General features: G+C 28.1%; 60 protein-coding genes. 14 read left to right on the plus strand and 46 right to left on the minus strand.

Annotation, left to right across the window (positions count from 1 at the left end; all coding sequences use genetic code 11):
• Positions 1–74: 74 nt before the first annotated feature.
• The 4 genes from GXK56_RS22695 to GXK56_RS22710 all read right to left on the minus strand — a co-directional run bounded on the left by GXK56_RS22695 (position 75) and on the right by GXK56_RS22710 (position 5,383).
• Entirely contained in the window at positions 75–1,838 is a 1,764-nt protein-coding gene (locus tag GXK56_RS22695; protein WP_160691724.1) for an NADH-dependent [FeFe] hydrogenase, group A6, read from the minus strand.
• Entirely contained in the window at positions 1,832–3,667 is a 1,836-nt protein-coding gene (locus GXK56_RS22700) for an NAD(P)-binding protein (RefSeq protein WP_160691726.1), read from the minus strand. Before GXK56_RS22700 ends, GXK56_RS22695 begins: the two co-directional genes overlap by 7 nt.
• A 446-nt stretch (positions 3,668–4,113) precedes the next feature.
• The gene (locus GXK56_RS22705) at positions 4,114–4,638 is read right to left on the minus strand and encodes a QueT transporter family protein (RefSeq protein WP_160691728.1); all 525 of its coding nucleotides are present in this window, start codon (positions 4,636–4,638) and stop codon (positions 4,114–4,116) included.
• A 337-nt stretch (positions 4,639–4,975) separates the two neighbouring features.
• Complete coding sequence (locus GXK56_RS22710; RefSeq protein WP_160691730.1) at positions 4,976–5,383, minus strand: (deoxy)nucleoside triphosphate pyrophosphohydrolase; 408 nt, start codon at positions 5,381–5,383, stop codon at positions 4,976–4,978.
• Between the two features lie 870 nt (positions 5,384–6,253).
• Between GXK56_RS22710 and GXK56_RS22715 the strand changes: the two genes are divergently transcribed.
• Together GXK56_RS22715 and GXK56_RS22720 are read left to right on the plus strand one after the other, a co-directional pair.
• Complete coding sequence (locus GXK56_RS22715; protein WP_160691732.1) at positions 6,254–8,338, plus strand: ATP-binding protein; 2,085 nt, start codon at positions 6,254–6,256, stop codon at positions 8,336–8,338.
• A gap of 39 nt (positions 8,339–8,377) precedes the next feature.
• A complete protein-coding gene (locus GXK56_RS22720; protein WP_160691734.1) occupies positions 8,378–9,337 on the plus strand; it encodes a diguanylate cyclase in 960 nt (319 codons plus the stop codon).
• Between the two features lie 229 nt (positions 9,338–9,566).
• On the opposite strand, the gene GXK56_RS22725 is transcribed toward GXK56_RS22720, so the two are convergent.
• On the minus strand, positions 9,567–10,172 hold the full coding sequence (locus tag GXK56_RS22725) for a TlpA disulfide reductase family protein (protein WP_160691736.1): 606 nt from the start codon (positions 10,170–10,172) through the stop codon (positions 9,567–9,569).
• Between the two features lie 74 nt (positions 10,173–10,246).
• Positions 10,247–10,924 carry a cytochrome c biogenesis CcdA family protein gene (locus GXK56_RS22730; protein WP_160691738.1) on the minus strand — a complete coding sequence of 226 codons (678 nt, stop codon included), beginning with the start codon at positions 10,922–10,924 and terminating at the stop codon, positions 10,247–10,249.
• A gap of 292 nt (positions 10,925–11,216) precedes the next feature.
• On the opposite strand from GXK56_RS22730, the gene GXK56_RS22735 reads away from it, so the two are divergent.
• On the plus strand, positions 11,217–11,807 hold the full coding sequence (locus GXK56_RS22735; RefSeq protein ID WP_160691740.1) for an HD-GYP domain-containing protein: 591 nt from the start codon (positions 11,217–11,219) through the stop codon (positions 11,805–11,807).
• Between the two features lie 192 nt (positions 11,808–11,999).
• Complete coding sequence (locus GXK56_RS22740) at positions 12,000–12,635, plus strand: DUF3793 family protein (RefSeq protein ID WP_160691742.1); 636 nt, start codon at positions 12,000–12,002, stop codon at positions 12,633–12,635.
• Between the two features lie 304 nt (positions 12,636–12,939).
• On the opposite strand, the gene trxA is transcribed toward GXK56_RS22740, so the two are convergent.
• The 25 genes from trxA to cdr all read right to left on the minus strand — a co-directional run bounded on the left by trxA (position 12,940) and on the right by cdr (position 32,666).
• A complete protein-coding gene (gene trxA, locus GXK56_RS22745) occupies positions 12,940–13,257 on the minus strand; it encodes a thioredoxin (RefSeq protein WP_160691744.1) in 318 nt (105 codons plus the stop codon).
• A 130-nt stretch (positions 13,258–13,387) separates the two neighbouring features.
• Positions 13,388–14,068, minus strand: a complete 681-nt coding sequence (locus GXK56_RS22750; RefSeq protein ID WP_160691746.1) for a Crp/Fnr family transcriptional regulator — start codon at positions 14,066–14,068, stop codon at positions 13,388–13,390.
• A gap of 247 nt (positions 14,069–14,315) precedes the next feature.
• Positions 14,316–14,513 (minus strand): hypothetical protein, encoded by a 198-nt coding sequence (locus GXK56_RS22755; protein ID WP_207710286.1) that lies wholly within the window; start codon positions 14,511–14,513, stop codon positions 14,316–14,318.
• A gap of 430 nt (positions 14,514–14,943) precedes the next feature.
• Entirely contained in the window at positions 14,944–15,330 is a 387-nt protein-coding gene (locus GXK56_RS22760) for a hypothetical protein (RefSeq protein ID WP_347707974.1), read from the minus strand.
• A 37-nt stretch (positions 15,331–15,367) separates the two neighbouring features.
• Entirely contained in the window at positions 15,368–16,186 is an 819-nt protein-coding gene (locus tag GXK56_RS22765) for an SH3 domain-containing C40 family peptidase (protein ID WP_160691750.1), read from the minus strand.
• Positions 16,187–16,296: 110 nt separating this feature from the next.
• Positions 16,297–17,211, minus strand: coding sequence for an LD-carboxypeptidase (locus GXK56_RS22770; protein ID WP_160691752.1), 915 nt, complete (start codon positions 17,209–17,211; stop codon positions 16,297–16,299).
• 151 nt (positions 17,212–17,362) lie between these two features.
• Positions 17,363–18,442: a dipeptide epimerase gene (locus tag GXK56_RS22775; protein WP_160691754.1), complete on the minus strand. Its 1,080-nt coding sequence runs from the start codon at positions 18,440–18,442 to the stop codon at positions 17,363–17,365.
• Between the two features lie 155 nt (positions 18,443–18,597).
• The gene (locus GXK56_RS22780) at positions 18,598–19,290 is read right to left on the minus strand and encodes an HAD family hydrolase (RefSeq protein WP_160691756.1); all 693 of its coding nucleotides are present in this window, start codon (positions 19,288–19,290) and stop codon (positions 18,598–18,600) included.
• Between the two features lie 142 nt (positions 19,291–19,432).
• The gene (locus GXK56_RS22785; RefSeq protein ID WP_160691758.1) at positions 19,433–19,888 is read right to left on the minus strand and encodes a GNAT family N-acetyltransferase; all 456 of its coding nucleotides are present in this window, start codon (positions 19,886–19,888) and stop codon (positions 19,433–19,435) included.
• Positions 19,889–20,365: 477 nt separating this feature from the next.
• Positions 20,366–21,166: a class I SAM-dependent methyltransferase gene (locus tag GXK56_RS22790; protein ID WP_160691760.1), complete on the minus strand. Its 801-nt coding sequence runs from the start codon at positions 21,164–21,166 to the stop codon at positions 20,366–20,368.
• Between the two features lie 347 nt (positions 21,167–21,513).
• Positions 21,514–21,978, minus strand: coding sequence for a GNAT family N-acetyltransferase (locus GXK56_RS22795; protein WP_160691762.1), 465 nt, complete (start codon positions 21,976–21,978; stop codon positions 21,514–21,516).
• Positions 21,979–22,075: 97 nt separating this feature from the next.
• Positions 22,076–22,546: an NUDIX domain-containing protein gene (locus GXK56_RS22800; RefSeq protein ID WP_160691764.1), complete on the minus strand. Its 471-nt coding sequence runs from the start codon at positions 22,544–22,546 to the stop codon at positions 22,076–22,078.
• Between the two features lie 244 nt (positions 22,547–22,790).
• Positions 22,791–22,961 carry a hypothetical protein gene (locus tag GXK56_RS22805; protein WP_160691766.1) on the minus strand — a complete coding sequence of 57 codons (171 nt, stop codon included), beginning with the start codon at positions 22,959–22,961 and terminating at the stop codon, positions 22,791–22,793.
• Between the two features lie 248 nt (positions 22,962–23,209).
• Positions 23,210–23,509: a hypothetical protein gene (locus GXK56_RS22810; protein WP_202127931.1), complete on the minus strand. Its 300-nt coding sequence runs from the start codon at positions 23,507–23,509 to the stop codon at positions 23,210–23,212.
• 132 nt (positions 23,510–23,641) lie between these two features.
• A complete protein-coding gene (locus tag GXK56_RS22815) occupies positions 23,642–23,929 on the minus strand; it encodes a hypothetical protein (protein WP_160691768.1) in 288 nt (95 codons plus the stop codon).
• Between the two features lie 66 nt (positions 23,930–23,995).
• Positions 23,996–24,358: a MazG nucleotide pyrophosphohydrolase domain-containing protein gene (locus GXK56_RS22820; protein WP_160691770.1), complete on the minus strand. Its 363-nt coding sequence runs from the start codon at positions 24,356–24,358 to the stop codon at positions 23,996–23,998.
• Between the two features lie 125 nt (positions 24,359–24,483).
• The gene (locus GXK56_RS28345; RefSeq protein ID WP_243156223.1) at positions 24,484–24,750 is read right to left on the minus strand and encodes a lysozyme inhibitor LprI family protein; all 267 of its coding nucleotides are present in this window, start codon (positions 24,748–24,750) and stop codon (positions 24,484–24,486) included.
• A gap of 41 nt (positions 24,751–24,791) precedes the next feature.
• Positions 24,792–25,094: a hypothetical protein gene (locus GXK56_RS28350; protein WP_243156224.1), complete on the minus strand. Its 303-nt coding sequence runs from the start codon at positions 25,092–25,094 to the stop codon at positions 24,792–24,794.
• A gap of 573 nt (positions 25,095–25,667) precedes the next feature.
• Positions 25,668–26,216 (minus strand): AAA family ATPase, encoded by a 549-nt coding sequence (locus tag GXK56_RS22830; RefSeq protein ID WP_160691772.1) that lies wholly within the window; start codon positions 26,214–26,216, stop codon positions 25,668–25,670.
• 178 nt (positions 26,217–26,394) lie between these two features.
• Positions 26,395–26,568 carry a hypothetical protein gene (locus GXK56_RS22835; RefSeq protein WP_160691774.1) on the minus strand — a complete coding sequence of 58 codons (174 nt, stop codon included), beginning with the start codon at positions 26,566–26,568 and terminating at the stop codon, positions 26,395–26,397.
• Between the two features lie 35 nt (positions 26,569–26,603).
• Positions 26,604–27,320, minus strand: coding sequence for an HIT family protein (locus GXK56_RS22840; protein WP_160691776.1), 717 nt, complete (start codon positions 27,318–27,320; stop codon positions 26,604–26,606).
• 68 nt (positions 27,321–27,388) lie between these two features.
• On the minus strand, positions 27,389–27,916 hold the full coding sequence (locus GXK56_RS22845) for a GNAT family N-acetyltransferase (protein WP_160691778.1): 528 nt from the start codon (positions 27,914–27,916) through the stop codon (positions 27,389–27,391).
• 732 nt (positions 27,917–28,648) lie between these two features.
• Positions 28,649–29,482, minus strand: coding sequence for a polysaccharide deacetylase family protein (locus GXK56_RS22850; RefSeq protein ID WP_160691780.1), 834 nt, complete (start codon positions 29,480–29,482; stop codon positions 28,649–28,651).
• 365 nt (positions 29,483–29,847) lie between these two features.
• Positions 29,848–30,114: an SHOCT domain-containing protein gene (locus GXK56_RS22855; RefSeq protein ID WP_160691782.1), complete on the minus strand. Its 267-nt coding sequence runs from the start codon at positions 30,112–30,114 to the stop codon at positions 29,848–29,850.
• Positions 30,115–30,185: 71 nt separating this feature from the next.
• Positions 30,186–32,666: a CoA-disulfide reductase gene (gene cdr / locus GXK56_RS22860; RefSeq protein WP_160691784.1), complete on the minus strand. Its 2,481-nt coding sequence runs from the start codon at positions 32,664–32,666 to the stop codon at positions 30,186–30,188.
• A 242-nt stretch (positions 32,667–32,908) separates the two neighbouring features.
• Here cdr and GXK56_RS22865 point away from each other — a divergent pair, with 242 nt between their 5' ends.
• On the plus strand, positions 32,909–33,118 hold the full coding sequence (locus GXK56_RS22865) for a cold-shock protein (RefSeq protein ID WP_160691786.1): 210 nt from the start codon (positions 32,909–32,911) through the stop codon (positions 33,116–33,118).
• A gap of 83 nt (positions 33,119–33,201) precedes the next feature.
• On the opposite strand, the gene GXK56_RS22870 is transcribed toward GXK56_RS22865, so the two are convergent.
• Positions 33,202–33,756, minus strand: a complete 555-nt coding sequence (locus GXK56_RS22870; RefSeq protein ID WP_160691788.1) for an XRE family transcriptional regulator — start codon at positions 33,754–33,756, stop codon at positions 33,202–33,204.
• A gap of 145 nt (positions 33,757–33,901) precedes the next feature.
• Here GXK56_RS22870 and GXK56_RS22875 point away from each other — a divergent pair, with 145 nt between their 5' ends.
• On the plus strand, positions 33,902–34,837 hold the full coding sequence (locus GXK56_RS22875; protein WP_160691790.1) for a multidrug resistance efflux transporter family protein: 936 nt from the start codon (positions 33,902–33,904) through the stop codon (positions 34,835–34,837).
• Positions 34,838–34,899: 62 nt separating this feature from the next.
• Here the strand turns inward: GXK56_RS22875 and GXK56_RS22880 are convergent, their stop codons facing one another.
• Positions 34,900–35,733 carry a PHP domain-containing protein gene (locus GXK56_RS22880; protein WP_160691792.1) on the minus strand — a complete coding sequence of 278 codons (834 nt, stop codon included), beginning with the start codon at positions 35,731–35,733 and terminating at the stop codon, positions 34,900–34,902.
• Between the two features lie 270 nt (positions 35,734–36,003).
• Here GXK56_RS22880 and GXK56_RS22885 point away from each other — a divergent pair, with 270 nt between their 5' ends.
• Positions 36,004–36,498, plus strand: a complete 495-nt coding sequence (locus GXK56_RS22885; protein ID WP_160691794.1) for a sigma-70 family RNA polymerase sigma factor — start codon at positions 36,004–36,006, stop codon at positions 36,496–36,498.
• Complete coding sequence (locus tag GXK56_RS22890) at positions 36,485–37,957, plus strand: hypothetical protein (RefSeq protein ID WP_160691796.1); 1,473 nt, start codon at positions 36,485–36,487, stop codon at positions 37,955–37,957. Before GXK56_RS22885 ends, GXK56_RS22890 begins: the two co-directional genes overlap by 14 nt.
• A gap of 118 nt (positions 37,958–38,075) precedes the next feature.
• Here the strand turns inward: GXK56_RS22890 and GXK56_RS22895 are convergent, their stop codons facing one another.
• From GXK56_RS22895 to GXK56_RS22915, 5 genes are read right to left on the minus strand one after another with little or no spacing between them, the layout of a single operon-like run.
• Entirely contained in the window at positions 38,076–39,788 is a 1,713-nt protein-coding gene (locus GXK56_RS22895) for a diguanylate cyclase (protein ID WP_160691798.1), read from the minus strand.
• A 55-nt stretch (positions 39,789–39,843) separates the two neighbouring features.
• The gene (locus GXK56_RS22900; RefSeq protein ID WP_160691800.1) at positions 39,844–39,969 is read right to left on the minus strand and encodes a cyclic lactone autoinducer peptide; all 126 of its coding nucleotides are present in this window, start codon (positions 39,967–39,969) and stop codon (positions 39,844–39,846) included.
• A gap of 24 nt (positions 39,970–39,993) precedes the next feature.
• Positions 39,994–40,626: an accessory gene regulator B family protein gene (locus tag GXK56_RS22905; RefSeq protein WP_160691802.1), complete on the minus strand. Its 633-nt coding sequence runs from the start codon at positions 40,624–40,626 to the stop codon at positions 39,994–39,996.
• Complete coding sequence (locus GXK56_RS22910) at positions 40,619–41,080, minus strand: hypothetical protein (RefSeq protein WP_160691804.1); 462 nt, start codon at positions 41,078–41,080, stop codon at positions 40,619–40,621. Before GXK56_RS22910 ends, GXK56_RS22905 begins: the two co-directional genes overlap by 8 nt.
• Positions 41,074–41,634, minus strand: coding sequence for a DUF5317 family protein (locus GXK56_RS22915; protein ID WP_160691834.1), 561 nt, complete (start codon positions 41,632–41,634; stop codon positions 41,074–41,076). The genes GXK56_RS22910 and GXK56_RS22915 overlap by 7 nt, the downstream gene beginning before the upstream one ends.
• A gap of 361 nt (positions 41,635–41,995) precedes the next feature.
• Between GXK56_RS22915 and GXK56_RS22920 the strand changes: the two genes are divergently transcribed.
• Positions 41,996–42,802 carry a MerR family transcriptional regulator gene (locus GXK56_RS22920; protein WP_160691806.1) on the plus strand — a complete coding sequence of 269 codons (807 nt, stop codon included), beginning with the start codon at positions 41,996–41,998 and terminating at the stop codon, positions 42,800–42,802.
• A 234-nt stretch (positions 42,803–43,036) separates the two neighbouring features.
• Here the strand turns inward: GXK56_RS22920 and GXK56_RS22925 are convergent, their stop codons facing one another.
• A complete protein-coding gene (locus tag GXK56_RS22925; protein ID WP_160691808.1) occupies positions 43,037–43,576 on the minus strand; it encodes a cysteine hydrolase family protein in 540 nt (179 codons plus the stop codon).
• 119 nt (positions 43,577–43,695) lie between these two features.
• Positions 43,696–44,241: a cysteine hydrolase family protein gene (locus GXK56_RS22930; RefSeq protein ID WP_160691810.1), complete on the minus strand. Its 546-nt coding sequence runs from the start codon at positions 44,239–44,241 to the stop codon at positions 43,696–43,698.
• A gap of 134 nt (positions 44,242–44,375) precedes the next feature.
• Between GXK56_RS22930 and GXK56_RS22935 the strand changes: the two genes are divergently transcribed.
• Positions 44,376–44,789, plus strand: a complete 414-nt coding sequence (locus GXK56_RS22935) for an Lrp/AsnC family transcriptional regulator (RefSeq protein ID WP_160691812.1) — start codon at positions 44,376–44,378, stop codon at positions 44,787–44,789.
• Between the two features lie 81 nt (positions 44,790–44,870).
• Here the strand turns inward: GXK56_RS22935 and GXK56_RS22940 are convergent, their stop codons facing one another.
• The 5 genes from GXK56_RS22940 to GXK56_RS22960 all read right to left on the minus strand — a co-directional run bounded on the left by GXK56_RS22940 (position 44,871) and on the right by GXK56_RS22960 (position 51,648).
• Positions 44,871–46,892: a M13 family metallopeptidase gene (locus tag GXK56_RS22940; RefSeq protein WP_202127932.1), complete on the minus strand. Its 2,022-nt coding sequence runs from the start codon at positions 46,890–46,892 to the stop codon at positions 44,871–44,873.
• 197 nt (positions 46,893–47,089) lie between these two features.
• Complete coding sequence (locus GXK56_RS22945; protein ID WP_160691814.1) at positions 47,090–48,730, minus strand: hypothetical protein; 1,641 nt, start codon at positions 48,728–48,730, stop codon at positions 47,090–47,092.
• Positions 48,723–49,448: an ABC transporter ATP-binding protein gene (locus GXK56_RS22950; protein ID WP_160691816.1), complete on the minus strand. Its 726-nt coding sequence runs from the start codon at positions 49,446–49,448 to the stop codon at positions 48,723–48,725. Before GXK56_RS22950 ends, GXK56_RS22945 begins: the two co-directional genes overlap by 8 nt.
• Positions 49,449–49,657: 209 nt before the next feature.
• Positions 49,658–50,683 (minus strand): radical SAM protein, encoded by a 1,026-nt coding sequence (locus GXK56_RS22955; RefSeq protein WP_160691818.1) that lies wholly within the window; start codon positions 50,681–50,683, stop codon positions 49,658–49,660.
• A 2-nt stretch (positions 50,684–50,685) separates the two neighbouring features.
• Positions 50,686–51,648: a hypothetical protein gene (locus GXK56_RS22960; RefSeq protein WP_160691820.1), complete on the minus strand. Its 963-nt coding sequence runs from the start codon at positions 51,646–51,648 to the stop codon at positions 50,686–50,688.
• Positions 51,649–51,817: 169 nt separating this feature from the next.
• On the opposite strand from GXK56_RS22960, the gene GXK56_RS22965 reads away from it, so the two are divergent.
• Together GXK56_RS22965 and GXK56_RS22970 are read left to right on the plus strand one after the other, a co-directional pair.
• Positions 51,818–52,384 (plus strand): hypothetical protein, encoded by a 567-nt coding sequence (locus GXK56_RS22965; protein ID WP_160691822.1) that lies wholly within the window; start codon positions 51,818–51,820, stop codon positions 52,382–52,384.
• 18 nt (positions 52,385–52,402) lie between these two features.
• Positions 52,403–52,933 carry a hypothetical protein gene (locus GXK56_RS22970; protein ID WP_160691824.1) on the plus strand — a complete coding sequence of 177 codons (531 nt, stop codon included), beginning with the start codon at positions 52,403–52,405 and terminating at the stop codon, positions 52,931–52,933.
• A gap of 68 nt (positions 52,934–53,001) precedes the next feature.
• Here the strand turns inward: GXK56_RS22970 and GXK56_RS22975 are convergent, their stop codons facing one another.
• Positions 53,002–54,840, minus strand: coding sequence for a hypothetical protein (locus tag GXK56_RS22975; RefSeq protein WP_160691826.1), 1,839 nt, complete (start codon positions 54,838–54,840; stop codon positions 53,002–53,004).
• 387 nt (positions 54,841–55,227) lie between these two features.
• Here GXK56_RS22975 and GXK56_RS22980 point away from each other — a divergent pair, with 387 nt between their 5' ends.
• Together GXK56_RS22980 and GXK56_RS22985 are read left to right on the plus strand one after the other, a co-directional pair.
• Complete coding sequence (locus GXK56_RS22980) at positions 55,228–55,905, plus strand: response regulator transcription factor (RefSeq protein WP_160691828.1); 678 nt, start codon at positions 55,228–55,230, stop codon at positions 55,903–55,905.
• A complete protein-coding gene (locus tag GXK56_RS22985; RefSeq protein ID WP_160691830.1) occupies positions 55,902–57,155 on the plus strand; it encodes a HAMP domain-containing sensor histidine kinase in 1,254 nt (417 codons plus the stop codon). The genes GXK56_RS22980 and GXK56_RS22985 overlap by 4 nt, the downstream gene beginning before the upstream one ends.
• Positions 57,156–57,671: the final 516 nt, after the last annotated feature.

Consider the following 57,671-nt stretch of genomic DNA (forward strand, 5'->3'; position numbering starts at 1 on the left):
TAATTTTAACAATGGAGGCTTGCATTTTCTATGCGTTAATTTTTTTACGCTTACTCTTTATTTAGTAATATCAATTATTGTTCATCTTCATCATCTATTTCACGTCTAGGTGATAATGGCATTTCCCAAGCTGTATGATCAGTATGAAGAAGTTTATGTGCTTTATGTGATAATGGCTTTTCCATATAATCCTCGTAAAGTTTAACAATAGAAGGATTTTCATGAGAAAATCTTAGAGTAGACTTTTTATCAAGTCCATATAAATTTTCTGCTCTGTCTCCTGCGAGTTCCAATCCATCTGAAATAGGTTGGCCTCCTCCACCAGAACATCCACCAGGACAAGCCATAACTTCAACAAAATCATAGTCAACCTTTCTTTTTCTAAGTGCATTGATAAGCTTTCTTGTATTTCCAAGTCCACTTACTATTGCAACCTTTATTGGTATACCTGTAATTTCAAAAGTCTTTTCTTTCCATCCCTTCATTCCTCGTACTTCTTTAAAAGCATCTGGATCTGGATTAGTACCTGTTGCTAAATAATATGCAGATCTAAGTGCTGCTTCCATAACTCCACCTGTAGCTCCAAAAATAACACCAGCTCCTGAACCAACTCCAAGTGGCATATCAAAAGCTTCGCCTTTTAAATCCTTAGGAATAATATGCTCTGCTCTTATCATTCTATCTACTTCACGAGTTGTAAGCACTAAATCTACATCTTGTCCAGCTCCAGCATCATTCATTACTGATATTTCACTTTCATGCTTTTTAGCTATGCATGGCATAATTGAAATAGAATAAATTTTAGATGGCTCTACATTTAAAAGTTTTGCATAATAGCTTTTTGCAACAGCTCCAAACATTTGTTGTGGTGATTTAGCTGTTGAAAGCTGTCCTACCATATCAGGATATTGAGATTTTATAAATCTTACCCAACCTGGACAACAAGACGTAAACATTGGAAAAGTATTATTATCTTTATTTTTAAGCTTTTCTAAAAATTCGCTTCCTTCTTCCATTATAGTAAGATCTGCACTAAAATTTGTATCAAAAATGTAGTTAAAGCCCATTCTTCTAAGTGCTGCAACTAAACGTTCTACTGTTGCTTCTTCCCGAGATAGTCCTAGTGCTTCTCCCCATGCAGCTCTAACTGCTGGAGCTATTTGCACTACAGTTATTTTGTCTGGATCTGCAAGTGCTGCAAAAGCTTTTTCAGTATCATCTCTTTCCCTAAGTGCTCCTACAGGACAATGAGTAATGCATTGACCACATAGTGAACAATCTGAATTTTTAATCCTTCTATTATATGATACATCAACTGTTGTTCTTGATCCTGTATTTGCAACATCCCATATATTAAGACTTTGAATTTTATCGCATACTTGAATACAACGCATGCACTTAATACATTTACCAGCATCACGTATTAATGGAAAACTTTCATTCCAAACATAAGGTTCTACGTTTCTTTCAAAATTTAATTTAAATATTCCCAAATCATTAGAAATTTCTTGTAGACTGCAATTACCACTTCTTACGCAATATGCGCAATTACAATCATGTTGTGATAAAATAAGTTCTACATTTGTCTTTCTAGTTTCCCTAACTCTAGGACTATTTGTAAATATCTCCATGCCTTCTTCAGCCATATTGTTACAAGCTGGAAGAAGCTTATCTTTTCCTTTTACTTCAACAACACATACACGACATGCACCTATTTCATTTATTTCTTTTAAATAACAAAGACTTGGGATAGGAATGCCAGCAAGTTTTGCTGCATCTAAAATGGTAGTACCCTCTTCTACTTGTATTGCAATATTATCAATTTTTAAAGTTACCATTTTTTAACCCTCCCCCCTTTGAACACTCCATATCCAAAGTGATCACATCTCAAACATCTAAATGACTCTTGATGTGCTTCTGCACAGGTCATTCCATGTTCTATTAGTTCAAAATCATTTTTGCGCTCTATTGCATCTCTTTCTAACATATTTACTCTTCCACAAGCAGGTCTATCATCTAGTCTTGCTGTAGGGATTTCGACATCTGTTCTAATAATATGGTTATAACCTAAATAATTATCTATATTTGCAGCTGCTACCTTACCAGCTGCTATTGCTCTTATAACAGTGGCTGGACCAGTTACACAATCACCACCTGCAAATATTCCCGGCTCATTTTCTATTTCACTTGAACTTAAAGCATCAATAACTCCTTTTTTAACTGGAACTCCATATTCAGCAAAATGCCTTGATTCAATACCTTGTCCTATTGCAACTATTACTATATCACAAGGAATTCTTTCTTCTGCTTCTTCTGAATCCACAATTGTTGGACGCCCACTTTGATCAATTTTACTAATCATTTGAGGCTTAACCCATAAAGCCACGACATTACCATTGTCATCACTTTCTATTCTTATAGGAGCTTTAAGAGTTAATATTTCACAGCCTTCTGCAATAGCACCTTCTACTTCATCAGGTAATGCAGTCATGTCTACTTTTCTACGCCTGTATACATTAAATACTTTAGAAGCACCAAGTCTAATTGAAGATCTTGTAACATCCATAGCAACATTTCCGCCACCAATTACAACAACAGTTTTATCTTTAAAGCTAGGAAGTTTATCATCACCTATTGCACGAAGCATTTCTACAGCTGAAATAACTCCTTTACTTTCTTCTCCTTCAATTCCAATTTTCTTATCAGTATGTGCTCCAATTGCAATATACAAAGCATCATATTGATTTTTTAGATCTATCATAGAAATGTCTTTTCCAATTCTAATTCCACTTTTTACTTCTATACCTGTTGAAAGTATAGCTTCAATATCTTCATCTAACCTTTTTCTAGGAAGACGATAATTTGGAATTCCATATCGTAGCATTCCTCCAAGCTTTGATTTTTCTTCATATATTACAACTTTATGGCCCATGAGTGAAAGAAAGTATGCAGCACTTAACCCACCAGGTCCACCACCAATTACTGCAACTTTTTTACCAGTTGCTGGTGCACATACAGGTACTGGAACCTTTCCTGCATGATCAACAGCATACCTTTTTAAACCACGGATATTTATTGAATCATCTATCATATTACGTCTGCATCTTGCTTCACATGGGTGTTCACAAATAAGTGCACAAGCAGTTGGAAATGGGTTGTCCTTCCTAATAAGACGAACAGCATCAGCATATCTTTCTTCTGATATTAATGCTATATAACCTGGAATATCTACTCCTGCAGGACATAATGCAACACAAGGAACAGGCTGATCTAAATTGCAAATACATCTTTTATTTACTATATGTTCAACATAATCATTTTTAAAGCCTTTTACACCCTTAAGTACCATATTGGCAGCTTCGTAGCCTATTGCACAGTCAGCAGAATTTAAAATTACTCTAGCAGTCTTTTCTATTAAATCAATAGTGTCTAAAGTAGCATTACCATTTAAAACATCATTAAGTAAGTTTTCTAATTGTCCTAGTCCAACTCTGCAGGGAACGCATTTTCCACAGGTTTGAGCATGACATAACTTTAAAAAAGAAGATGCCATATCAACTGGACAAAGACCTGGTGGACTGGCAATAATTCGACGTTCTAAATCCTTATAAAGGCCTTCAATTACAGTTTGGGCTCTATTTGGTGTTGCAATATCAAGTCTACTCATTTTAACTCCTCTCTGCATGATTCTCATGCTTAGCAAAATAGTATAAAATTATTCTTTGTGTAAACATTTTCTTATCTTATTATACAATATTTTCAGAAAATTCTCAAAATATATTTTGTAATTTGTCTATGATTTAAGAAAGATAAATATCTTTGTATTCGAAATAAAATAAAAATTTTTCATTATATAAAAATTTTTCATTATATAAAAATTTTATTCATATGTTCATTACATTATGTTAAAACAATAACTAATTTATCAATTTAAAATCCTTTTACCTTATTTCTCACTCTAAGAATCTTATACCTTAATTCAATTTGGAAATTTAAATAACATAAACAAATCTTAAATATGCTACTTGAAAATTCCTTTAGAATAAAATGCTCGCTCTCAAGTTAAAAAATCATCAACTTGAGAGCGAGCATTTTGTTAAATATATAATTACATTAATTGTTGTTTTCAACAGTGTTTTTAGAAACTAACAATTTTTCATATTTATTTTCTATGAACTTTATTATTGGAACTCCAACCATAGTAACTACAACAAATTCACCAATTGCAACTTCCGCTGCTGATAATACAAGTGGAAGTTCATAAAGGATATTTAACATCCATCCAATTATTATACCGTTAAAAATTGTAGGCCATAAAGATGCTATTACTAACGAAATCTTATTAGATTTTATATATTTTCTTGTAAGTGAAATTGCATAAACACTTATAAATGTAGCTAAGGTTCCTACAATAGCATCCATTACACCATTAGGTCCAAGTATATTTGCAATAAAGCATCCAAGAGTAAGTCCTCCAATATAAAATGGATCAAAGAAAGCTAATAATACCATTATTTCAGATACTCTAAATTGTATTGCTCCATAGCTTATAGGTGCAAGCACAAGTGTTATAACTGCATAGAGTGTAGCTATAATAGCTGTTCTAACCAGCCTATTTACTGTTTTTTTGTTTTCCATGTAAAATCCTCCATTTATAAATTATATTATTTCAATCAATAGTGCCTTCTACTTTATAATATCCAAAATAGGCATAAAAAAAATCGCAGATATACCTACCTACGATAAATAAACTCGACAAAAATAAAAGATTTAATTAATAAAAATTAACAAATCTTTATATGTTGCTATTTTACCGTAGTTTTATTTAAAGTCAGGAGGCTTTCGAACTGACTGATATTAATTTTTACCAGTGAATTATATCAAATTGATAATTTAAATACAAGTTATATTATTTTAAAGCTTAATTGCAAACTCTGTAATTTCTTGTTAATATAAATAAATATTATAGTATTAATTATGAATTTGTTAATAATATACCTTTATTTACTTTTAATTCTTCAATTACTAATGTATCTGCTGGAACCCATTCTAATTGATCCAATTCCTCTAATCTAAGCCATTTAGAATCATTATGTGCATTTAAATATAATTGACCTCCACATATGTCACATATAAAGCAATGCATCTTAAGACGGAAATCAGGATAATCGTAATCTATTGTTGTTAAATAACTAGATATATTAATATCTAATTCTAGTTCTTCTTTTATTTCTCGTCTTAGAGCTTCACCTCTTGTTTCACCTAACTCCATTTTACCGCCTGGAAATTCCCACATATTTTTATAATCTCCTGCACTACGACAAGTAGTTAGAATTTTATCATCTTTTTTTATAATTGCTGAAACTACTTCAATTGTTTTCAAAGCTCTCCCCCCTCAAATCAATTCATAATTATACTATAATTTTCAATAAATTAATACTATCTTTAAGGAAATATTGCTATATTAATTTGTTTACTATTCTTTTGCTAAATAGTAAATTAAAATACTAAAAAGTAATTTTACACAAATTGAAAACCACCAATTAGTTTATTTTTTTAACTAATTGGTGGTTAAGCTATACCTAACCCTTTTTTGAATTGAATTGGTTCTATAAGAATTTTAATCACCCTTCTCTTTGCGAGTATTTTCTAAGTTAATTACAATTTAGCCTTTGTAATTAATTAGATATATTCTTAATATTGTATAGGTTAAATTGAAATTTCTTTGCTATTAGTATTTTAGATATATACTTTCTTCGAGTAGCTAAGATAACTAATAAGTAATTTGTTTTTCTGTTATTTTACTTTATTTACTTCTACCCAAATCCTCCGTTGATTTGCTGCCTCTAGTTTCAATTTAGTAAAATAACCTTCAAAATGATTACTTCATAAAATTTAAAACTGGAATTAGTATCATCTAAAATAGCATTGGCTAAAATCATTTAATAATTTTTAAGATGTTAATTAAAAATTTAAATTTTTGTAATTAGTGAATCTATATTATAGGGTTAGGCGCTTTGAAGAAATTTCTTTCTTCTTACTAACATTATAACACGCAAATTGTCAGAATACAATGTATTTTCTGATAATTTATAAACTTTTCCTACTTTTCGACTTATATGATCATAAGTAAATAATCTATTTTACTGAATTGTGTGTTATAAATTAGCAATTGTTTCAACATTTAATTAATTCCTATGAAGGAAAAAAGTTCCTTAATGTCGAACTTAAAACAATATACACGTAGGTTTAGATGAAAGGTTGGATAAGTATGAATGGTGATTTCGAATCAAAAACTCATCTATTAGCTATTTTAGACAATATACCATTTATGGCTTGGTATAAAGACATAAATGGCATATTTGTAGCTGTAAATCGACCCTTTGTAGATGGCTGTGGTAAAGCTAAGGAAGAAATTATAGGTAAAAATGATTTTGATGTGTGGCCTTATGAACTTGCTTTAAAATATGTTAAAGATGATTTAGATGTAATACAGTCTAAAAAAGAGAAAATTGTAGAGGAACAATTTGATTACCAAACAAGTAGTATTGGTTTTGAAACTTATAAATCTCCTGTATTTGATGATGAAGGTAATGTAATTGGAATTATAGGCCTCTCTAAAAATGCTTCAGAAAAAAATCCTATTACAATGATTTGCTCACATATAGATATAACCGAGAGAAAACTCATAGAAGAAGAATTTAAACAAAAAGAATTAATACTTTCAGCTGCTGCTTTTTCAATTAAAGAACTTTTACAAAACAGAAACTATTTAAATGCACTTTACAACTCTTTTGAACTTATAGGAAAAGCAACTCGAGTAGATAGAATATATCTATTTATTAATACTTATGATGATAAAGGTATTTATACTAGTCAAAAACTTCAATGGAATTTAGTAAAAAAACGATTTCAATCAAATGATATTATTTTTCAAAATATTCCATTTGAAGATATAGATGATTTTATATTTGAATTAAAAAATAATAAATCCCTATATGGTATTACGAGAGAATTACCCTCTTCACAAACTAAAGAATTCTTAGAATCAAGAAATGCAATTTCATATATGATACTACCTATTTTTGTTGAAAATACTTTTTGGGGCTTCATTGGTTTTGATCAGTGCCAATATGAAAGACATTGGAAAGAATCAGAATTTTCAACTTTAAGTGCATTTAGCAGTTCTATAGGAAAAACCATAGAAAGGCATTTAACAGAAAAAGCTTTAGAAACCTCTAGACAAAATGCTGAAACTGCCAATATGCTTAAGAGTCAGTTTCTAGCTAATATGTCCCATGAAATTCGAACTCCTATGCATGCCATTCTTGGATATACTTCATTACTGAAAGATATTGTTAAAAACGAAGAAAGTATTAATTATTTAAATGCAATTCAAAAGGCTGGAAACATGCTTATGAATTTAATAAATGACATACTTGATTTATCTAAAATCGAAGCTGGGAAATTAGAGCTTCAGCTAAGTTATATTGATATTAAACGATTATTGGATGATATTAAAGAATTATTTTCTTTAAAAATAGAAAATAAAAATTTAGTATTTAATATTTATATTGACCCCAAAATACCAAAAACAATTTTAATTGATGAAGTTCGTATAAGGCAGATACTATTTAATCTGGTTGGAAATGCAGTTAAATTCACACATTATGGTTCAATAAATTTATCTTTAAAAGTATCTAATATTAATGAAAATGACAATTTGATTTCTTTGATATTTGAAATAAGAGATACTGGTATTGGTATCCCAGAAGATCAACAAGCCTCAATCTTTAATCCTTTTAAACAAAAGGATGGACAAAATAACAAAAAGTATGGAGGTACAGGCCTTGGCCTTTCTATTTCTAAGAGATTAGTAGATATGATGAATGGTTCATTAACATTAGTCAGTAAGGTTAATGAAGGTTCAACTTTCATAGTTGAGATTCCTAACATTTCTATTGGCAGTTTTAGTGATAAAATAAATAATTCCGATACATTAAATTATGAAGACCGCATTATAAACAATGATGTTAGCATTAATAAAAATGAAATTAGTGATACAGAGCCTATACGCTTAGAAATGCTATTAAAAATGAATGCTTTGAAAGAAAGTTTATGGTCAGATTGTATTAATAAAAATCGTGTTAATGATATGAAGGAATTTGCAGCTTTAATATTAGAAATTGGGTGCGAATATAGTCATCATAATACTATTGAATATGCTAAATCCCTAGAGTATCATATAAATAATTTTGATCTTAAAAACACAAAAGAATTATTAAACAAATTCCCTACTCTACTTGAAGTTTATAACTCCAGCATTATTAAAGAATAAAAGTTTAGATTTTACTTATTACATGGAGGAAAATGTTATATGATAAAAATTGATAATAAACAAGTTAAGATACTTCTTATAGATGATACTCCAGTTAATTTAGAAATTGCTGGTAAAATATTAGAACAAGAAGGTTATGATATTTATATTGCAGAAAGCGGTTATACTGCGCTTTCACTCATTAAGTATATTGATTTCGACCTAATTTTATTGGATATAATGATGCCAGAAATGGATGGCTTTGAAACATATAAAAAAATGAAGGAGCATGAAAATTTTAATGACGCACCTGTAATTTTTTTAACTGCAAAAGTAGATATTGAAAGTGTTGTTAATGGATTTGAACTTGGCGCTGTAGATTATATAAGAAAGCCCTTTTACGGATTAGAGCTTAAAGCAAGAGTCAGAACCCATGTTGAGTTAAAAAAAATGAGAGAAGAATTAGAAGAAAAAAACAAAAAACTATCTAGTGCGTATGGAAAATTAGAAGTCATTGCAACTACTGACCCACTAACAAGCCTTTCCAACCGTAGAGAAGTAACTAAAAAATTAAATGAAGAACAAATCAGATTTCAACATAATAATACACCATTTTCAATTATAATAGCCGATATTGATTACTTTAAAAATGTTAATGATACTTATGGTCATAATAGTGGTGATTATATTCTAAAAACTTTAGCCCAAATATTAAAAAACAGTTGCCGTAAACAAGATATCATTTCTAGATGGGGTGGCGAAGAATTTCTTTTATTACTGCCTGGAACAAATGCTTATGGTGCAACTGTATTAGCTGAAAAACTCAGATCTAAAATAGAAAACACTACTTTTGATACAGGTGAATATAAAATAAAGGTAACTTTAACTTTCGGAATAAATGTTTATGACAAAAGTCAAAATATAGATACCTTAATCTCAAAAGCCGATAGCGCATTATATGAAGGTAAACAAAGAGGTAGAAACTGTGTGGTTATTTATGACAAATTAGATTTAATATAATCAAATAAATCTCTAATTCTCTCATAAATCCATAGATAATGAAAAATAAAAAGGTTATTGTATATAAAAATTTTCAGTAAAAAGCAATAGCCTTTTTATTTTGAATTTATTTACTCCTGGACTTTATGTAACTTAAAAATTTTTTCTAAGTTGATATTAAAAAATGACAAAATTAAAACTGCATAAACTAAAATTCACTTTAATTTAATGCAGTTTCACTGTAATTTAATTATGCTTCTAGAAGCAATTCTATTTGTTTTTCTAATTCTTCTTCTGAAATTACTCCTGCAGAATTATCTTTAAAAATATTTCCTTCTTTATCAATAAAAATTGTTCTTGGTATAGAATTAATACTATATTTATCTGCGGCATCTAATTTACTATCATACAAAACATTCATATCATACTTATTATTTTTTATATATTTTTGAGCTGTAGCTAAAGTTTCTCTATTTCCATCGGTTAAGTTAATCATCAAAATTGCTATTTTATCTTTACTATATTTTTTTGACATTTCATTAAATCCAGGCATTTCAGATTTACAAGGTCCACACCAGCTAGCCCAGAAATTTAATACAACAGGTTTTCCTATGTAATCTGATAATTTAACTTCATTTTGATTTTCATCATATACAGTAAAGTCTTTTGCTTTAACTTTTACTTTAATTTTATCATTTTTTGAGCCTTCCTCTTGAGTTTTTAAATTTTCATTTACTATATTTTTTTTATCATATTTTGAAGCTAGACTTCCATATCCAAAATATGCTACTACTAAAAATATAGAAAAACTTAGAAAACCTACAACAAAGACGATTAATTTTTTATTACTATTCATAAAGTCCTCCAATTATTAATGTAATTTATTTTCTTACCGCTTAATTATAGTGATGAAATTATTTATTTTTACTCCTAAAAGGTTAATAAAGCTAAAAATTTATTTAAATGACCTGTCATCATAAAAATACCTATTATAACAAGAACTAAACCTGAACTTATATTAATAATTTTATAATTTTTCTTTATAAAATTAAATGCTTCTTTTAATTTGTCTAGTAATATTGCACATATTACAAAAGGTATACCAAGTCCTAAGCTATAAATCAAAAGCATTATAGTTCCCTTAAAAGTTTCCTGTGAATTTACTGCTATCATTAATGCAGCACTTAAAAAAGTTCCAATACAAGGTGTCCAACCAATTGCAAAAATCATACCAAATGCAACTGATGAAAAAAATTTAAAAGTTTTAATTTTATTTTCAAGCTTTAAACTTTTATCCAATAACTTAATTTTTAATATTCCCATGTAATTAAGCCCAAATATTACAATTAAAAGCCCACCTATAAAATTTAAAGCAAAACTCTGCTCCTTAATAAAACTACCAAAGGTTCCAGCAAGTGTCCCTAATAATGTGAAGATTATTGTAAAGCCAAGTACAAATCCCAATGAATTTATAAAAGCATTATATTTTTTATTATCATTATCTTCGTTTCCACCTATAAAATATGATATATATAGTGGCAATAAGGGTAATATACAAGGGGAAATAAACGTTATAATTCCTTCTAAAAATAGTAATAAGTATTCCATATGCATCCTTTCTCTTTTAAGTTCAATTAATTATTATTATTACATAGTATTATAAACCATTTCCTATTCTTATACTATAAATGATTTTTAATAATTTTGTAAGTGATTAAGTCACATTAGAATCAATTCTTAGACAATTGATATCCATTATCATTTACATTTCATTTCCCATATGCTATATTGTTTTTAGAATAAAACTACTACAAGTTAGAAGCTATTGAAAATTATAAATTTTTAGCGAATTACTGTCGCTTCTTTAAAACTCTATAAATTTAAGTAAGGGATTGATGAAATGAAAATAGATCTAGAGTTATATCATGATATAATAGAAAGTTTAGCTGCTGCTCTTGATGCAAAAGATGTGTACACATCTGGCCATTCTACAAGAGTTGGAAATATGGCATATGATTTAGGTATAAAATTAGGGATTGATGAGCATAATTTACATATGATACATATTGCTGGTCATTTACATGACATAGGTAAAATAGGAGTACCAGATAATATTTTAAAAAAAGAAGGAAAACTTAATTCAGAGGAATGGAAGCTTATGCAAAGTCATTCAGAAATAGGTTACAACATATTAAAAAAAGCAAATAGCTTAAGAGATATTTCTCATATAGTTTTATACCACCATGAAAAATGGAATGGTACTGGATATCCAAGAGGCCTAAAAAATGAAGAAATACCTATAGGCTCTCGAATAATAGCTTTATGTGATTCTATTGATGCTATGAGAAGTAATCGTCCATATCGAAAAATTGTCTCTAATAATGAATGTTATATGGAAATTATAAAAAATAAAGGAATAATGTATGATCCTGAAATTACTGATTGTTTAATTGATAACTGGAATAATATTGTGCTACCCCACTATTCATAACAAAAATATAACAATTAAATCTTAAAACAAAAAAATTTATTTATAAATCTTGACAAAAGTGGTTGGATATTATATTATCTTATTGAGAATGATTTTCATTTTATATGTATAAAAATATTTGTAAATAAAAATAATATATTTAATAAAACATATAAAACTATTCCAAACAAATAATTTTGGTGGTGATATTAATTGAAACATTTAGATTTTTATAGGAAATTAAATTCCATGGACAGCAAAGAATATATAGAAACATTTTTAGTATATAATTTATCCCTAGTGATTGCAGGAATTAAGCCAGCTATTACTTTGACTATTAAAACAAATAATCTAAAGTTATATAATAGTTGGAATGAATTTGGTATTGATTTTCTCCAATCGTCAAATTTAAAATTCATAGAACTTAGAAAAAGTGATGACTCTATTATAGTTATGATTTATGATGAGTTATTATTAAAAAAAGATTTAAATGAAAAATCACATAAAGAGTTTTTATTTAATATGGGATATCCTAAAAATGCATGTATTGATGATTGTATAAAAACACTAAAAGCTAGATATGAAAAATATCACTGCCCTCATGAACTTGGATTGTTCTTAGGAATCCCCTTTAAAGATGTTAGAGATTTTATGGAATGTACAACAAAAAAGTGTTTATTGTGTGGATATTGGAAAGTATACAATGATAGCAAGAAAGCAAAAATGATTTTTACTAAATATGATAAAGTTAAAGAATATACCATTGAAAACCTACTTGAAGGGAATTCATCGCGTGACCTCGCTTTAAGTATAAGAAATTATTTTCATAAGGAAGCTAAATATATATAGCTCCTCCAAATTATATATATTTAGCACAAAATAAATAGATAATTAAAATTTCATTTTTCTCACTATAAATTTTCACACTACCATGAATATTAGGTAATTAACCACCATAATTTAATCTTTTCAGTTCACACACGCTGAAAAATTAAAATGAAACTTAATATTATATGTTTTCTTATTCACAATAAACAACATTTCATAAAATTTATATAAATAGCCTGTTACAAAATCATTTCATTTGGTAACAGGCTATTTTAATCTTATGCATAATATAGTTTATTACTTATAAACTATATAAAAATATCTTTTATAAATACGAATTTACCTTTTTAGTGATATTTTGCTCAGGCATAAATCCTGCCAAACTTTCTACTGGAACTCCATCCTTAAATATAATCATAGTTGGAACAGCTGATATTCTATATTTTTGAGCTATATTAAGATTCTCGTCTATGTCTACTTTAAAAAATTTAGCTTTATCACCCATTTTATTGCTAACACCTTCAAATACTGGTCCTAACATTTTACATGGACCACACCAAGTTGCAAAGAAATCCACTACTACAACTCCTTTAGTATTTTCAACATTTTGAACAAATTCATTGCTATCTATTATTTTTGCCATATTTAACTCCTCCAATTCATTAAATAATTATATATACTTCATGCTTTAATTATAATTTTATTATCATATTGCTTCTGTGACTTAATCACAATAAAAAATCTTATTATATTTCCCTTTTTTATAAGTTAAACTATAAAATATCTTTTAAATTTTTTACTATAATTATTTTTCCTCTTCCTAGCTCTATATATCCTCTTTTTTCTAAGCTTTTAAGCTTTCTGCTTACAACTTCCCTGGCTGAGTCAATTTCAAAAGCTAATTCGCTATGGGTAGTATATATTATTTTGCTATTCTTGTTTATGAGTAATTTTAAAAGTCTTGTTTCCAGGGATTCATGAACAATTTCTTCTTTATTTTCTATTACTGTAATAAATTTTTTATATAAATCCCCATAGATATAGGTTAAAAATTCATTATCTTTAATTAAATATGATCTAGCTATATCTAATGGTATTATACACACTTCTGAATCCTGAACTGCTTTTCCTGTTATATTTAAAGATTCAAAGTTAGATATACAACTTAAGGCCTCATGACAAAACTCTCCATGGCCTATGTTATATAAATTAGTTTCTTCTCCTTCGGCATTAATTCTTTGGATTTTTATAGTTCCGCTTAGAACAAATAATATTCCAACACAAGCTCCTTCTGTAGCTTTTACATATTCATCCGCATAAACAGTTTTAAAAATTGCTTGATTATTTATTATATTATTATTCTTATGATTAATTGTATTAAGTATTGGATAATTTTTATATAAAGCTTCAATTTTTTTTATTTTTTCATTTTCTACTGCATTATAATTAGTCATAGTCCTTCCTCCATACAATCTTATTATATATATAATATCTATTATCTTCTGTAACTTAGTCACATATTATATTAATATTATGGCAGCTTAGTTTTAGAATGGCAATAAATTATCATTATTACTTTACATAATATTACTTAAGTTGATTTATTTCCTCATACTTTTTATTAAAATTACAAAAGTAAAAGATATAAAGTGTATAAATACACTTTACATCTTTTACTTTTATCATAATTTATTTATTATTTTAATATAAATGTCTGCCTGTATACATACGAAATAAAATACATAATTTTAATTTTTCAGCTTCATTCATATTTATTTCATCATATACATATTGATTATTACATACTTTATCTTTTCTTATTTTTTCTACACAAAATTTTATTTTTGCCATAACTTTTCCTAAAATGTTCATACTATTTCCTCCTGCTAATTTACCCATAGCTCACTCCGTATTTTTTAGAATTCCTTTCCTTGAATATTTTTTAATTTCTCTTGTTACCATGTTTTTTACCTCCTCAAAATTGATGAATAGTTTATATTTAATTAAACTATAATAATATTGTACTAATTACAGATTATAGAAGCTATATAAAAAATGATTATAATTAAACTTTCCTAGAGTTATCTAGATTTCTACAAGAAATCTTCATAAATTAGTAACTGTGACTAATTTTTATATGTAATTATTTTAGTAAATATATAAAACAAAAATCACATATCAAAGCAAGGAATAATTTTGCTTTGATATGTGATTTTATTAATAAATTAATAACTATTATTTTTTCTCAAGTTTCTAAATTTATATAATTTATGTTTTTATTATTCAAAATTTATCTTATAGTTTTTAGTTAAAAAATAGTAAATAACTATTAATAATATGGATAATAATATGGGTATGGGTAAGGCGGTAAAATTGGATAAGGTAATAAAGATAAAGCCGCTAATGTAGCAAGTGGAAAGGCTTGCCTTCTAAAACGTCTAAATCTTCTTCTTGGAGGACCATAATTATTATAATATTGTCTTTGTCCTTCACTCTTAGTTTCGCCTTCCGGCTCCATCATGTCTTCTCCAACTAATACAATAATCCTATCTGGATCCACATTTTCAATAATGCCATCAATTTCATTTCCATCTTTCATTTTTAAAATAGCATGATAATACATACATCTTTTACACTCATCATATAAACCTTTTAAATCTCTGTAATAGTCTTCTTTTTCTAAATCCATTTTTTGACCAACTCCTTTCGCTACCATTATATTCAAGTTTGAGTAAAATGGTTCTGTCAGCTTATTAAAAAATACTCCCAAAACGCTTAGGAGCTTGGCTTAAATATTTATCATAATTATTTACATTTTTATTGAGATTGTTTATTTTCACTAAATCATTATTTGTTGATGAATGAATATAATTTCCATTTTCTAAATACATGGCAACATGTCCAGGGAAAAAAATCAAATCTCCTTTTTTAATATTTTCAAAAGGAATTTCTTTTATTGGAAATCCTTCTTTAATTTCAGCATCCCTATATATTAATACACCATTTAACATATATGCCATGGAGCAAAGACCAGAGCAGTCTATTCCCAAGGGAGTTTTCCCACCCCATCTATATTGAGTTCCTAAATAGCTTAAAGCAGCTTTTGCTAAATTTTCTCTTAAGTTCCTTTCATCCTTAATATCATATTTTAATATTAATTTTGATATGAAACTCTTTTTAACCCACCCAGCTTTTAAATTAGGCAGCTTTACTTTTATAAACCTTCCATCTTTACTCATCTGTCCTGTTGAAATTAAAATTCCGCCTCTTGTTAGACTTGCTATTTTATAGGATGATACCTGAGGTTTGTTAAGAATATCAGCAAAAGAATTTATAATTACAGCATTTTTTTCACTTTCCCATAACTTACCTATTTCATCGTCAATTATTAAATTATCTCCATTTATATATCCTTCATATTTATAATGTGTTCTTACATAAAACCAATTATCTTTCTCCTCATTTAGTATTTCAACAATCATTCCAAACAACACTTCATCCATACTTTCTGTGTTTTCTTTTGGTCCTCTTTTCAGTTCTCCTATGGCTTTATTAATAATGGCATATGTCATTTAACTATTTCTCCATTCGAATTCAATATGATATTTATTTAATTTTCATTCTGTACTGGTAAATGTAACTAATACTTTTATTAATATTCTTTAAATAAGTTAATATAATTCTAAAATACAATAAGCTCATTATTTTCAGTATCCATATTTACTTTAGCACCAAGAGGAAGGCTTATAGTAGGTAAACAGTGACCACAAGCTATATTATAAATAGTAGGCTTATTTTCTGGAATTATTAGTTCTTCAAAGATTTCCATTAAGCTTAAACTATTGTTACCTTCTTTAGTCTCACATTTTGTCCACGAACCTAAAATAATGCCTTCTGCATCTTTAAATTTTCCACATTGTTTTAATTGAAGCAGCATTCTATCAATTTTATAAGGTGTTTCATCTACATCTTCTAATAATAATATTTTTCCTTTTGTATCAAGCTCATAAGGTGTCCCCATAGTGGATGCAATTATTGAAAGATTTCCTCCAACTAACCTTCCTTTAGCTTTTCCTCCTACTAAAGTTTTTATTTCCAGTCCCTTAGGGTTTTTGAGGATTCCTAATGGATCATGGCTAAATATATTTTTCTTAAAATACTCCATTGTATAATCATCTACACCCTTATAAAATTCTGTAGATGCCATTGGAGTGTGAAAAGTTATAAGTTTACATTTTTCATTAAATACATTGTGAAGCACAGTTACATCGCTATAGCCAGCAAAAACCTTTGGATTTTTTTTTATCATTTCATAATCCAACATATCTAAAAGTCTACTGGCACCATATCCTCCACGGATTGCAAAAATCCCCTTTATAGTTTTATCTTGAAACATTGTATTTATATCCTTTGCCCTAATTTTATCACTTCCAGATAAAAAGCCATGTTTTCCATTAACACTTTCGCCTAGAACTACTTTTAAACCTAATTCCTCCATTGCTCTGATAGATGGTTCTAATCTATCTTTAGCTATAGGACTTGAGGTTCCAATTAAAGCTATTTTATCTCCTATTTCTAATGGCTTTGGTCTTATCATTTACTTTACTCTCCCAAAAACAAATCACTATCCTAAAATGTATTCTTCATGTTGCTTTATAATTACTGTAAATTGATATTCTAATATATTTTTTCTCGTGTCATTTACTTACTATGAAAGTGTATAAAAATAATCATATTAGTTAACCTAATTAAATTTTGACTACATCATCAAAACCTAAGCCAGCTTTCACGCTCATTTTAATGCTTTCATTTTTGAATACTGGGCCTCCATTTATAGGATCTACTTTACAAAGCGCTGGTCCATCCAAATCCACCATAGTTATTATTTTTTTGGCTGCTCCAAGATTAGCTGCAGCACTAACACTTATTTTACTTTCAAGCATACATCCTATCATACATTCTACTCCAAAAGCTTCTGCTATATTACATAGCTTTAATGCATTGAAAATTCCACCTGTCTTCATAAGCTTTATATTAATTAAATCTGCTGCCTTGTGTTGAATTATTTTAATTGCATCTAATGGCGAAAAAACACTTTCATCTGCTAATATTTTTGTAAATGTATTTTGAGTTACATACTTCATACCTTCTAAATCCCAATATTTCACTGGCTGCTCTATTAACTCAATATTTAAATCTCGATCTTCTAAAGCTCTTATTATCCTAACAGCCTGTTTACTAGTCCAACCTTGATTAGCATCAACACGAAGCATAACATTTTTCCCAACAGCTTTTCTTATTTCAGAAATTCTTTCAATATCTTTATTACCTTCTTTTCCTACCTTTATCTTTAAAATATTAAAACCTTCATTAACAGCCTTTACGCTATCTTGAACCATTTCATCTATATCATTTGCACTAATTGTAATATCTGTAGTTATTTCTTTTCTATATCCTCCAAGAACTTTATAAAGAGGTGCATTTAGTTTTTTAGCATATAAATCATATACAGCCATATCAACGGCAGCTTTTGCACTAGTATTTTTTAAGATGCTGGCGTTAATCTTATACATTAAGTCTTCTAAATTATCTATTTCCATGCCCATAATTGATGGTTTTATATAATTTAGTATTACTGATTTAATAGATTCCTTTGTTTCACCTGTTATGACAGCTGTTGGAGCTGCTTCCCCATAACCTGTTTCACCAGTATCAGTTATAATTTTTACTACAATATCATTAACGGCGTCAACTGTTCTAAGTGCGGTTTTAAAAGGCGTGACTAAAGGAACTAAAATTTCCGATACTTCAATATTACTAATGACCATTTTTATCCTCCCTACGCAAGAAATATAAAAATAATAAATGAAGTCACTACATTTTATTCAAAACATAGTGACTTCATTCTTGTTGAATACAAAACTATTTTATTTTATCTTAAATTCATTTAAAATCTCAGCCAAAACATTAACTAAAAATAAAATTAGCGTATTATCTCTCTTAACCTTAATAAATCTTTTGAAGAATATTTCACTTCATTTATCTTTTCATTAGCTCTAACGAGAACACCTTTTATTCCAGCTCTTTCTGGGCCATTAACATCAGCTAATAAACTATCTCCTACCATCCATACATTTTTAGGATGTTTAGCTTTATTTAATGCAAATTCATAAATTTTCATATTAGGTTTTTCAAATCCAACATTAGCTGAAGATATACAATCAGTAATATACTTTCCCAATCCTAATGACTCAACTATATATGGTAATTCTGGTATATGGTTAGATAATATAATATTCCTCCATCCATTTAACTTAAAATATTTAAGGGTTTCTATAGAATCGCTATACAATGTAAATTCATCTGGTTTTGCTAATTCCATATGGGCTTGTCTTGCAAAATTACTAAGTTTACATTCATCTATAGAAAGTTCTTTATATGCTTCTTCAAATAATTTTTCTACAAACTTCCACCACTCTCCATTTATAGTTAGGTGGGAGTAATCTTTTTCACAATCTTGCCATGGTATCCCAGGAATTTTCAGCTTTTTAATTTGTTCTATTGTAATTTCTGTATCTGGTTCATTTTGCAATATAACTTTATGTAGAGCTTTGCTAATCATAAAATCGTTATATGCTAAAGTACCTTGAAAATCCCAAAATATAACTTTATTCATAATATTCCTCATATTCCTCTAAATCCATATTTATTATTCAATCTAATTTATAACTTTCATTTCTGATCTTCTTGTAACTCGCCTCCTATCAATACCAAAACTTTATAACATTAGTAATATAAGCTGTAATGGAGAGGATAAATTATCGTTCCATTAGAAAATGTACTACTTTTACATTTCCATCCATAGTCGTTCCATTTATTGTAAATCCACACTTCTTTATATAGAAATTTATATTCTCATCTTTGTCTGCAGGTGTTATTAATGTTATTTTACTCCAATCTTTATAATAATCTAACATGTATTTAACTGCTTGTGTGCCAATACCTTTGCCTTGGTATTTAGGAACTACACAAAGACATCCAAGATAATACTCTCCTTCTCCTCTGTTTTCAACTGAAATAACTCCAATTGGGGTATTCTTACAATAAATAATAATTTTAGGAAATCTTTCAATAGACGCTTCCATGTTTTCTTTTGTCCTGCCATAAGCAGGGCATTCTCCATATTTAATATAATCATCATAAAATGATGCATTATAAATTTCTATTAACATGGTTGCATCTTCTTTTTTTGCTTTAATAAATTTTAAACTCATAACACTCCTATTCCTTCTCAAGTACAAAAGTTTCAAAAGCTTTAATAGCTTTGTCTCTCATATTGAAATCATATATACCGCTATTTAATAATCGAATTGTAAAAAACATATTTTCCTATATAAAAAATAAGAAGTTGACTCAACTATAAGTTAACATCCTATTGTAAAATACGATCTCATGTTAATGTTTCTTTTAAAATAAATAGTTACCTATTTATCTCCATGAGTCAATCCTGCATTATTTAACTATACCTTTTCATAGTGGTTTTTAACAACTCAAACTACAAAACCTTACTCAGCATCGCTGATTTAATTTATCTGGTATAACGTAGACTTTAGTAAAATATAAATTTAGAATACTATGTATAAAAGGCTTACACTCATTGAGGCAAGCCTTCCTATATTATTTATTTCAAATTATTAACTAAGAATCATATTTACTAGTTAAGTATTATTAAGTTCAATACATTCACTCATTTATTTATTTTTTTTTGCCCATATAATAGCTCTATATGTGTTTTCATTGATTGGGTTCCTGTTGTAATCTCCGAATTCATTCACAACTTTAAATCCTGATTCAGTTAGCCATTTGTGAACCTGTTCCAAAGTAGGGATATGCTTTTCCCAGGTTTCATGGATAGTTTCATGTCTGCCATCTGGTATATCAATTTCAGTAAATCGTCTTCCATATGCTATCTGAGTATTTACATCATATCCATCTCCTACAACTATGTGCTTTCCATATACACCAGAACTATCTGTTCCTTCGAAAATTACACGCCCATTATCTTTTGAAAATATTTCCTCTGGATGCGCAAACATACCGAAATCTAAGAAAATATACTCACCAATATTCAAGCTAGAAGCAGCCTTTTGTATAAAAAGCTGTTGTGCCTTATCATATGGCATATCCGCCTCAACATTATGAAGTAAATTCCCAGCAAGTACAACAACATCATATCCACTTTCCCAGTCTCCGCTTACTGCATCCATACAGCAGTACTGTAGGTTTTTAAGTTCCTTCGCTTTGTCCAGTATATATGCTAACCTTTCTTCATCCATATCAAAACCTTTAGTGTCGTGTCCTGCTAATGCAAGTGGTACGAGAATACGACCACCCCCGCATGCAATTTCCAACACTTTTTTGTTTTTACCTCCAATCAATGAAAGAAGTAAGTTAATATCATCTATTCCAGTTTCATTAATTTCATATATTTCAGCATACCATTTTCTATAAATATTCATTATTTCATTATCTTTACATACTATTTTTGACATATAAATCCTCCCATTATTTATGGAGGGTTATAATATACTAGCCCTCCTTATTTTTTGCACTATATTTTTCTTATTCATATAAAATCACCCTTTCTTTAAGATTATATATCGTAACATATTTGCATATGAAACAATTAAGTTTTGTACATATATCTTTCTTATATATTGCACAAGCTTATTAGATAATCACATAACTTGCTTTGTCAATATATACAATTATAGCATATTATACCAATAATAAGTGTAAATTCTCACTATATCAAACTAATAATATGTAGTTGCAATTTCTAAATCCTTATTTTACTTTATCAGTTAAGTAAATTAATAACATAGACTATTCAGTTATTTTATAACTGAAATTCCATTGGAGTATATAATATTCCATTGAAATCTTGTTGTATATTTAAATCCTTAAATCCCATAGCATGATAAAACGGCACAGCATGAGGAGAAGCATTTAATGTTATTTTTTCTACTTGTCTCTCCTTCAATAATGAAATAATATGTCTAAATAACATTGATGCAATTCCCTTTCTATGATACTCCTTATTCACAAAAAGACATGACACATTATTATTTCGGCTTAAGGATATAATTCCAACAAGTTTTTCTTTTGAATATGCACCATACATAATCTGCGTACCATTTTTAAAGCATTCCTTAAAATCTTTAGATTCAATAAAATTAATTCTAAAGGTATTTACTCCTTCTTTACTGTAATTAGGTGAAATAAATTCAGAAAATGTACTCCAAATTAGAGAAAATGCTTTATCTAATTCTTCATAATTCACTTTTTTGATTAAATAATCCATATTCTACTTCCTCCAAGGATTTTTGTTATTCGTACTATTTACTATTACCTTTTATAATAAGATTTCGAACTGAAGGTTATGAATAACATGCTCCATATTATTCTTTAGTAACAATATGTTCAATACCAACTGTACTGCCTAATAATTTAGTTTTAAAAAATTGTGGAATTATATTCATCTTATTTAAACTTTCAATAGACAACCAATGCAGACTTTCTTTCGAACCTTGGTCTGTAAAATGTCTACAATGTAAATCTATATTAGTATTTTCTTTCATTAAGAAATAAAAGACAATTTCATGATGATGTTCTCCTGCTATTTCGAAAAATCTTTCTTGAATAAAGGAAAGTCTATCAATTTCAAATTCAATTCCTGTTTCCTCATAAGCCTCACGGATAACAGCTTCCTCTGAGGTTTCATTTATTCTAACCTTTCCCCCAACTGTATAATAACATGGATAATCTTCATGCTTTGCCATAAGCAATTTATTGTCTTTGATAATAATTGCCGCAACCCTATAAATAAAGCAGCTTTGATTTGTTTTAAATACTATATCTTTCTCTTCCACATACATACTCCTGTTTGCTATAATATAAAAATTCTTTTCTTCATCATAATTTACTTTTATTCATTTGCTACTAAATCTCATTGGGTTAATACATAAAAACTTGTTGCACTGATACAAATCATTTTATATAATTTATATTTTAATCAACCTATACATATGCAGTAATTATTTTATACAATTATTTATAAAATATAGTAATTTAAATATCATACTATTAGTGAATAAGTATCCATACAATACATACTTATTCACTAATCATATAGTATGGGCATTCCAGTATATTCCTATATAAAACATTAGTTAATTCAATAATTTCAGTATATGGCATATTTATTTGCCTATATAAAAATACAGTAATTACAATTACAAACGAGAGAAGAGAAAATATACCTATAAATATAAAGTTTCTTTTCATTAATTCCCTCCTATAAAAGATACCCTTATCATAATAATCCATATTTTAATTTCTTCAAGAATTTTGTTATTCATACTTTCATATATATATTAACTACTCTCTTAAAACCCACTCGTATATACACTTTTGTCTTTCACCTTCTTGATACATTTCATTATCTGATGGCAAGTCTACTATTTCGTTAAATTTAAGACCTGCCTTTTCACAAGTTCTACGAGATGGAAAGTTGTCTGGATTGCATGTTATTATTAACTTTCCATTCCATGAGCAATTGCTATCTGTTTAATAATTTTACAAGCCTTAGAAGCATAGCTATTACCTCTATAAAATTTTTCAATCTGATACCCTATATGACCACCATAATATAAATTATTATTATATCCAATACGGATATCAATATTACCTATAATATCATTTGAATTATGTATAGTAATCCTATATTTATATGCAGGTACATAACCTTTTTCCTCATTAGCTGGTGTCTTTTCTTCAATTTTCAAATCAATATCCCCATCTGTTAAATAATCGAAGTCTTTAAACTCAAACATCCGTAACCACCCTTATTTCTTCATCATGATTTATTAATATTCATTTGTTACTAAACCTTGTTTTATTAACATACCGCAGCTTATTACTTTAATATGAAGCTGTTTTATATAATTTATGGATTATATTTCAAATCATTTCTCCATGCAATTTAATTTTAAGTATTTTTTATTCTTTCTTTTTCTTCCTCTTTGCCATTCCTTATCTAAGTCAAAATTATTATCAGCAGCCATTTCAAAGACTAAGTATAGAATGTCATATAGTTGATGTTCAATTTTATCTATATCTGAAGCATTTACAGCCTTTTTCAACAACTCAAATTCTTCATTTAACCAATTTATTTTCTGATGATTATCCCCATTTAAAGAATCCATCTTAACTAAAAATTCTTTAACTTCATCTTTATATTCATTTAATGACATATTATTTACCTCACAAACTTTAATTTGTAAATAAAATATATTGATAATTCTACAACAAATAGGAATTTATCTATCCTCATATTTACTCTTGTATTCTTTAGCATAGTTACGCTCCATATTCTTTTTATGTTTATCTATATAGGAAGAAGATATTTCCTCTGCTGTAATTCCGTATCTAAGTAATGTACCATTAAAATACATTAATACATCACTCATTTCTTCACAAAATGCTTTTCTAACATTTTCATCCTCCATTATAGCCGCATCGCCTTTTTTCTTTATTATTGAGATGCATTCACCTATTTCTTCCATCATCCAAAGAATAAAGTTCCTACCATACTTTGCTTCCAATGGTGACCAAGTATCTTTGTGCAATTCATATAAATCCCTTTGCATATTCAGCATATCTGAAATTTTTATATCATTCATTTTATTTCCTCCACAAATTATAATTTATATCATAATTAATCCTATTAATATATTTTAAAAGTTTTTTCGCCTAATACCCCATTATTATTTTCTTTATTTAATCTTTTCTTAATTTTTAAATACAATTACTCCATATAGTTATTTACTAATTCATAACATCTCTTTTTTGTTGAATCTGCTAACGATAGATTATAATTAACTGGTTCAAGGGTTCCACCCTTTACTTTGTCTGCTGAATTTCTTGCATCACTTTCTTTTTGTGATATCCATGCTAATTCCTCTTTTTTTAATTTTTCCATTTTACTAGAAGGCAAAGTCTTCTGCAATTCCTTGTAAATTTCATTTAACGCATCATCCCAAAATTTATACTGTGCTCCACTTGAATTTCTCATATCTTTTGTGGTAATTGCATCCTTGAAATTATAATCCTTATCTATTTTGCCTGAATATCATTAAGTTTTTGTGTGTAATAATCTTTTTTATTAGTAGTTGTATCATTGTTTTCTTGATTTGAATCATTTGGTTTTGACTCTATAGATTTATTGTTATTATTTTCTTTATCTGATGTGTCTTGTTTAGGTCCTAAATTATCTTCCTGTTTTGTCTCTACAGCAGTACTGCTATAACTTTCTTGATTAATTGGCTTACTCAAACTACATCCAGCTATAGAAAGTGTACTGGATATAATTATTGCAATAATAATAAGTTTTTTCATTTTTTGTTCCTTTCCTGCCATTTATATAATTTTTATCCGCCATTGTTGCACCACTTTTATAATGTGAATTTTATTTTGGGCTTCTCTTTGATTTTACAATGTAAGTTACTAAATGAGTTAAAACGAGAAAGAGAAATAAGTCCAAAAAAATATGATAAGTATCTTTTATCAAAAAATTATTTGAAGGCGAAATTATATGATGTGTTTCTTTGAAAAAATTATTGTAACTTTCTATTCTTTTTGTAGAACTAAAATACATCGAATATTGAATGAAACACCAAATGGAAACAAAAGATAATAATACATATTTACCTATTTTATCTTTCACGATAAATATAATAAAGCAGATTATGAATATTACCCACCAAATAATATCTATTGGCTCATCCCTGATAGCCGATTCAACAAGATAGAAATTTCCAATTTTCACCCCTAAAATATCAAGTGTAAACCAAAAGAACAAAAACGAGACTAAAACATTTATTATTTTTTTCATTTATTACTCCAATCTTATGCAAAAAGCTAATTTTTCGCTCAATAATTTGCTTTTATTCATTTGCTATTAAATCTAATTTTGTTATATGTTAAAATTGATTACTCTGATGCAATCGCATTTTTTATGATTTCTAAATTATATTTCAGATCATCTTCTCCATGAACAATAAATTGTTTACATCTTAATAATTTTTCCCACTGATCATGTTTTAACTTACTCCTCATATGAATATTTCCTGTATCATAAGCAGCCGCCCATTCAATAAATTCCATATGATTTTGATACATGTCGCCACCTACATTAATACGTGAACCAAAATGCTTCTTTTCTCGCTCCTTTAAGCGCTCAATTCTAACATTTTTATCTGTAACCACACGAATTGCCAATGTAAAATAGGGAATTAACTCATCACCCCAATCAACTAGTGAGCCAGAAATAACAACTTTATCTGAATTTAAAATATCATTTTTCATCATTTGAATGCGCTCTTCTATTTTTCTTTTTTGTGTGTACTTAGGATTTGTTGGAATCCAAAAATAATCATCTGTATCCATAAAAGTATATCCTAGTTGCTCTGATATGAATTTTCCTAATGTAGATGTTCCTGAACCTGATGCTCCATATATGTGAATTACACTTCGATACATAATTTCCTCCTCTACAAATTCTTATTTATATTACTCAACGTTAATGGGAGTTGTCCATATATACAATTTGTCTATTTATTCCCTTCAGATAATGGCTTACCATTCCAGTAATCATAATCCTCCGCTGGTTTATGAGAAGCTGATGATAAATACCACCATATGCCAAATTTACAGTTGTTTATTTATTTAGCTTTGATTTACGAACATATTTCATAAGGTCTATGGCACTTCCTATGCCCATACCAAGAATCATTCCAAAAAGAATATCATTAAATAATGCACCTAAAACTATTCCTAATGCACAACCATAGAACATTCCACTATTCATTGTCTTATGTTTTTTTACTGACATACCTAGTCCTCCAAACTTCAAATAAATTTATTTCATCATAACCTCTTTAATCCACTTCTCATTTCATTTATGAACCATCTATATTCTTCTTCACTTTCATATGGACTAGGTTCAGAAATACGGTAATCAATAGGTGCACTTGGGAAATCATCATCAAGATACCTAGGGAAAAGATGACAATGTACGTGAGGCGCTGAATTGCAGTGCATCTCATAATTAATCTTAACTGCACCAGTTACTTTATGTAAAACTTCAGCAACCTTTTGAACTTCACTCATAAAATTAGCCATTTCTTCTTTTGGCATATCATAAAAAAGCACGCTATGATATTTTGAACCTACAACACACTTTCCAAATAATCGTCCTTGTGCACTTGGCTCAACCGTAACCCACGAATAATCAAGAACAGCAATCTCCTCCATTCCATCTGGCATAGGCAATGCATTACAACAAGGGCATTTTTCTTTGAGTGACTCTTCTGCATATTGAGGAAATCTATAGTGAAAACTTCCTCCTTTAGGTTCAATTTGATTATTAGCACACTTTATAAGATTGCTCTCAATCTCTGTCTTTTTTTCTTTGCTGAATACTTTAATTTCTCTTATTTTCTTTTCATCACGAGAAAAGCCTAAAATCCCCAAGCAGTCATTATTCATTCTGTTTACTGCAATCAAAACATCATAATCATTGTATTCATGTTCATTAAAGCCATATTTACTCTTTTCATTACTAGTTGCCCATCTTATTAACATAAGATTTGCTCCTTTATTAATTAAAATTGTTTACTAAATTAATATCTATAAAAATTCAAATATATAAGTTACTTATTAAAATACTCCTCTCTAGTAATTAGCAATTCAACAGTTCCATTAACTTCATTAATTATACTAAATCCAGCTTCCTTATGTATTGCAATAGCAGCTTCTCTTGTGATCTCAAAATCATTATGGACTGCTGGTGCATTATACTCTTCAAATGCAACTCGAATCAAATTTTTTAGAGCTTCTATTGAATATTTCATTCCACGATACTTAGATTCAAGCACAATTCCCATCTCATACCAATTTCTATCATTGTTCCAATGAATATTTACTTCTCCAATAAAAGTATTATCTTCTTTCCTTGTGATATATGCATAAAAACATTTGGGCTTGTTGTTAACTATATAAGAATACCACTCAGCCCATTTATTCTTTGGAAAGTCTATACATCCTGTATTCTTATCGTATCCCTCATATGAAACATCATAACCTTTATTATAATTCATCGTATCAGGTTGGCTCATTATCTTCTGACGGTACGCTAGTTCTTCAATTGCTGGAATATAAAAATATAATCTTTCCTTCATAATCTCTCCCTTATTCAAAATACTAATTCTATATTTACTTTCCTCTTTCAATATACTAATCTACTTACTATATAGATAGTTTTAACCAATATTGAGTATAATTTTTTAAATTCAATCTTTCTACCTCTAAAATCCTAACTTGATTTAATGTATTTATAATATGACTGCTTATATTAGTATCCTTATAAAATTATTGATAATATCAACTTCGCCCCTCATAAATACTTAACCAAAATATCTCATAAACTATAACAATCTATTCTTAATTATACTACAAATTTTCACTTATATCCAAATTATTCCTAACCTTCCACATAATTTTTGAATGCTAAAATTAAAGTTCCCCATTTAAATCACGAATAAATCCTATATTTAATGCAAGTATTCATAAAAAATTTCACTATATAGCTGTTAAATAAAAAATCACCCCAGATTTTTTAATATCAGAAGTGATTTTTTAATATAAAACCATAATTTTGATAATATAATTTTGTTGAATAATTATAATAATTCATATGAGAATGCCTGCTTTATATTTGTATCTCTTATCAAATAAATTCATCTAAATAAACAAAATTTAGTTGCCCACTTTTAGAATAAAATTCTCTGAATTCCCATTTTGGGCGTAAAATTCATAAATGCAGCATGGCTACTTTTTATATAAGTGCATATTCTGAAGAATATATATGGTACAGAATATTTATTGTAATAAGGTTGAGAATATTTATTCTCTTATTTAAAATAAACTTGCTTGCCCCCAGGAATCTCATATATTTCATTATTATCTACGCTTAACCACACCGATTGATAAGATGGATTATACACAAACTCTCCACTCATAGAAAATTGTAAATTATCACATGCTTTTAAATAATCAACTATTTCTATATTAGTTGCATACCAGATATCATCTCTATTTCCTACTTTTTCGCAAAACTCCTCTATTACTTCCCAATTATTATCTTTAGTGAATTCATAGCTATGCCCCCATACATAAAACATATATAAATATTGTTTTTTAGCTAGCGCAACAAAGTCATCAGCATATTTCAATAAATTAGGATCAACGTGGCGACATGTACCTTTCCATTCTAAGAAATCTCTTGGCATTTCAAATGTTCCAGTTGTATCTACAACTCTTGCATATTCTATTCCTAGGCTTAGTAGTAGAGTCTTTATTTCATCTGAAAAAGATCCATTAGGATAGGATAACCCTCTAACTGTGTATCCTACTATTTCTTCAAGCTTTTCTCTATCTTCTATTATTTCTTTAGCAACATGTCCTATAGGTGATCTTGCTATTGTTGGATGAGTTGTTGTATGACAGGATACTTCATGTCCCTTAAATACTTCTGGAATTTCTTCTTTAGGTATTCTTAATCCATATACATCATTGGGAGTTGGAGGTGCATCTTTCAATAATCCTGAATTTAAATGAAAGCTGCCTTTTATTCCATACTTATTAAATAGTGAAATTAATCTTTTATCAGGTTCTCTTCCATCATCATAGCTCATTGTTAATACTTTAAATTTTCCTTTAGGAAAACATCTATAAATTGTTCTCATCTTTTATAATCCTTTCTTTATTTCATTTAGAAGTCGTTTGCATATAAAATCAACTCAATAAACAGACTGTCAAATGTTTGTTATATGTACATGTAATTACAGTTTGTTGCACACGTGTTCAATACATAACATAATTATATTCCTCATAATTATCTTTTTCAAGGCTTATTATTTCTTAATTCATTAATTCTTTCATCACATTCCAAAACATTCATATAATTTTATGCATAAGTGTTTTTATTATTAGCACTAAAAGTAAAAATAATAGAAGTTTTTCCCAATGCAATAATATTACAATTTTAAAATAAAAATACTGCATAATAGCCTTTCCCTTACTATTATGCAGTATTTAATATTAACCTATGCTACCTATTTATTTGCTCTTTAATTGACTTATACTCTTCTTCAGTAATTTCACCTTTAGCTAATCTTTCATTTAATATACTCATAGCTTTGGCTGATGCTGGAGGTGAATAGGCAGACGCTAATTGCTTATTACTAAATACCTTATACATTAAATATACAAACACTAATAATAACACAATCATTGGAATCATCATAAAGAAGTTAGGACCGCCTCCATACATTATTCCAAAACCATAACCACCGCCACCAAATACATTACAATACATAATTACACCTCCATTTTTTCTTTATTGTATTACAAACTTATGAAGAAATTGTGTAGATTAATTTACCAATACTATATAAATAAGTTTAAACTAGAATCATCTGCTGCGCCTAAGTAAGAAGCAACTCCACCTATTTCAACACCATTAATGAATTCATCTTTTTTAATACCCATTAATTCCATGCTCATTGAACATGCAACAACTTTCACTCCCATATCAATTGCATTTTTAATTAATGTTTCTAAGCTGTCTACATTGTGCTTTTTCATGATTTGTTTAATCATTGCAGGTCCCATTCCCATCATGTTCATTTGAGATAGTGGTAATTTTCCTGCATGAGCTGGAAGCATAACATCAAACATTTTTTCCATAACATCTTTTGATACGCTAGGTTTATCTTGGCTCTTTAATATATTTAAGCCCCAGAATGTGAAGAACATAGTTACTTCCTTGCCCATTGATGCTGCTCCTGTAGCTATTATAAAGGAAGCTATTGCCTTATCTAAATCTCCGCTAAATACTACTAAGGTTGCTCCATTTTTATCAACAGCTGGTACTGAACAGGATTTTTGCCCTTCTCCAGCGCCTTTCCTTATTAAAGCAACAAAAGCTTTTTCTTTACTATCAAATTCTGCCTTTATTAAAGTGTTATGAGTTGATTCGCACCATGATTTAATATCTTTTGCAAAACCTGGATCACTTGCTTTTACTTTTAAAATATTTGCATATTCCATTTTATTTATTTCTTCAAATACCCTCTTTATTGGACCAGGGCATTGAAGACCGCAGGCATTTAATGTAATATCAGCATTTATTTCTTTTATATCTAAATCATCTACTTTCATAACAGCTACCTCATCTTCTACTTCCTTAATATTTTTATATTGGTTTTTAATACTTTCATTAGCTCTTTTTACGCTTAAGTACGTCTTTACTCCACCATCTATATTTGTACATTTAATTCCATTTTGTTCAAGAATTCTGCAGGCAACATATCCTCTTTGACCTACTTGGCAGGTAACATATATATCCTTATCCTTTGGAATTTCTTCTATTCTATTTCTTAATTGTCCCAAAGGAATATGAATAGAATTTTCAAAGCCACCTGTCACTAATTCAAATTCTTCTCTTATATCGATAATTATAGAATTATCTTTATTTAAATTATCTATTTCATTCCATTGAATTGGTTTAATAAAGCCTTCTATAATGTTTGATGCATAGTAACCAAGCATATTAACAGGATCTTTTGCAGAATTATATGGCGGTGCATAACAAGGTTCAACATCTTGTAAATCAAAAACTGTAAGGTTTACTTTTATTGCTGTTGCAAGTACATCAATTCTCTTTTCAACTCCATCAAGACCTACACCTTGAGCTCCATATATCTTTCCAGACTCTGGATCAAAGAGCATCTTAAAAGCAATTGGAAATGAGCCTGGATAATATCCTGCATGAGAACCTGGATGAATATGAACTGCTTCATATTTTAACCCTAATCTCTTTAGTGTTTTTTCATTATTTCCTGTTGTAGCAACTGTGTAATCAAATACCTTTGCAACTGATGAACCTAAGGTTCCTTTATATTCTGTATTTTTCCCACAAATGTTATCAGCTACTATTCTTCCTTGTCTATTTGCAGGCCATGCAAGTGGAATCATTGTTGGCTTTTTATTTACAAAATCCATAATCTCAACTGCATCTCCTAAGGCATAAATATTAGGATCAGAAGTCTTCATGAATTTATCTACTACAATAGCACCTCTTTCATTTAAAGCTATACCTGCTTCTTTAGCTATTGTTGTTTCTGGCTTAACACCAATTGACAGTATTATCATGTCTGTTTCAATTTCTTTTCCACTACTCAATACTACTTTTTTACCCCTGCTTGTAAATTTAGCTACGCCATCATTTAGTATTAATTCAACACTTTTATCTATTAAATGTTCATGTATAATACTTGCCATTTCTATATCAAGGGGAGCCATTACTTGATCTAAAGCTTCAACAAGTGTAACGTCAATTCCTCTTTCATGAAGATTTTCAGCCATTTCAAGACCTATAAATCCACCACCAATAACAGTTGCTTGTTTAGGTTTATTATTATCAACATAAGCTTTGATCTTATCTGTATCTGGTATATTTCTTAGGGTAAATAAATTATCACATTCACTTATTCCCTCTATTCCAGGTTTTAGAGGTGCTGCCCCTGGAGATAAAACTAAAACATCATAGGTTTCTTCATATTCTTCTCCATTTTTAAGGTTTTTAATTTTCAAAATTTTGCTATCTTTATTAATACTTATAACTTCAGATAAATTCCTAATATCTAAATTAAATTTATCACTCATTTCTTCTACTGTTTGAACTAATAACTTTGATCTTTCATCTATAACTTCTCCTATATAATATGGAAGTCCACAATTAGCAAAAGATATATATTCACCCTTTTCAAACATTACTACTTCAGCATTTTCATCTAATCTTCTAAGTCTAGCTGCAGTAGATGCACCTCCAGCAACCCCACCAACAATAACAATTTTTCTATTCATAAGAACCTCTCCTTCTTATATTTTATTTACCTATTAACAATCATTTAATTGACATTTTCTTAACTAATGTAGTTATAGAAATTTTGTTTTTGATTCAATAAATTATCTTAATTTTAGTTTAATAGTTTTAGCTAATATATTCTGTGACTTTATCACACTTTAATTAGTGACTGTTACTCTTATGCATAAAAATTGTTATTTTATTAATACTATATTTAAACTAGTTAATAGGAGGCTCTTATATGGCAAAAACAACAGGTATAGTTAAATGGTTTGATAATGAACGTGGTTATGGATTTATTTCTTGTAATAATGGTAATGACGTTTTTGTACATCATTCACAAGTTCAAGAAAAAGGCCCAGATAAAGATTTGCACGAAAACGAAAGTGTAACCTTTGATGTAGAAGATGGTAAGAAAGGCCCTATGGCAATTAATGTACATAAATTATAATCATTAAAATGAAAAATAAAAAAACAGGCAGTACTAAATCAAACTGCCTGTGTCATAATGAAATTCTAAAAGCTTTTAGCCTTTTATTTCAAATATAGTATTATATTTTGAAATACGGAAACACCATTATTTATATTTTTGTATCCATGTGGTTTGTTGGCCATAAATCTTATTGAATTTCCCTTTTTTAATATAAATTTCTTGTCATCAATACTTATTTCAATTTCACCTTCAGTAACAATTATATATTCTTCAACACCTTCATTATGAGGAGACGATATATGATTGCAATTTTCTTCTAAATCTATAGTAAATATTTCAAATCCTTTATTAGCATCAAATGGAAATATTGAATATAATCTCATTTTGTTGTTATCTTCGATTATTGGAGCAATATCATTTTGACATATTACTTGTAAGTCATCTTGATTATCCTCAACAAACAATGAAAAAGATACCTTTAACCCAGTTGCTATTTTCCAAAGAGTTGAAACTGTTGGATTTGACTGCCCTCTCTCTATTTGACCTAACATGGCCTTACTTACACCAGTTAATTTAGTCACTTCATCTAAACTTAAATTTCGCTTAGTACGTATTTCTCTTAATTTATTACCTATAATTAAATTTAAATTTTCCATATATAACTCCTTTATTATTATAGGATTTTTTTGATCGCTCTTAATATATTATAATATTTTCTTGATTATGTAAAACTGCTTTTGTATAATATAACATATATTTTTATAATATAACGCACAGATATTATATGAAAGGAGCTTTAAAATGATAAAAGCACTTATGCTAGGAATAACAGCATCTCTGTTTTTTGCCTTTACTTTTATAATTAATCAACAAATGAATTTTTCAGGTGGCAGCTGGCTTTGGAGTTCATCACTTAGATATATTTTCATGCTGCCTATATTACTTGTTATTGTGACAATTCAAAATAAATTGTCCTATGTTTTAAAAAACATAATAAAAAAGCCTCTACAATGGATTCTCTGGAGTACTGTAGGTTTTGGGCTATTTTATGCTCCTCTTTGCTATGCCTCAGCATATGGTGCTTCTTGGCTGGTTGCTGGAACTTGGCAAATCACCATAGTTTGTGGAGCAATTATGTCTCCATTTTTTTACAGCACTATAGAAACTGAAAATGGGCCTATTAAAACACGAAATAAAATCCCTAAAAAATCTCTGCTCATGTCATCGATAATTTTAATAGGTATATTTTTTATGCAGTTTGAGGAGTTTAGAAGAATACAGGATTATAGAGTGCTTTTAGGTATTATTCCTGTTATCATAGCTGCATTTTCCTATCCTCTTGGTAATCGTAAAATGATAGAATTATGTGGTAACAGCTTTACTACCATAGAAAGAGTATTTGGAATGACCCTTTGTAGTATGCCCTTTTGGATAATTATATCAATCTATGGATTATTTAAAGTTGGTTTACCTAGTTACGGACAAGCAGTTCAATCCTTTATAGTTGCTAATTTTGCTGGGATTATTGCTACAATATTATTTTTCAAAGCAACTGATATAGTTAATAAAGACCCACATAAATTAGCAGTTATAGAGTCTACCCAAGCTGGTGAAGTAATATTCACTTTACTTGGTGGAGTATTTTTATTTCACGATAAAATTCCTACATTCATTGGCTTAATTGGTATATTACTTGTTGTTTTAGGAATGATCTTAAATAGTATTATTAGATCATAAAAATATATTATATAAATTTTACATAAGTTGGGATTTGTGGCTTTTATTGTGTTTTGTGCTTTTTATTTACTTTGAATAAGCTTAAGAAGTTTTTCTATATTTTCACTATCTAAAGCTATATCTCCTATATTTGAATGACCAGCTGTATCGAAATCATGAAAGTCTGATCCTCCAGTAATTAATAAATTCTTTTCCTTGGAAAGCTTAATATATTTATCAGTATCTTCTTGTGAATTTAACCCATAAATAGCTTCAATACCATCAAATTCATAGTCATTTAATAAATCTTCTATCTTTGTTTTCTTAATTAAAATTGGATGAGCCATAACTGCTACTGCATTATTATTTTTAAGCAAATCAATACCTTCCTGTACAGAAAGAATTGAACTTGGAATATATGCAGGACTGTCATTTCCTAAATATTTATTAAAAACAGCTTGAACACTAGTTTCATAACCTGCATTAATAATTTCCTTTGCAATATGAAGTCTGCCTATCATTCCTTTTACTTTTGAAAGCAATTCATCACCATCAATTTCTATATTAAAATATTCTTTTAATCTGCTTACAATTGCTTTACATCTATTAATTCTATCCTGCTCTTTATTCTTAGAAAATTCAATCATTTCTTTTCTGTTGCAATCTTCATCTTTAAAATATCCTAATATGTGAACATCTTCTCCATTATGCTTTGTAGATATTTCAATTCCAGTTACTACCTTTAAACCTATTTGTTTTCCATATTCAATGGCTTCCATGCAGCCTTCTAATGTATCATGATCAGTTAAAGCTATTATATCGTAGTTTTCTTTTTTATATAAATCCAAAAGTTCTTTAATTCCATATTTACCATCTGAATAATTTGAGTGAAGGTGAAAATCTCCTCTTTTAAACATATATGTATTCCTCCTTTTGTTTAATTCAATTAATGTATTGTATCACATTTACAGTTTAGATTTTAATATTCTTTATGTTTTTGTTCAAGGTTATTTTTTATGATATTCTAAAATAAGAGATTTAATTTTGATCTAGTACTTATTATTTATAGAAATATTGTCATTAATAATGGTAATAATCATAATTTTACCTATAAATAAAAAATTTCTTACTTTATGCAAAATATTAACCTATTGGGTCGTATTCATATTGTAAAGGAGGTTAATTTAATGAATGAAATTTACGGTACCGAAAACTATATTCATTATCTTATAGAAACATACTCTGATATGCTTATCAGAATAACATATTCATATATGAAAAATCTAAGTGATGCTGAAGATATTACTCAAGAAGTATTTATTAAAATTCTTGAGAAGAAGCCAAGCTTTGAAACAGAAAACCATGAAAAAGCCTGGTTAATAAGGTGTTCTATTAATTTATGTAAGGACAGGCTTAAATCTTCATATTATAAAAACACCACTTCACTAGAGGATGATTTTATAGAAATTACACCAGAAGATAATTATGTAATACAAGCAGTCTTAAATTTACCTTTAAAATATAGAAGTATAGTTTTGCTATATTATTATGAAGGCTATAGCATTGCAGAAATATCAAATATTTTAAACTTAAAAGAAGCTACTGTTGGTTCACAACTTAGTCGGGCCAGGCAAAAACTAAAAACTATACTTAAGGAGGATTTTGAATATGAATACAATTAAGAATTCTTTTTCAAATATAAAAGCAAGTGATGAATTTAAAGACAAGCTATTTAAAGAATTACAAGCAGTATCCATGGAACAAAAACATTCTATCAACGATAATATTAGTAACTCAAAAGTTCTTAATCCATCCAATAATAAAAGAGAGTCTTTAAGTTATATAAAAATATATTACAAACAATACATAGCTGCTACAGCTATTTTTTGCGTGCTTATAGGAATAGTTGGTTCTAAATTAGCGCTTATTGGAGTTCAAAAAGAAAGTGAAACCTCAGAAATTATTGCATATGAGCCACAAACAGAACCTGCTACTGGAAAGGATCATATAGCTATAAACAGCTCTGAAAATAATGACAAATATGAAGAATCCAAAACTGAACCTTCATATAAAAATATAGATGCTGTCCTTAAAAATAATAATGGTGATTTAGAAAATGAAAGGAGCTCTAAATCATATGTTAAGGGTGAAGCAATCATAAATAACACTGTAGAAAGCAAAAATTCCTCTACAACTATAAAAGAAAATATTAATGATAACAAATCAATTACAGATTCAGATAAAAAAATAGCTAAAACCGATACAACATTAAAAACAGATGAAGCTGCACTGGAAAATGCTAAAGCTAGTTCCTCTGACTTAGCAACAATAGCTAATTACCCAGAAACTCATAAGGATGCTCCTCCTTTAACTAGAAGTATTAAAGAAAATATTAATTTAGATGAAACTGCTTCTATAAGTTCAATAAATATACCTAAATATGAGCTGCCTAAAACTGTTACTTATGCAGCTAAAAAAATGATGCCCCTAATAATATATAAAGGCAATATTTATCTTCATTCAAATGTAAATTTAGATTCTAAAGATGTTAAAAATATATTAGGCAAAAAACTTGGAACAACACAAAACTCCATAGATGAATGGAATTCTGAAAAGAACAATTCTATTGACTTAGCTTCTAATATAGGAATAACTGATGTCTATACCGTTAATGGTTATGATGAAGGTTTTAGACTTATGACTAATTACAAAAGCGAGGATGGAACAAATACGGCTGATATATATGAATGCTTGAATGGTATTACAATTTCAAATGGAAATGACATTTTATCAAAGCTTAATCTTAAGGATAATATATCAATTGCAAAATTTGAATCATATAGTGATTGGAATAATGGAACTAACATTTATCATAAAATAGACAATATTAATTTGATAAATGATTTACTTAATGAAATAGAAAAAGGAACTCCTTATCTTCCTGAAAATATAGAAGACTCTTTAGGCGATTATAGAAATGATAATGAGTGTAAAGAACTTTCTTTTGATTTAAAAGATGGAACAAAAAATATAACTTTCACTATATTAAAAAGTGGATATGTATATTATGGATACCCTAAAATTTACTTTAAAATAGATAGTAATTTTACTAAGGAATTTTGGAATAAAATAAATTCTTAAAATTACTATGTTGAATTTCACTGTAAGTTCAACTTAAACTTACTATATCTCTAAATAAAAAGTACCCTAGTAAATTTAGAAAAGTTCACTAGAGTACTATTTTTAATTTAAAACATTATTAATAATTAGTATTTATATTTTCTATGAAGGATATTCCATCATTACTTGTAACTACCTCAGCGAAAGCTTTTGCTATGTCTGGATCAAATTGAGTTCCACTACACTTTAGTATTTCTTTGACACCCTCTTCATAAGTCTTTCTATTATTATAAGGCCTATTTGAAGTCATAGCATCAAAACTGTCCACAACTGTAAGTATTCTTGCAAGATATGGTATTTCTTCGCCCTTCAGCCCATTAGGATATCCATTTCCATCATATCTTTCATGGTGGCTAATGATCAATGGAATAACTTCCTGTAAGGATTTCACTGATTTTATTATTTCAACTCCGTTAGCTGGATGCTGCTTAAGTTCTCCCCATTCTTCATTTGTAAGATTCATTTTTTTCATTAAAATTTCTTTGCTGATATTAATTTTACCAATGTCATGTATGTATGCACCATAAGTTAAAATTTCTTTATCTTTTTCATTCAATCCAAGCTTCTCTGCTAAAATCTTACTATAAATAACAACTCTTTCAACATGACCATAGGTATATCTATCTTTTGCATTTATTACGCTAATTAAAGTCTTAATTGATGCAACAAGTTCAACATCTTTTTCTTCGATGTTATTTTCAATTTTATCTAAAATAGATTTATATGCTTCAACCCTGTTTTTATTAAAAAATTTTGCTCTATATAACGCATCATCAGCACTTTTAATTAATTCAATTTCATTTTTAGCTTTATCCGGGAAAACAGATACCCCTATTGATGCAGTTATTTTGCCATTAGGCTGATTTTCTTCACCTTCAAAATGAGTAATTTCAATTTTTCTTCTAAGCTTCTCTGCTAAATTAATAGCAGTTTCCTCATTAGTATCAGGTAATATTATTGCAAATTCTTCTCCGCCATATCTTGCAGCAATATCTTCCTTTCTTGAATCTTCTTTGATTAATTCTCCAAATTTTTTTAATACATAATCACCTTTTTGATGCCCAAAGGTATCATTATATAGTTTAAAATAATCTATATCTATAAAAATCATTGAAACAGGCTTATTATTCATTTCTCCAATTTTAACTTTCTCAATTAATGAATCATAAAAATATCTATGATTATATAGTTCGGTAAGTCCATCAATATTAACTAAATTCTCCAACATAACTATATGCTGACCTTCTACCTTTACATAAAAGCCAAGAGGCCATGCAGTTAATATAAATATTCCTGCTAAAATCAAGTCATTTTCAAAATAAGTATTTATTATTAAATTAGGAGCCATAATAATATCCATAACTAAAATTATAATTGATGACATTACAGAAACAATAATCCCTTGTTTCATTCCCGATTTAATCGTTGTTGTTATTATAATAAATAAATACATAAATTTATATTGACTTTGATTTGCCCCAAATAAAAATATAATAGCCGTAAATATTGCAGTAAATACTATAATTTCAATAACATCAAATATATGCCCGTATAAATTTCTAATTCTATTTTTTGTTGAAAAACTCCAAACAAAATATACTAAAATCAATATCATTAGTGGAACAAATAAAAAAGCGTATTCATATTGAACTCTAGATTTTACTACAACTAAATTAGCATCTTTTACGAAATCTTTACATAAAATTATACCTATAAACAATAATGATGATAATTTTACAACAGAAACTATATCATTTATTTGTTTCTGTTTATCTTGTCTTACATTTTCCATACGTTTTCCCTCACAATAATTACAACGAGACCATATAATGGTCTCATTTTATAAACTATTCATCTCTTAAGCATTTTGGCTCTTCAGGTTGGTAAACGCACCAAACGCATGCTGATGTTGCAAAAACTGAAGCAATAAGTGTTGCAATTGTAGCAATACTCATAAAAATTCTTTTTTTCATTAATCTTCCCTCCTTATATGATTATTATTTAAAGTATTTATCTAATTTCTCCATTAATACACCTGCACACTTAGTTAAAGAAAAAACTTGCCATAATATTCCCATATAAATACAATATGAATAAGATAAGGCGCTTAGATTCTTCTTATAATAAAAGTATAATAAATCTAAGAATATAATAATTAAATAAATACTCAAAATGACTATGGAATTCCTTTTTAATCTATTCCTCTTTTTATCACTCTTAATTGGCTTAGCTAGGCTATCAACAGGTGCAACTTTATATACAGTAAGGTATGACCATACAAATATTAAAACACCAATTAAAATAGTAAAACTAATATTAATATATAGTTTTTTACATATTAGCCCCATACCAATACTTATGATTGTACTAATAATTGCACATTTTCTTGGAGACGATGCATGTATTCCTCCAGAACTTTTTCTTAAGATGCTTATAGTAAATGAAACAATAAGAGCTTCTATAGTTATATTTAAAATAGCACCAAAGATTATAACTAATAATATACATATTCCAATTTGAGTAGTTGCAAATAATCCATAGTATATTACGGATTTCTTATCCTCATCTAAATTTAACTCCTTTGCAATATCATCAGAAATTTTTTTACATACACTTTCTATTCTAAACATTTTTAAGCCTATCCTTTTTTCTTAAATAATAACTCAATGTTATAATTGCAAATATTAATAATGATGGCATCCCATATATTGTTCTTATTGCTGGATTTACCATTATTGCATCTAGCTGCTCTTTAAAAATTATCTTTAATACCAGCATATTAAATAACTCAATAACAAATAAACAAATAGTTGCTATTATTGATGACTTTACTGCCAAAACAATATTTATTTTACAAATACTAATTATAATTATAGTTTCAATTATAATACTTAGTATTGTATGAACACCATAATTTATTGGTAATGACCTTATTAGATATACAGATATTGCAAATAATAAACTTGATGCAACATATCTCTTCATATTTACTCTATTTTCAGATAATGCATAACATGCAAATATAAATACAAATCCTTCTGGTATAGCTCTTAATATAAATTCAATCGCTGTCAACTTTAACATGTCATTTCCTCCTTTGCTGCTAATAAACTAATTTTCTTTATAGAATTATATAATATTATAAATACAAACACTCTAATTAAAACATCTCCAATACTTAAAATGCTATAACCCAAATCAATAAAATCAGTTAATATTTTTAGCTTCGTTTGTGAATCTCCTAATATGTGAATATCGTTTACTATATGAAATGCATCTGGTTTAACATAGCCTGTTAAATAAGATAATGTGGGATATACAGGCATATAGCCTCCATTAGCCTTTATTGCAATATCATTTAATATACCACCAAGTATCACAAAAGCAGCTCCAATTATTGAATTAATATACAAGTCATATTCAAATACTAGAAATAAATATGCACACAAATAAAAAGTTTTCAATTTTTGCATAAATTGAATAACTTCATAATTCCCAGAGAAAATCATAGCCTGTCCAATTAAATATATTACTTCAAATATAATTACTGGATAAATTGTCCATGTCTTAAATAATGGTTTTATTTTATGTTTCTTGATTTTGGCAAACAAAAACGTAACTAATATTGTTTCAAGCATCTTTCCTCCATATAATCTATCTTTAAATACTCTACACAAATAAATCATAACAGCAATTTCCATGCAATTATTAATTTGCATAACATTTGAATAAATATAAATATTTTATTAAACAATTACTATTTCATTTTAACTGTATACATTATAATACTTATTCTTGACTATTTCTACTTTTTCCATTCATTTTTTGTAATTGTATATAAATTAAAATTTTTTAATGTTAATATATAAAAGAACTGTAAATTTTTCAATGTAATAACTCAGGTTATGATGAAATATAAAAAGCTATTGACTCTCACATGGTGTGAGGTATTATTCTTAATTTGTCATTGCAATGATATTTTTTTAGGAGATGAATTTTATGTTTAAAATCGGAGATTTCTCAAAATTAACTTTAGTATCTATTCGTATGCTTAGATACTATGATGAAGTTGGACTTTTTAAGCCTGCTGAAATTGATAGTTTTACTGGATATAGGTATTATTCAGCAAAACAAATTTCAACCCTTAATCTTATAGTTTCACTTCGTGATATGGGCTTTAATGTTTCTGATATAGCAATTGCTTTAAAGGAACAATCTGATGAAAACTTAAAAGCTCTATTAAAACAAAAAGAAGTTGAAATAGAAAATACAATTAAGGCTGAAAAAGAAAAACTTAGAAAAATTAACAATGCAATTAAGAATTTAAAAAAGGAGAGAATCAATATGAATTATAATGTTTCTATAAAATCAGTACCCTCATATAAAATTATTTCTTTAAGAGATACAATACCAGCATACAATGCTGAAGGAATGCTTTGGGATAGATTAGGTAGATATATGGAGGAAAAAAGAATTTCTTGCAGCAATATTTGTTATGCTACCTATCATGATGAAGGCTACACTGAAGGACCAGTTGATGTTGAAGTTGTAATGGTAGTTGAAAAATTATTGAATGATGCTGATGGTTTTACCTTTAAAGAAAGTGAACCTATTGAAAAAGCTGCTAGTATTTTAGTTCCTGGTGAATATGAAACACTTGCTTCAGCTTATAATTTTCTTGGAAAATGGATTGAAGAAAACGGATATACCATTGCTGGTACTGCTCGTCAATTGCCTATTAAAGGACCTTGGAATGAAACAAACCCAAAAGATTATTTAACAGAAATCCAAATTCCAGTCAAATAACTTTAAATATAATTACCTGAAATAATTTAAAGAGTAGTTCTTAAAATTAACAACTAAATTTTAAGAACTACTCTATTTTTGATTGCATTAACCAATTTTTTCTTACTATTATTAGTTTATTAAATCCATAACCACTTTTATATATGGAAAAATATAAACTTTCTTAAAACCATTTATATAATCTTATTATTAAAATGTATAAAACACTGAATTTGTAACCATCATCAAATATTATTATTTATAGCTACTTATCAAATCCATAACCACTTCAAATTTTTCTAATTTAGCAAATCTATTTTTCCATATTTTAAAATTATAATATTCATATATTTCTTTTCCAGTCATATAGTCATTATCAAAGGTCGTATTTGTTCCTTCTGGAATAATCAATTTGAATCCATGTTCAAAAGCAACCTTACAAGTAGTATCTAAACAATATTCTGTCTGCATACCAACTAAAATAAGTGTATCTATATCACTCTCATTTAAGTAATCTTTTAATTCTGTATTTTTAAAGGAACTGTTAAACTTTTTAGCTACAATTTTTTCACCAGCTTTGGGAGAAATCTGATTATATACTTGCCAGCCACTTGTTCCTGCTTCAAGTTCATCTCCCTTTCCACCATCATGCTGTACATAAATTACTTCCATATTATTATTTCTGCAGTTATTTATTAATTTTTCAATATTGTTAATTGTAAATTCTTTATTATATGGATTTTCAGCAACTAATGCTTCTTGAACATCCACAACCAATAATGCTGTATTACTCATGTTATTTATCCCCCTGAACTTTTTTATATAATTTGATTTCTTATGTTATTATAATTTATGCATCTCTATTTTGCTAGAAGTATTAGTGTAAAAATGATTTAATTTACACTTTAAAATTATTATAAATTATTTATCCATTCATTAGTACTTAATACCTTACTGAACCTTAAGCTTTGTGCCATAAGTGTTCCATGATGAAGATCTTTACTGCTTATTGTTCCAACATAGTTTTTCACATCTATAGTTCCTGTAGCATCAGATAAAAACTCAACAGTATAATCTTTATGAAAGGCTTCTCTTGCTGTAGTATCACAGCACATTTGAGTCATATATCCTGTAATGACTACCCCCTCTACATTTTCTTTTTTTAATATTTCTTCTAAATCAGTTCCATGAAAGCTACTAGGTTTGTTTTTTTCAATAATATAATCATAAGGTTTCATTAAAATGTCTGAATGTATTTCCCATTCCTTTGTGCCTTTTACAAAAGTTTCTCCAGAAAGAGATGTATGCTGAACTATTATAATTGGCATATTATTTTCCTTTGCATAATCCATAGTCTTAATAATATTTGTTAAACTAATAGTTGAATCTGGATAAGTTACTTTTAATTTTCCAGTAAAATATTCATTTTGTACATCAATAACAAGTAATGCTCTTTTCATATTTATTCCACCTTTATTTTTATTGTCTATATGACTTTGTCTACATCTGTTATAATAATAGTAACTTAATTTTCAGTGGAAATGTGAAAGTGTTTCCTCAATTTCACTTTACAAATGAAAGGATTTTTTACTATATGTTTGATGAATTAGATTTAAAAATTATAGATATGCTAAAAAACAATGCAAAAACACCACTTAAAGTTATAGGTGAAAAGGTTCATTTAACGCCTCAAGCTATATCTAATAGAATTATTCGACTTCAGGATTTAGGTCTTATAACTCAATACACTATTTCAACTAATAATGCTCTCCTTGGAAAAAGTATTACTGCTTATATTACTATTTTTATGAAAACAACTAAACATGAACAATTAATAAAATTTATTAAGTCAACTTCAATCATAGACGAAGCCCATAGAATTAGTGGTGATGGTTGTTACTTGCTTAAAGTCACATGTTCTAATATGGAAGAAATAAATTATTTACTAGATAGTATTATGGAATACGGTACTTATAGATTAAATTTATCTACAAACTCTATTAAATAAATTACATAAAGCAGCGAGCATATAAATAATTTTATTAAATGAAAATTATTTATATGCTCTTTACTTTTTCATTGTCTTATTTTACCAAAGTTTTAATCTTTCTTCTGGTTTAACAAACATCTTATCATTATCTTTAATTCCATAAGTATCATAGAATTGATCAAATTGTGATAATACTGTGTTAACTCTTACTTTGTTAGGTGAATGAGTATTGTATTGTAAAATATACTCATCATATTGCTTTGTAGATACTTCACGCCACATTGAAGCGTAACCTTCAAAGAAAGCCTTATAATCAGGGTTTTGTGTTTGTTTTAATATATCTAAAGCACAAGACATTCCGCCTACATCTGCTACATTTTCTCCAACAGTAAGATTACCATCAACATTTTTACCATCATCTAGTTTTACTTGACTATAAAAATTTCTAAATTTATTTGTTTTCTCTTCAAATTTCTTATAGTCTTCTGCTGTCCACCAGTTATTTAAGTTACCATCTGCATCGAATTTAGCACCTGTATTATCAAAGGCATGGCTTATTTCATGACCTATAATAGTTCCAATAGATCCTAAATTCTTTTCTTTGCTGGCATTAGGATCATAAAATGCACCTTGCAGAATGCCTGCTGGAACTGTTACTGAGTTAGTTGTTGCATTGTAAAATGCATTTATTGTTTGTGGTGAGCATATAAATTTTGTCTTATCTACAGGTTTATTTAATTTATCTATAGCTTTATCCTGTGCAAACTTAGAAAGACTTTTAATATTTTCCCATAAAGATCCACCTTCTTCATATGATCTTATTTGCAACTTAGAATAATCTTCCCATTTATCTGGATATCCAATTTGAATATTGATCTTATTTAACTTATCAACAGCCTTCTTTTTAGTAGTATCACTCATCCAATCTATGCTATTAATTCTTTTTTCATATGTTTTAATTATTTCAGCAGTTATATTCTTAACATTTGTTTTAGTTGATTCTGCAAAATATTTTTGAATATAAATTTTACCAAAGCATTCACCTAAAGCAGCATCTACCATATTAATTGCTTTTTCATCTCTAGGAAGCTCTCCTTGTGAACCTAATAGCTGATTTTTAAATTCTGTTGCTGCTTTTTCAAAGCTTTCACCTAAAGTGCCAGCTGACATATTAATATTCATGATTTCAAGATAATCCTTTATTATTGGTAAATTTTCTTCTTTATATATTTCATTTAAAGCTTTTAACCAATTTGGATCTGTTACAATTATCTTATTAGCATTATCTACTTTATTGTTCTTTAGCATAGTTTTAAAATCTAAATTTGGTGCTAAAGCTTCAAGTTGAGCTATGGTATAAACATTATATTGCTCATCAATAGCATTATTACTTTTTGATTTTGCTTCTTTACCTTTTATTGAAGGTGCTATCATATTTTCAAACTTTAATAAATTATCTATTTTAACTTTAGCTTGTTCATTTGAATACCCACTTAAGGTTAAAATAGTTGTATAATAATTTATTCCTAAATTTTTCATTCTTGTACTATTTTCATTAGGCTTAACATAGTCATCTGGATCACCAAAGCTTAAAACTGTTGGATTAATATATAATGCATTTTTATTTGCATCCTTTAAATCAACACTTATACTAAATGGAGTTAATGTGTTATCTATTTCTGAATCATAACCTATACTTGAAATTTCCTTTAAGGATTTAATATTTCTTACTTGCTCAATTACTTTTTTTAATGGTTCAATACCTTGTTTATTTCTAGCATCCATGTTTAAAGTATTTTTATAAAGATTAATAATCTTCTTTTCATCACTATTAGCTGAATAACTATTTTCATTTTGAAGTAAATCTTTTATAATTTGCTTCTTTTGTTCAGTTAGCGTCTTGTCCACTTCTGTAACTGATGAATTTGTCATTTGGCCTGTTTCAATTTTAGCAGAGCTCATCCAATCATTATTTACAGCACGATAAAAATCATCTTGTAATCTTACAGTACTTGAGCCAGCAGAAGTAGCTTCTGCAGCCTTTACAGTAATTCCTTGTGACATTAATAATGAGCATACTAATGCACTAGCAATTAAGCCATTCTTTTTTATTCTCCCCACTTAAATATCCCCTTTACTTTTTATTTGTTAATTCTAATTTATTATACATTTTATATATTTATTTACAATTAATTTAATCTTAAATTAAACTTAAAATGTATTTTCCTATTCTTTATAGCATAAAAACGTGGATTAATATTATCATCCACGTTTTTACTTCTTGTCTAGTTACGAATATAAATATGTCTTATATTAGTCTAATACAATTCACTATATACTCTACGAGCATGTTTTACTAATCCTTTATAAAAAGCAAAGCTGCCTAAGCTTACTAATGTAATAGTTATTAAAAATATTATGAAATAATTTTTAATGATCAACGCTAATATTACAAGCAAAACTCCTTGTATAAAAATAGTAAGCATTATTAAAAGCGGCATATAGTTATTTTTAAACATTGCTTTTTCAGTTTCCCAATTTAATTTAGGTGACCTATAATCTATATACATACCAAACATAGTTACAAAGAATATTCCTGCAAATGAGGAAATTACTCCTAAAAGAAACAATATTGGGCTTGCTCCTAATAAAATTAAAATTATTGCAACTATTATAGTTCCTATTTGATTAATACATAGGGAGGAAATAATTTTTGAATATAATTGAGTCTTATAATGAACCGGAATATATTTTGATACCAAAAAGTCCCTTCCTTCTCTTGAAAGTGCAGTTGTTCCTGCTCCTCCTCCAATTACACAAACTGTCCCTGCTACAAAAGCTGCAACTATAGCAATTCCATAAATACTTGTACCTTTAGAGCTTAATAAGCTTCTAATATGATTTATCTGTCCGTTTGAAAATATGCCCATACCAAGTATTGCAGGCATATAAAGGAGCATTGCTACACAATTAATAAAAAATTGAGGTGTCCTAAATATTATCCTTATATCCCTAATAACTAAAGCTTTTATTGGTGAATTCTTTTTTGTTAACCTATCAGCTTTACCATTTTCTAAAATATTTTCTCTCTTGCTATAGGCTTCAGAAATTCCTATGATACCTTTCATATATAATTTGCCACCAACAAAATAATATATAAGAAATGCTGTGATTCCTACTAGTAACGATAGAATTATAAATAACAAACCATTAAAATTATTATTATATAATAAGCCAAAAGCTGTTAATTTATCAGTTATAAAAATACTGTTCATTACACTCAAAAGACTGTTATTTCCCTCAGACATCTTTTGAATTATATCTCCTGAATCCATACTTTTGCCCATGTTTGAATTAAAATAATTAAAACCAACAATTAATATTAATGATAAGCATCCTGATACCATTTTAAAAGCATCCTTATGCTTTGATAAATTAGTAAATCTCATAAGCACCATACAAATAAGTGATGCATATATCATTGGAATAATTGGAGTTACTACAAGTGCAATTATTCCATATAAATAATACATAATACTTGCTCTAGATTGTACACCATAAGCTATAAGTGGTAATACTAACATTCCTGTGTATATATACATATTAATCAATGCTGCAGCAAATTTACCAAATACAATTTCGCTGCTTTTAAAAGGAAGAGGTAGTATTACTTCAATATCCTCAGAAAAATAAAATACATTCATTATTGTATATATGCCAAAGAAAAATGTAATGGTAGAACCAAGTGATAGTATTAATGACAATAAAATTCCTTCCTGATTAGCAGCATGAAATGAGCCATACGCACCTACTATCATAAAAGTTATTGGAAGAGATATCATACTTACTGTGAATAACATTAATGCTATTAATAAACCAGGCTTCATCTTACTGCCAGAAAACATTTCATCAATAGCATTTCTAATAAAATACTTTGTGATTATTTTAAGCCTACTCATTTTCAGTCATCTCCAAAAACATTTCTTCTAATGATTCATTTTCCTTAAATTGAGTATGCATATCTCTTAAAGTTCCATTAAATATTAATTGCCCCTTGTTAATTATAGCTACTTTATCACATACCTTTTCTGCTACTTCAAGTACATGAGTTGAAAAAATCACAGTATTTCCTGCATCCGCATGCTCTCTCATCATTTCTTTTAAACTAAAAGCTGATTTTGGGTCTAAACCTGTCATGGGCTCATCTAAGATCCAAACCTTAGGATTATGTACCAAAACACCCATTAAAACTATTTTTTGTCTCATACCATGGGAATAGGATTGGATTTTATCACCTATTGCTGCTCCCATTTCAAATCTTTTTGATAAATCCTCTATTCTTTCCATTCTATCTTCTTTGGATACACCATAAACATCTGCCATAAAATTCAAATATTCTATTCCAGTTAACCTTAAAAACATATCTGGACTATCTGGAACATATCCAAACTGCTCCTTAGCTTTTACAGATTCTTTACTTATATCAATATTATTAATTTCTATTGTTCCATTAGTTGGTGCAATTATTCCAGTTATCATTTTTATGGTTGTGGTTTTTCCTGCACCATTTGGACCTAATAATCCATAAATTTCTCCATCTTTAATTTCTAAATTTAAATTGTCTACTGCTTTGTAAGTTCCATTGTAACTTTTAGTTACATTGCTTATATTTATCATAATTCAAGCCTCCTTTTAGGATATTATACTAGATATTTCTATTTTTAAACTTAAAATAAACTTAAATTTAATATCCTCGTTAGTATAAATTTTCAGTCAGATAATTCAATTATTTTATATCTATCCATTTTATCTAGCTTTCAAATATGCCTTATTAGCTATTTATAGTAAAAAATAAGGCTAAGCTATTTGCTTCTTAACCTTAAAATTTATTTATCTTCACTTTTTAAAATGCACCCATAATCACCATTACTATAATCACCATAGACACCATAAGCTATACATTTTGCTCCACCATTACATATTCCTAAAAATTTGCACCCACTGCAACCCTTTGGGATTTCTTTAATTTTTCTAATATTTTTAAATACTTCCGAATTAAGATATATGTCTTTTAAAGAAGATCCTTTTATATTTCCAGCTATAATAGGTAATCTTCTACATGGCATTACATCTCCATTTTCAAGCAAAATAATAAGGCCATCCCCTGCGCTGCATTTGTAAGAATGACTTACCCCGTTTAAAAATTGAAGACTTCTTTCTCCTGATATTTTAGTTTTTGAAAATATATTAAATAAGTTGTTTTGTTCTTTACGAATTATATTTATATATTCTACTACTTGATCTTTGCTTAAAGTTTTAACTTCACCAGTATTTCCAGCACCAATTGGAACCATTCTATCTGTCCAAACCTTTGAAGCTTTATATTTCTTTGCAATCCTTACCACCTTACTAAACTCTTTATAATTTTTATCATTTGCTGTAAAAGAAACTAATGAATATATATTATATTTTTTTAGTAATTTTAAAGCTTTTACAACTTCATTATAAGAATTTTTGCCTCTTATTTTATCATGTGTTTCTTTACTTCCATCTAAGCTTACTTGTACAATTCTTGGCTTATAATACTTTAGTCTTTTTACTACCTCTTCATTTAAAAGAGAGCCATTAGTCAAAACTCCAAAATCAAAATGCTTATTATATTCTTTAAAAACATCCAATAGCTCCCATATATCTTCCCTTATAAAAGGTTCTCCTCCAGTTATATTTATTTGTCCCTTAGTATTTAGATTATTCATCATATTATATTCATGTAAAAGTTCTAAATATTGAGCTACTACTTCTTTCAAGTTGTTTATAGTAAATTCTTTTCCATTATAATCCCCTTGGTAACAATGACTGCACCTTTTGTTGCACCTATTCGTAATATGCCATTGCATAATTAATTTTTTCAAAATTAATCTCCTCCACCACAGCCGCCACATGAAGAACAAGAAGAGCAAGATGAACCACTTGATGAATCTGAGGAGCAGGATGAACACGATGAACCTCCCGAAGAATCTGATGTATTTGATGAATCTGATGAACAAGATGAACAAGAACTGTTGTAAATATCAAAATCATTATTGGATACAGCAGCACTTTGCCTTAAAGTTTCCACTCCCAAAAAATACTCCCAAGTACTACCAAGCAAAAAGCCATACATTAAATAATTGTAATTATAATCATCACTTTCTTTAGTTTCATTTTTCATAGATTCGTAGTGCTTTTCAAAAGAATTCATAGATGCTCTGCCTTTACAAGTTAATCTTTGATTAATTGGTTGAGCAAAAAATATTTTAGCTAAAATAATAATTATGACGATTTCCATGAACAGAACATTTACTGGCATACCACTTGCAATTCCGCCAACAAATCTCCATATACCTGGAATCAATATAATTATTAAACTTAAATTAGCAAATTTCTTTTTATTTTTGATTATTTCAGAGTTAGTTAGCAATCCGTCTGTTTTTAAATCACTACTAATATTTTCATAGTACAATTTAAAATAACTTTCCACTACCATACTTTCTTTAAAATCTTTTGGCGCAAATTTTTCTAAATATAAGTTATAAACCTGCTGCTCTACATCTGATAAATATATTTGAACATCTTTATTTACATAAAAACATTTATCTTCTTCATCTTTAATCAATACTCCCCTGGCATAGAGCTTATAAGTAAAATAATAAAACATATCTTTTAAATTATATTCATTTTTCAAAACATAATATTTATCTTCATCCAAGGGTGCAATTATATAATTTTTATCATCATAATTATTGAGTTTTGACAAGATATATATTAATGCTATTGCTGCAAACATAATATACAAAAACAAGAATTCCTTGCCGTTTATAAATGGTAAAAACCTCATTTCTATTCTCCTATCTAATATAAATTATCATTTTAATAATACCACTAATTAACATCTTATCATATACCTTTTAACAAATACATATATTCTTAAATTATGTAAAGTAATGTAAATATATTACGATAATTGAATTGTAATATAATTCAACTTATTGAAAGAAGGAGTTAAAATGGAAATTAAGACAAGGCAAATAAATACTCAAAACTATGACTCTACTGGGAAAAAAATATTTGAAAACAACAAAGCGAACTCCTTTAGTTCACTTCTTGATAAGGTTATGAGTAGTTCAAATGACAAAAAAACTGTAGGAGAAATTAACGATGTAACTGATCCACAAAATAAGACATTAGCTATTAAAGCTAAAATAGATAAATTGCCTAAAAAAAATAAAGATGATGTTTTATTTTCAATAAAAGAATTAAATAAAATGTTTGGCATAGATATTTTAGGTCAAAATGGTAAATATATAAAAGACGATTTAACAATAGATTTTCAAGGACTATTACATGATTATGGCGACGAAATATCACCTTCAAGTTTTGGAGATCTAGTCAGACATGTTAATAAATTATATGAAAATGGCTTAGTTAATGATGAAAATTACTTTGCTACTCTTAAATGGATTGCTACAAAACAAAAAATTGGACAAGTAAAAGTTGCCAATGAAGAAAACAAGAAAAAAGCTTTTGATACAATATTTAAAACTAATGAGGATAAAGATTTTATATTAAAATAATGAAGGAGTTGTTAATAAGTGGAACTCAAAATAGATAATAAAAATAATACAGACTATAGCTTATCTGCTCAAAAAGTAAATAATAGCAATGGTATAAGCTTTTCAGAAACACTCAAGGAGGTTAGTAAATCCTATTTTGATATTAAAAAGGATTTAGAAAATGGTAAAAAAATAAATGCACCAATAATTGATAATTTACCCAAAAATCAAAGAAGCGAGGCTTTGGATGCAATAGATAAATTAGATAAAATTTTTGATATAGATATTTTAGGCAATCCTGACCAATTTATAAGAGCTGATGATACAATAAATGTGCCTAGAATATTATCTGAATATGGAGGTAATGTTACATCCTTTGAACTTAATGATTTATCAGACTCTATTAATAAATTATATGAGTGTGGTTTAATTTCAAATGAAGATTATTTTTCAACCTTAAAATGGATAGCAACTCAAAAAGAAGCTACTAGAATAAAAATGACTAATGAAAAAAATTATGGTAATTTAGTAGATGCTCATAATGATATTACTAAAAATAAAGTTATTTAATAATTTGTATCAGGTGGAATTCACTATGTTTTATAGCTTTGAATTCCACCTACTATTTTAAAAAGTATTTATTGAAGAGGTTTTAATATTCCGCCACCGCTTAATGTAATAGTCTTTCCACCTAACCAGCTGTTAGCAGTATTAGATGCATCATAATAAATTGTATTTCCATTATCTTTAATATTTGATAAAGCTGCATCTTCATCAGTCAACACAGTTATATATGAAGTTCCTGTCACTGTCCAAGTAGATGTCTTATCTAATGCTACTGTAATAGATTTTGCAGCTTTTCCATTATTAATTGTGCTTGTTAATGAAGAGTTATTTTTTAAGTTTAAGGTTATTGTACTAATATTATCACAAGTTATTGCACCTTCAATTGTTTGACTGTCGGCATTTAACGTAACATTTCCACCATTTGAACCTTGATTTCCCCATCTTGAAGTAGCTGCTGCATTTAATAATACTCCTGAACTATTTTTTAAGGTAGCTCCCTTTAAATTAATTTCAGAATCAGTATTTGTAATAAAGAATAGCGCACCTTCTACTGATGTAAGAGTTCCACCTGTCATGTTAAAGTAACTAGTTCCAACACCTGAATCACCTGACATACTTTGATAAAGCATAACGCCATTTTTCTTATCTCCAGAAATTGTACAATTATTTAATGTAATTGAATTCTTTCCTTCAACAACTGCTGCTTCTGAACCTGTAGCAGTAAGTGTTGAATCCTTTGCTGTAATATTTCCTGTTGAATAAATTGCTGGTGAATCTGTTCCTGTCGTTTTAACCGTTCCATCTGTTAAATGCACAGTTCCTTCACCTCTGTCCGTCGCAAGCCCTGCACAATGTGTTCCTTGAGTGTTTACCTTTGTATTTTTAGCTATTATGGTTCCATTATAAGTTGCATCTAATCCTCTTGAAGAATTTTGGGTTGTATTAATAGTTACATTTGAAACATTTATTATAGAAGCATCACCAGTTGCAAAAATTCCATTTGAACCTTCTGAATCTGTGTTAATTGTACTGTCAGTGATTGTAATATTGCTAGTCCCTGCTGCAACAACTCCACTATTTACTCCATAGAAGTTACATTCATCTTCAGAAGTTGTATCTCCTGATTTATTAATAGTTGCTCCTGAAATCTTTATATTTCCGCTATTAGCTGCTAATACTCCATTTTGATCCGCTGCATTTGCTGTGATTTTTTCATTTGTAGAAGTTTTAGTTTCGCCATTTGCTGAATATGCTCCTTTTAATGTAAGCTTACCAGTTTGAGCTCCTCCAGTGTATGTAGTATTATTAGACTTTACTGTAACCCCTGAAACATTTCCAGTACTATCATAATCTACACTTAAAATTTCACCTATAGTTATATCAACTAAAGTACCTGCTATAGTTTTACTACCTTTTGTAACTGAAATAATACCTTCATTTTTAATTTCAATAATCTTTTCTTCTCCATTTGTTTTAAAAGTTGTTGTACTTGAATTTCCCATTCCTGGTGCTCCACCGCCTTCTGGCATTTCTGTAGGTGTTTCGCTATTATCTCCAGTGCCTTGACCATTTCCTGATTGATCTCCAGCTGGTTTTTCAGGTGGTGCTGAATTGCTGTTTTGAGTATTTCCTTCTCCTGATGGCTTCTCTGGCGGAGCAGAATTCTGTCCTTGCCCATTTGATGTATTTGAATTTGTTATAGTAACTTCCTCACCTAAAGAAATAGTTATTTTGCTTCCATCAATTCCTTTTACTTTTCCAAGTATTGTAGTACTTTTACTTTGTTCTGCTGATACAGTCGTAGCCACCTCAGCACTTGCAGCCTTATTTGTACATCCAACAAAAGTACTTCCTATTACAAAAGTTGCAACTAAAACTGCTATAATCTTGTTATATTTTTTTCTTATCATATTAATTCCCTCTTCCTATAATATTTTTATCAACATTGATACAATCTTAAATCAATGTCCCTGAAGAACTTGTAGCTCTTATTTCTAATTTTTATTTGTTTTGTTCATGTCTGTATTGTAATACACAAACCTTAAATTAGTCTTAAAGAAACATTTCAGGTTAATTTAAGGAAACTGTGCTAAAATTAAAATACATATATAATGATAAAAAATGAATAATGAATGGTGAATGATTAAGTAAGAAAATCCTACAAGTTTTTCTGAAATAAATTTAAAAATATTCTTTAAGAATATCCTCCTAAATCATTCATTATTAATTACACAAAATCTCATGAATAAAAACTAACCCACGAGTTAATTTATATACAAGAAATGAGGTAAAACCATATGAGAATACTTATAGTTGATGATGAAATTAGATTAGCCGAAGCCTTAGGCCAAATAATGACACAAAATAAATATATTGCTGATATAGTTAATGATGGTGAAGCAGGATATGATTATGCAATGAGTGGCATTTATGATGTTATTATATTAGATGTGATGCTTCCTAAAATGAATGGTTTTGATATAGTTCGTAAAATGCGTGAAAATAATGAAAAAACACCTGTGATATTATTAACTGCAAAAGATGAAATTGCTGATAAGGTAACTGGACTTGATTGCGGTGCAGATGATTATTTAACAAAACCTTTTTCACCTGAAGAATTGCTTGCAAGAGTTAGAGCTTTATCAAGAAGACAAGGTGAAATAGTTTCAAATGAACTTAAATTTGGTGATTTAATTTTAAATCAATCTGCAAATACACTTTTTTGTAATAGCAAATCAATACGCTTAGGTTTAAAGGAATTTGAAATCTTAAGATTATTAATGTCTAATCCAACTAGTATTGTCACTAAAGAAGATTTGATATTAAAGGTTTGGGGTTCTGATTCTAATGCTGAAGATAATAATGTAGAAGTATATATTTCATTTTTAAGAAAGAAGTTTTTCTTTTTAGGTTCAACTGTCACAATAGAAACAGTTAGAAAAATTGGATATCATTTAGGAGATAATATAAAATGATTAATAAATTAAAAAAGAAGTTCGTCTTTATTAACATGATATTAATTAGTATTATTCTTATTTTTACTTTTGGAGCTGTGTACATTTCTACCAGCAATAGGCTTGTAAGAGAAAGTAATGATATGCTTCAAAAAACCATTGAGCAGGAAAATGAAATATTTAAGAAACAAATTAATATCGGAGAACAAAATATTGCTTCTCCCCCACCACAACCACAAATTATTTCTTTTGCAGTTCAATTAGATAAAAACAATAATATAACTAACGTATATTATAACAATATAGATAAATCCGATACTGTGACCTTAAATAACTTAGTAAATTCTGCTTTAGCAAATAAAAATTTAAAAGGAATAATTCAAAATGAAAACTTCCGATTTCTAAAATATCCGAATGAAAAGGGTATGAAAATTGCTTTTACTGATAGAAGTTTAGAAATAAACACTTTAAATTCTTTATTAAAAACCTTTATATTAGTTGGATTTGGAAGTTTAACTGCCTTTTTTCTTGTTAGCTTATATTTAGCAAATTGGGCAGTTAAGCCTATAAAAAAATCATGGGAACAGCAAAGACAATTTGTAGCAGATGCTTCCCATGAATTGAAAACTCCACTAACCGTTATATTGGCTAATACTGATATTATTTTATCACATAAAGATGATACTATATCTAATCAAGTTAAATGGATTAATTACATTAAAGCTGAAGGAGAAAGAATGACTACTTTGGTTAATGATCTTTTATTCTTAGCAAAATCTGATGCTAACAGAAATGCTCTTACATTTTCTAAAGTAAATTTTAGTGATATTATTTGGAACTGTGTTCTTCCTTTTGAATCAGTTGCTTTTGAGGAGGAAAAGTTAATTGAAAGTGAAATAACTCCAGACCTTTATATAAATGGAGATGATAATAGATTAAAGCAATTAGTATGTATCCTTATTGATAATGCAATAAAATATTCAAAGGAAAACGGTACTATAAAAGTAATTTTAACTAAAAATCAAGATAAAGCTACACTATCAATTAATAATGAAGGTGAACCTATTCCAAAAGAAAAAATCCCATATATTTTTGAACGCTTTTATCGAATTGATGAATCAAGGGCAAGAAAAAAAGACGGTTACGGTTTAGGACTTGCTATTGGAAAGACAATTGTAGATTCACATAATGGTAAGATAGCTGTTAAAAGCTCTAAAGCTGAAGGTACTACTTTTGCTATAACTTTTTATTTAGTCAAAAAAAATGCATAAGTTTTTATCTTAAAAATATTTATGGTAATATTGTTTGAAATATATGCATAGCCATATGAAAATAAATTATAAAAATATATGCAAAAACTAGCTTAATTTATAAAAGCTAGCTTTTTTTATAATAAATTTCAATTAATTCCCTTATGTCCTTTTCATCATCTACTACTAACACTGTATTTTTCTCCATGAATTACAACTCCCATCTTAACCATTAATCACTATTTATTCTAAATTATACTGATTTACTGTAACATTATATTATATATTATTGTTCAAAGCTATTTTGAATCTTTAGTATTAATAGTATTTACTACAAATAATAATTTTCTATAATTTCCGCCTCCAATACTTAAGCTATTGCATAAAAAGTTATTTCATTATTATATTTTGGAATTTTTACAACCATTTATATTTTTACCTCCTTTATATTTTTTAAATTTCTATGTTACTTATTATAAAAACTATTTTTAAAGAAACATTTAGGAGAATTATGAAGATTTGATGAAGGTAGTTAAT

This window comes from Clostridium sp. C2-6-12 (genome assembly GCF_009928485.1).
Classification (GTDB): Bacteria; Bacillota; Clostridia; order Clostridiales; family Clostridiaceae; genus Clostridium.

Bases quoted from the DNA above. Each gene is read 5' to 3' on its own strand.
- GXK56_RS22930 (WP_160691810.1), bottom strand. From the start codon at position 44,241: ATGAAAAGAGCATTACTTGTTATTGATGTACAAAATGAATATTTTACT.
- GXK56_RS22720 (WP_160691734.1), top strand. From the start codon at position 8,378: ATGATAAAAATTGATAATAAACAAGTTAAGATACTTCTTATAGATGAT.
- GXK56_RS22840 (WP_160691776.1), bottom strand. From the start codon at position 27,320: ATGTTAATAAGATGGGCAACTAGTAATGAAAAGAGTAAATATGGCTTT.
- GXK56_RS22890 (WP_160691796.1), top strand. From the start codon at position 36,485: ATGAATACAATTAAGAATTCTTTTTCAAATATAAAAGCAAGTGATGAA.
- GXK56_RS22915 (WP_160691834.1), bottom strand. From the start codon at position 41,634: ATGCTTGAAACAATATTAGTTACGTTTTTGTTTGCCAAAATCAAGAAA.
- GXK56_RS22980 (WP_160691828.1), top strand. From the start codon at position 55,228: ATGAGAATACTTATAGTTGATGATGAAATTAGATTAGCCGAAGCCTTA.
- GXK56_RS22810 (WP_202127931.1), bottom strand. From the start codon at position 23,509: ATGTTTGAGTTTAAAGACTTCGATTATTTAACAGATGGGGATATTGAT.
- GXK56_RS28350 (WP_243156224.1), bottom strand. From the start codon at position 25,094: ATGGCAGGAAAGGAACAAAAAATGAAAAAACTTATTATTATTGCAATA.
- GXK56_RS22865 (WP_160691786.1), top strand. From the start codon at position 32,909: ATGGCAAAAACAACAGGTATAGTTAAATGGTTTGATAATGAACGTGGT.
- GXK56_RS22715 (WP_160691732.1), top strand. From the start codon at position 6,254: ATGAAAGGTTGGATAAGTATGAATGGTGATTTCGAATCAAAAACTCAT.
- GXK56_RS22700 (WP_160691726.1), bottom strand. From the start codon at position 3,667: ATGAGTAGACTTGATATTGCAACACCAAATAGAGCCCAAACTGTAATT.
- GXK56_RS22705 (WP_160691728.1), bottom strand. From the start codon at position 4,638: ATGGAAAACAAAAAAACAGTAAATAGGCTGGTTAGAACAGCTATTATA.
- GXK56_RS22960 (WP_160691820.1), bottom strand. From the start codon at position 51,648: ATGAGGTTTTTACCATTTATAAACGGCAAGGAATTCTTGTTTTTGTAT.
- GXK56_RS22925 (WP_160691808.1), bottom strand. From the start codon at position 43,576: ATGAGTAATACAGCATTATTGGTTGTGGATGTTCAAGAAGCATTAGTT.
- GXK56_RS22900 (WP_160691800.1), bottom strand. From the start codon at position 39,969: ATGAAAAAAAGAATTTTTATGAGTATTGCTACAATTGCAACACTTATT.
- GXK56_RS22790 (WP_160691760.1), bottom strand. From the start codon at position 21,166: ATGTCAAAAATAGTATGTAAAGATAATGAAATAATGAATATTTATAGA.
- trxA (WP_160691744.1), bottom strand. From the start codon at position 13,257: ATGGCAAAAATAATAGATAGCAATGAATTTGTTCAAAATGTTGAAAAT.
- GXK56_RS22820 (WP_160691770.1), bottom strand. From the start codon at position 24,358: ATGAATGATATAAAAATTTCAGATATGCTGAATATGCAAAGGGATTTA.
- GXK56_RS22815 (WP_160691768.1), bottom strand. From the start codon at position 23,929: ATGTCATTAAATGAATATAAAGATGAAGTTAAAGAATTTTTAGTTAAG.
- GXK56_RS22730 (WP_160691738.1), bottom strand. From the start codon at position 10,924: ATGGAATACTTATTACTATTTTTAGAAGGAATTATAACGTTTATTTCC.
- GXK56_RS22965 (WP_160691822.1), top strand. From the start codon at position 51,818: ATGGAAATTAAGACAAGGCAAATAAATACTCAAAACTATGACTCTACT.
- GXK56_RS22785 (WP_160691758.1), bottom strand. From the start codon at position 19,888: ATGAGTTTAAAATTTATTAAAGCAAAAAAAGAAGATGCAACCATGTTA.
- GXK56_RS22835 (WP_160691774.1), bottom strand. From the start codon at position 26,568: ATGTCAGTAAAAAAACATAAGACAATGAATAGTGGAATGTTCTATGGT.
- GXK56_RS22780 (WP_160691756.1), bottom strand. From the start codon at position 19,290: ATGAATAAAGTTATATTTTGGGATTTTCAAGGTACTTTAGCATATAAC.
- GXK56_RS22795 (WP_160691762.1), bottom strand. From the start codon at position 21,978: ATGGATTATTTAATCAAAAAAGTGAATTATGAAGAATTAGATAAAGCA.
- GXK56_RS22895 (WP_160691798.1), bottom strand. From the start codon at position 39,788: ATGGAAAATGTAAGACAAGATAAACAGAAACAAATAAATGATATAGTT.
- GXK56_RS22875 (WP_160691790.1), top strand. From the start codon at position 33,902: ATGATAAAAGCACTTATGCTAGGAATAACAGCATCTCTGTTTTTTGCC.
- GXK56_RS22855 (WP_160691782.1), bottom strand. From the start codon at position 30,114: ATGTATTGTAATGTATTTGGTGGCGGTGGTTATGGTTTTGGAATAATG.
- GXK56_RS22765 (WP_160691750.1), bottom strand. From the start codon at position 16,186: ATGACATATGCCATTATTAATAAAGCCATAGGAGAACTGAAAAGAGGA.
- cdr (WP_160691784.1), bottom strand. From the start codon at position 32,666: ATGAATAGAAAAATTGTTATTGTTGGTGGGGTTGCTGGAGGTGCATCT.
- GXK56_RS22775 (WP_160691754.1), bottom strand. From the start codon at position 18,442: ATGGTCATTAGTAATATTGAAGTATCGGAAATTTTAGTTCCTTTAGTC.
- GXK56_RS22695 (WP_160691724.1), bottom strand. From the start codon at position 1,838: ATGGTAACTTTAAAAATTGATAATATTGCAATACAAGTAGAAGAGGGT.
- GXK56_RS22770 (WP_160691752.1), bottom strand. From the start codon at position 17,211: ATGATAAGACCAAAGCCATTAGAAATAGGAGATAAAATAGCTTTAATT.
- GXK56_RS22885 (WP_160691794.1), top strand. From the start codon at position 36,004: ATGAATGAAATTTACGGTACCGAAAACTATATTCATTATCTTATAGAA.
- GXK56_RS22985 (WP_160691830.1), top strand. From the start codon at position 55,902: ATGATTAATAAATTAAAAAAGAAGTTCGTCTTTATTAACATGATATTA.
- GXK56_RS22845 (WP_160691778.1), bottom strand. From the start codon at position 27,916: ATGAAGGAAAGATTATATTTTTATATTCCAGCAATTGAAGAACTAGCG.
- GXK56_RS22945 (WP_160691814.1), bottom strand. From the start codon at position 48,730: ATGAGTAGGCTTAAAATAATCACAAAGTATTTTATTAGAAATGCTATT.
- GXK56_RS22750 (WP_160691746.1), bottom strand. From the start codon at position 14,068: ATGACTAATTATAATGCAGTAGAAAATGAAAAAATAAAAAAAATTGAA.
- GXK56_RS22735 (WP_160691740.1), top strand. From the start codon at position 11,217: ATGAAAATAGATCTAGAGTTATATCATGATATAATAGAAAGTTTAGCT.
- GXK56_RS22935 (WP_160691812.1), top strand. From the start codon at position 44,376: ATGTTTGATGAATTAGATTTAAAAATTATAGATATGCTAAAAAACAAT.
- GXK56_RS22975 (WP_160691826.1), bottom strand. From the start codon at position 54,840: ATGATAAGAAAAAAATATAACAAGATTATAGCAGTTTTAGTTGCAACT.
- GXK56_RS22805 (WP_160691766.1), bottom strand. From the start codon at position 22,961: ATGAAAAGAAACTTTATATTTATAGGTATATTTTCTCTTCTCTCGTTT.
- GXK56_RS22910 (WP_160691804.1), bottom strand. From the start codon at position 41,080: ATGTTAAAGTTGACAGCGATTGAATTTATATTAAGAGCTATACCAGAA.
- GXK56_RS22830 (WP_160691772.1), bottom strand. From the start codon at position 26,216: ATGTATCGAAGTGTAATTCACATATATGGAGCATCAGGTTCAGGAACA.
- GXK56_RS22725 (WP_160691736.1), bottom strand. From the start codon at position 10,172: ATGAATAGTAATAAAAAATTAATCGTCTTTGTTGTAGGTTTTCTAAGT.
- GXK56_RS22950 (WP_160691816.1), bottom strand. From the start codon at position 49,448: ATGATAAATATAAGCAATGTAACTAAAAGTTACAATGGAACTTACAAA.
- GXK56_RS22870 (WP_160691788.1), bottom strand. From the start codon at position 33,756: ATGGAAAATTTAAATTTAATTATAGGTAATAAATTAAGAGAAATACGT.
- GXK56_RS22920 (WP_160691806.1), top strand. From the start codon at position 41,996: ATGTTTAAAATCGGAGATTTCTCAAAATTAACTTTAGTATCTATTCGT.
- GXK56_RS22880 (WP_160691792.1), bottom strand. From the start codon at position 35,733: ATGTTTAAAAGAGGAGATTTTCACCTTCACTCAAATTATTCAGATGGT.
- GXK56_RS22850 (WP_160691780.1), bottom strand. From the start codon at position 29,482: ATGAGAACAATTTATAGATGTTTTCCTAAAGGAAAATTTAAAGTATTA.
- GXK56_RS28345 (WP_243156223.1), bottom strand. From the start codon at position 24,750: ATGAGAAATTCAAGTGGAGCACAGTATAAATTTTGGGATGATGCGTTA.
- GXK56_RS22755 (WP_207710286.1), bottom strand. From the start codon at position 14,513: ATGGGTAAATTAGCAGGAGGAAATAGTATGAACATTTTAGGAAAAGTT.
- GXK56_RS22760 (WP_347707974.1), bottom strand. From the start codon at position 15,330: ATGGTAGCGAAAGGAGTTGGTCAAAAAATGGATTTAGAAAAAGAAGAC.
- GXK56_RS22905 (WP_160691802.1), bottom strand. From the start codon at position 40,626: ATGTTTAGAATAGAAAGTGTATGTAAAAAAATTTCTGATGATATTGCA.